Raw genomic sequence first — 57671 nt, 5'->3', positions numbered from 1 at the left:
TACACCGCCCCTTATCCGTTGCTCTCGTGCTCTATCCGTTATTCAAATAAATAGTACCACCTTGTTTTGCAGCACAATCTAAAGTCCTTCTACCCGTACCGCAATAGTGAAAATCCTATCGTTTCTTTATTGTTATAACAGAAAAATCGCCTTTTGGGTTATCATTATTAAGCGTGATTTCCAGGGTTCGATTTTTTTTAGATGTATTTAGAACGGTAACAATAATAACAATTTCGTATATTTTTGCTGGTTTTAATTCTTCGGAGGGTTCTGGAACAGTTCCCTTTTTTATCGAGACTATCTTCGGACCTTCAAATTGTGGAAAAGTAACTTCATAATTTTGTTTTACTGAGTTTACTATTTGTTTATGGAAGTGTAATAACAATATTTCTTCCAAGTCCGTTTGACTAATTTGATTTTTTTCTGCTTTAGTGTGAATAATAAAACTCAAGCTAAATAACATTAAAATTATTATTACTCTGATATTCTTCACTACCCATTACTCCTTTTTCTTATTAAGGAGTAGTTTTACTTTGTATCAAACTATTTATACCCAAAACAGCTTAGTTCATTTTTACTTTTATATCGGTATTGTTCATTATTTCTTCAACAAACTTGCCGAGTTTGCTTAATAAGGATTTCAACAAAAAGGGCGGTTAATCCTTCCTGGATCAACGCACCCTTTAGTTTAAGTACATTTGTTCACAATCTTCTCGCTAAACAGCCTAAAAAAGGGCTATGTCTTGTTTAAGCATCGCATCCGTTAATTGACTAAGCACATCTCTTTATATTCACATTAAATTCCGTATTGTGTACCAACTTAATGCCCTAGGATTATTGTAGTAGTAGTCACTTTTATGGCTTAAGTGGTTCTGCCTCATTAAATGTAATTGATTCAGCTTTATACATCTTTCCATCCCAATTGTATTTAACTGTTAGACTGCCTAAATAAGCCTCAGGGATAGTTACGAATACATTTGTTGAGCCATAGAGGATACCATCTTTAGGCTCATAATCTTCAATTGTACCTACTCCAGGAGTGTCAACAGGAGTTTGGAATCCAAACTTTAAATAGTTCACTACATATTTCTTTTTGCCAATTTTAACTCTGATTTCATTACCTTTTCGTTCCATTTTCACAAGTCGCTTAACGGCATCATTAATGGATTCAACTGGTACTTCTTCGTATCTTTGGTAAGGGTCATGTACTTGATTTAAAACATGGATTTCTTTTGTCGATAATGACACACCTGCTCCAGAAATCAAACCGACTATAACATCCTTTAACCCATCGCTATTAATATCCTCATTAAATAATTGAGGACCGAACTTGGAATTATACCAGTTTGGGAAGTTGTATAATAATTCTCCACCAACATCGCTAACTCCACCGCCAATTTGAACGGTAAAGTTTCTAGTAGCAGTACCATCTACTTTATCTGCTATTAAAAAGATATTTTCATACCATTTATCAGATATGATGTGTGATATAACAAGCCTATCGACTGCGTAGGCTTTCCCTGTATCCCATAACAAAAGAGCCATTAACAATATTAAGATATATTTCTTCATCATCTTCACCCCTTTTTTTAATATCCCCAAAAAAGAGTGACCTATAAGTGTTAATGAGGATTTCGAAAACGTCATTTTTAAATGCTAATTTTTTAATTAACCTGTCCCGTATGTTCAATAAGGAATTCAACAAAAAAGGGCGATAATCTTTCCTGGACATCGTACCCGCAATAAATAAGGTTCATGACGAGAGGCATAAATATTTCCTAAATCAGCTTTAAAGTATCTTTCAGCACAGCTTGTTAAAGGGAACAAAAGTAAAAAAACATTAATAATCACACCATGTTAGCATTAGAAACCAGACTTAATTTTTCAAATGCTCAAAAAAACGGACCATTTTGCAGGTCGTATGGAATTTTATGTTAATATGAAATAGTAATCAAAAAAAAATAAATGAGATATGAGTCTCTTTTACGTCTATATTATAATAGGAGGGATAAAAGTGAAGAAAAAATCAGCTTTATTTTGTTTGTTTTTAGTGTCATTATTTTTTATAGCTGCGTGTTCAACGGAAACTGAGAAAAAATCGATAGAAACTGAAAAACAAACAATTGATAATTGGGAACAAAGAAATGAATATGTAAAAGACGGGAAAGTGTTATTACAAGTTTTCCCAGACCCCGCTCTCTATGCTGGTAAACCGTTTGGATATATATTTCATTTCACGGCACCTTTTGAGACTTTTAGAGGAAAAGAATTAGCTATTTATGCCTACCATAAACAAACGGGAGAGAAAATCACAGCTCTATCGCCAGAAAAAATAAAAGAGCCGACATCTGGCTACTCTACTTTAGAACGCTTTACTGCTACCTTTTCAGTTCCTAGAAGCGGATTATGGCGTTATGAAGTAGTATTAGACGGAAAATTTTATGCTGATGTAGTTTTTGCAGTTAAAAACAAAGAAATGTAATTGTATCCTTTAAAGCTTAAACAGCAACTGATTCTCTTCAGTTGCTGTTTTTATTTTACTCACCAATCATGTCTATTTTGTAATATGGGGTCAATTTTTAATTGATTTGATTTTTTCTTGTACAAAGTCACACCAAATACACATTTAATAATCACGACATCTCCTCCTGTTTTTCAACAAACCTGCCCCGTTTGCTCAATAAGGAATTCAACAAAAAAAGGGTGCTAATCCTGCCTGGATGAACGCACCGTTAGTTTAGGGATATGAAATATAAGTATTAATTTTCAATTCGAATTTCTGAAATGACTTTTCCTGCTTTATCATTAATCTCTACGTTATAAGAGATACCCACGACATCTTGTTGATTTAGTTGAGTTAGTTTCTCCGTTATCTGGTTGGCAAATGTTACGGCCTTATTCACATCTAAACTATCTAAAGTTGTGGCTATAACAACTCTGCCGTTTTGGAGTTTTATTTCACTAATTTCTTTGTTATCCTTAAAATTTTCCTTTATTTCATTAATAAGTCGAGTCAATTCCTTACTTTCCGATGTTCTATTAATTGTTCTTACGGGTTCGTCTTGGTTAATCTTGACTAATATTAGACAAACCAGAAGAATTAAACTAATGATAACAACAATTCTTGCCAATATTTTTTTACTCAATATAGACTCCCCCTCATTGAAGGATATGTCAAAGGATATGTAATAAGCTATAAAAGTTTAACTATCCTGCACCGTTTGCTTAATAAAGATTTCAACAAAAAGGGCGGTTAATCCTTCCTGGATTAACGCACCCGTTAGTGCAATAAGGAACGAGCTTCTATTAGCTGATTTAATTGATTCCCTCTGGGTGCCCCTTACTTTAACTCATAGTGTAATTCAGCAAGTTGCTTGCAATGCTTTACATCTAACAGTTTCAACTCATTCTCTATCTCACTCGGTAAGAATAGTGGAATCCCGCGCCCCAAGATGGTTGGGGCGAACTGAATATAAAATTCATCAACAAGCCTTTCTTGAAGAAGAGGGTAAAGAACCTCTCCACCACCGACAATCCATATCCGTTTCCCTTTTTCCTCTTTTAATGACTTTGTAAAATTGACAATATCGTCATTAACGAATTTGACATTATTATCAGAACCAGTTAATGAACGAGAAAACACATAACACTCCCTACCCTTATTATATGGAAAGCCATCATCAGGTAGATTAAGCACGATTTGCTCATAAGTTTTTCTGCCCATTAAAACAATATCAATAGTAGAAAAGAACTCCGTAGCACCAATTTCTTCTTCACCTTCTGTACCTAATAACCAATCTAATGAATGGTCATCTCTCGCTAGATAGCCGTCTAAACTTACAGCACCATAAAACACCAACTTAGTCTTACTATTATTCATTCAACTACACCCCTTCACCTAGGAATGAAACATTTGTTCGTTTTTAATGTAAGGCATAACACATCACTATTCAACTCTTCTGCCCGTTCGTTTAATAAGGATTTCAATAAAAAAGGCATTTAATCCTGCCTGGATTAACGCCCCCTTCAGTTTTACAAGCTTTTCTTTTTCATTTTAATGATCAGGATAGTAAATAGGAATTCAACAGTAACACCCCCCCATACCCATCGGAGCAAGGATTAGGTTCAATTATTTATCCCGAGGTAAAGTGTTAGCTCCCTAAGGGGAGTATATTTTTGGAGGATATACGGACTTTTTCCACAACTAACTTTATATGATATTTGTTATTTTATAGGAGGGCGGTATTATGATTTTTTTTAGAAATAATTCCAAAAGTAAAGGTAAAGTAAATGATTCTTCAACAAATTTAACTGATGTGGAAAGTATTGAATCCAATGGAAAATCGACTAATGATTATAAAATGAAAGATATGTTATGGAGAAACTATGATTTGAATATAATTCGGGCTAACGAAATAACAATTGAAGTTTATCGTGAGTCTAAAATAAAAGAAGGATGGGAAGTCCCTTCTACCTTTATTGGCATTCGAATTTTTGAAGATGGTACTTTAAAGGAAAATGTAATTGTACATAGTTTTGCAGATTACGGCTTATTTAGTTATACGGCTGCATTTAGACACTCTACAAGTGCAAAGTTAGCACTCGATATTGCGGACTCCATAGCTAATATCATTCTTTTTGGACAAGAATTTTATGATTATAAAATTAAAAAAAGATTTGTTTCAAAATCTCATATCTATTTATTAAAAATTCCAGCTGAATATGAAATTGATATGCCTAAGCCTGACCAGTATTGTGAAAAAATTTTAGAATTAGAGATAAAAATATATGATTTATACAAAAAAAAGGCGATGAACCCAAAAATTGATATTACCGAAGAAAAGGAAAAAATAGATGTCGAATTTAAAAAACATATCGAAAATCATTGTTAATTGTGTAGTTATAAACATTACAATAAGAGTCCTAATTGCACCCTTTTGTGTAAGTTAATTGAATTTTATTACTCCTTAACCGACCCGTTATACCTAGCAATAAAAAGCCATATATCAATCTGATAATCAGAGGGAAAGGTGACGCCTGCTTTTGCCCCCCTGTAAAAATTAATACCACAAAAATAACTACTCGTTCCTTGGATACATAATCAAAAAACAATCCGCCCTTGAGCCTGGTAAGCAAGGGAGCGGATTGTTTTTTTGTGGGGTTACCCAACAATAATCTTTCCGCTAGAAAATCTAATTTAGATGGGTAACTAGATATAACGGCTGTTTGTTTTTATTATAACAAAAATTAACCAAAATAGCCTCCAATATATTAGATAAGTAAACGAAGTAGTATTTTTTGGGATATTCGTTTGGTATATAATTTGGAACATTAAAATCAAATGGACGGTAAATAGCATTACAAAGCAACTTTGTTTTTCATTATTTTATGTTGATTTGCTTTAATATCAAACATTTTCAGGCTACTCTCAAAACAGATTTTTACAATATACGAGTGCTCTTCTTGTCCAATTTTTTCTCTTTGATTGCTTGAAACCTTTTCTATCCAATTCAAAATTTTCTTTTATTATAAAACCTCTACTGATCATGTTTAGGCATTGCTTTGTACCCCGTTTACGCAATAGGGGGTTCAAAAAAAGATGTCTTAATCCTATTGGATCAACGCACCTGATAGTTTAATAAGATATAAAAGAAAAACGACATTATTAAAGTCGCTATGAAAAGGTTATTGCTTTTTCAATTTAATACTTTCCCTTTTCTCATCCCATTTAACGGTTATCGTAAACACACTGTCCTCTTGAACAAACGCACAACCACTACACACATCTCCAAAATCATTACTTTTCAAAACGCCTCCTTTTGATAAAGGACCTGTACCTTCGCTAATGCCCGTACTTTCTTCAATACGATATTCAATTAGCTTGCCAGTGACGTTTTTAAGATTCTCTCCTTCATACTTCAATGTGAAATTTTGTTCTTGGGTATCACCTGTTTGAATCACTCTAACCTTACCAGTCCAGTTTTCGCTTTCTCCGTTAAAATATAATGTCTTAGATTGGCAAGCAGACAAAAGGATTACTAAAAAAGTCAGCAAAACAAGGAGTTTTTTCACGTTCCCTTCCCCCTAACCTTTTTCTTATATTTTAACATATAATCCCATAATCAGATTCTTAAACTAACCTGCCCCGTTGTTCAATATGGATTTCATCAAAAAGGTGCCTTAAATCCTGCTTCGATCAAAGCACCCAGGGTGTCACTTTTTAAGGGGGATAGTGGAATGAATCAAGATGATTAAAAAAATAAAAACCCAAGCATTGTATCGAAAATTTATACAACAAGACAAGTACAACGGAAGTAAAAATGCTACACTTGAGGCTATTCTCGTTATATTTATAATAATCATGGTTATTTCTCAATGCAATGCTTCAGGGTTATAAAGTGAATATCTTTTTCTTATTCAATTTAACTACCCCGTTTGTTCCATAAGTAACGAAAAACTCCGCTCTTTGATCGCAACTTATTGAAATTCCTTCGTCTGTATGTGGTAATATGATTTTTAAAGCTCCAAGTTGTGTGTAAGTCTTTATTGAGCTATCTGCCCCATTTATACAATAAGGAAAACAAAAAAGCGCGAAATTCCTTCCAGAATCATCGCACCTGTTAATCCTATAAAAATAAGCGTAATTTAGGATTTACTTTCACTTGAAAATATTAAAAATGCACCAATTATAAAGACAAAGATAAATACTATTACAGCAAGACCGAAAACATAAGGTTTTAAGAAAATGCTTGTAAGAACAAAAGGGATTCCAACCATGGCGGAAATTGACGCAAACTTAGTATAACGGATAAAATTTGAAGAAAGTTCAGGTTCCTCTCGGTACATCCACCTTCTTCCAAATAAAATACTATCTTCTGGACAATTATAAGACCAAATCAAGAATCCATACACTGGAATCATAAAAATTACTGTTATGATAATATCACTTGTCATGCTGTTTCCCCTCCCTCTACCCTAAAATTCAATCACATTACGGTCTAATACTAACCTGCCCCGTAACTTCAATAAGAAAGCGACCCTACGCTATTGAAAAATCGCTTTAGTTAGTTGCAAACGGTTATTGAATTCCTCCAGTGTCTTTATTATCGCCCATTATATAATTTGAACTATCCCCTGGCTTAGTGTTTGGATTGGTTGGAATATGAAAGTTATAATTGTTTTTCTTTCGTTTCAAGTCGATTATTAATGCAAATCCCGAAATGCCGAGAATAAGAATAATAAAAAACCAAATTACAGCCAAATATAAACACCCCTCTCTTACATTATATTCCATAAGGTGATTTGCAGCCATTTTTATTTTATCCTTATAAAAGAAAACTGCCCTGTCAGATCAAGAAGGCTTTTATTTAGATAAATTCGAAATCCACAAAGAATCAGATGTGTTGAGTGAATTCAAAACCCTTAATGCAACCTGGTTATAGTCACCCTCTGCTTTTGCTTTTTCAAAATTAAACCATATTCCATCTTTATCTTCAGATTTTGCTCCTAATCTATATCTTTTATTAATTATGGTGAGCTGTTATTTTGTTTGGTGGAATGTGTTCACCCCAGGGCTCTGTAATACCGTTTAACGGGGAAACAGTTAACTCCACTATAAAAGTTCCTCCCCATTTGTTAAATTGGAAAGTTATTAAATCTATATATTGTTATTTACTCGTCTTAAATGGAGGAACGAACATTTAAATCCTTGGCCCCTTAGTATAGGGATAACTACTTTTTTCAACGCATTGTCCATCATTTTCCTGTTATCTGATGGCATTTTTCCTCAACCTTTTTGGTGTTGGTTGTTAAACAGTAAATATTGGATATAGGAATGTATAATTCGTTCTCCGAATCAGTCGTATTGGGAGGTCGTAGCGTTATGGTCAATGACGCTGCATATTAGTCATTAAGAAATCAAAAAGAGGTGCCTTTATCCGTCTGGATCAATGCACCTCTTTATTGAAAAAATCTTTTATTCAATTCAGCAGAATAATCAATTGAGTTCGCTATCTGGACTAATGTTTCGGGAGTAACCTTATCAGAAACCCTTTTATCAACACTAAATATATATTGCCAATTGTCTCTTTCAAAAACCAGTAAATTAAAACCAGAAAAGTTCATATACTTTGCTTCATTGCCGTTCTTTAAATTATAGACTTGTAAAACGTATTTATCTTTAAGTGTTATTTTATGCTTAACTGGTCTGACATCAATTTTAAAATGATTTTCGGGTGATATATCACTTATAAATACCATGTTAAATGAGTCATTAATATCACCATCCAAATTATTAAATCTGCCGAAATGGTGAGTAAATGTTATAGGCGGAACTCTTAGTGGCAATTTCAGTTTTTGGTTAAAATGATGTTCAAAATCTCTTTTCGCCTCATGAACGGTTTTATATCCCATTTCAGGAAAAATCTTTTCATATGCATCGGGTTTGTCATTTTTACTTGCATAGATGGTTCCACTATTGATCCCATAAATTAATACAGCCAATAAGGACAATAAAAAGGGAAATCTTATTTTCAAAGCTCTCACCCTAAACTTATATTTAAGTATAGTTTGTCCAAGTAAATAACAAATATTCTTATTCAATAATAAGAACAACAATAGCAATGTTGTTTTCTTCGACTCCCAACCCAGGCAAGAAAATATTTCCTTTTAAATTGAATTCTTTTAGAGTTATAAATCGTCTAAAGGGGTAATCGGATGGGGGTGAAACAAATGGACTGGTTCAAAACACACATGAAACTTATATTTAAATTGTCCCTTAACACTAAAGAATCTTCATTATCTGAATCTGAAAAACAAGATATACGAAACAAAATCTATAACATTAAAATCTCTAATCATCAAAAGGAGTAATATGAATATAAAAAAGCAGTTTACCAGACGATAAAAGTCCGTCGCAACGATATTTTTAAAACTGCCTAACCTGCCCCTTTAGCTCATTAAGGATTTCAACAAAAAGGTGCCTAAATCCTTACTGGATCTACGCACCCGCCTAGAGTTTTTTATTGTCGTACCTTATGGTAAGAATTGATTAATTTAATTTCTTTTTCAGATTTACCTGATTCTGGGCAAAACGGAAGAAAATTTGCATTAATTGCATAAATAAATGTATCTGCTGCCTTTATTTCTTTTTTATCGTCAATAATTACTTTTTCATAGGGCAAGAAGACTCTTACAACATGAGTGTAGGTTCTATCGGTGCTGGGTTTAATATCTTTAATCCAGATTCGAATTTTTTCTAGTTTTGGACCTTCCCAACCTACTGATTTTGCTTTGTATTTTTTAATATAATAATCTGATGCATCATGTACCATCCATGTGTGAAGTACCTGATATATAAACGTCTTTGATGCGAACTCTTTTACTTCCACTTCTTTTCCTGTTTCGATTAATTCAGAAGCTGATGCATTTCCGACGATAAGGAAAAATACCATGACCAACATTAACGGTACTTTCATAATATTCACCCCATACTTTTTATATCGTTAGGATTGCCTAAATGATACTTTTTATTCCATCGTATATCTAATGCATCTACTGGCCCCTAAAACCCACCTCTTTTTGTAATGGGTTTCGTTTTGGGAGAAGAAAATGTTATTTGATTGAAAAAAAACAGATGTATTAGAAAGCATAAGGAGTAATATAACATTACAAATACATTAAAAAACGGCTCAGTATGAGCCATCTTTTATAACTGCATTCAACTAGCCCGACTGTACCTTTATAAAAAAATCAACACAATTAAAGAATACCGTTTAATATTCAAAGTTTATTATTGGACATTTTAATCCCTAATAAAATCACTGAAGATTTTATTTCGAATAGCTATCATAAGTGCGGGAAGCAGAAATCCCATGGGTAACAGAATACTAACTAGGTTAAGACCTACTTTCGATACACCATATATAAAGGCTAAAGCATAGATAATGAAACATATAATTGCAAATACAAGCAATTCAATTTTATAATAATTTTGCTCCCTTTTTCTCTCTAATGGTAATCTCCTCTGTTTTTCTGTCCGAATTTCATTTATACGAGTCTTCACTTTCTCAATATCTTCCTCGGCCAAGTGTAGTAAGGACGTAACGCCTAAGTCATTTTGAAGATAGTGTTTCGTTTTTGAATCATTTAAAGCTAAGTACCAATTAAGGATATAATCCTCTTTATTTAGTTCCTTATCTTTTTTTTGAGAAATATCTTTCATAATCTTTACCCCCATCGTATTAGTTTTATCACAGAGCCTCTTCCCATATCTTGAACTCGTCTTCAATTTTGTCGAAATATACATCACTTTCACCAAAGCGTCAAAAGACTTTTCAAGTAAGTCCAATTCGCAATGATGAATATAATTAACTTGGATACAATTCATATCTAAATACCAATTGATAAACACTTGATAATGCGGAAGACGGTAGTAATAGTGTAAAGGCTGTTATGAGTTAACAAACCTCTGCAACTTGAAAAATCAAAACTTTCGTACTGAATTCTTTTATTTATTAAAGGTTATTCTTCTTAAAAGCTTCAAGTTACCTTAGCCGATTGGCCACGGTCGACCATCGCTCCTATCTGTGCCGTTTGATCTATTCCAAAAAATTTAGCAACACTTTGAGTAAGGATGAAATTTATACCTTACATAGAACAGATACGTGTCAAATACTTGTATTTATAGTTTAGCGCACAATTTTATTGCAAAAGTAAAAATCATTATCCTTTTTGATATTTCAAAAGCCCAACCAATTTATTGGTTGGGCTTTTCATCTATTATACGTTTCGTGAGAAAACTTATGATTTCCCTTTTTACATACTAAGGATGGGAAATTACGTATTCCTTCGTTCGTTAAATATATTTCTTAAATTTCAACCTATCTCACATGATAGGTTTTTTTATGCTTATAATAAGAACATACGTTCCATTAAATAAAAGAAAGGAGTAATAAACTTGACCATTAGAGACCGCGGTAAATTAAAGTGGCAAACGGCTGCATTCTTACCTGAACACGGGAAAATGCTTAAAGAGATGTGGAAAGAAAATGAACAGATCCAAAAGCCCATTTTGGACGAGTATGCACTCAACAAGATCGAAGATCAAATATGCTTTGCTATGGAGTTCTCATACTTGATTCACATCAAGATTTGGAATGAAGGCGTTTATTGGTGTTTTAAAGGGAGAGTAAATCGTCTTGACGATATTAATAAGATGATTTATTTACAAACCGAGGAAGAGTACATACAAAAAATATCATTTAACGAAATTGTAGAAGTCCATGTCGTACAATAGAAATTTTTGGGTGCGTTCGTCCTAATTAAACAACGCACCCTTTCAAAGAAACTTTAATCAAATAGCTTTTTTAAAACAGGCCGCTTAGGAACTTCAATCTCTACTCTGATAAGTGGCTTTTGGATCAAATCCTCCAACCTCACAAGAATTGACTCAATGTCATTTCGATAAAAATCAGCATTTGGATTTTTAGAACAAATACATAATTGCTCATTCATCATTTTTAGAATATAAACCTCACCAATATTCTCAAGTGTTACTTTATATTTTGTATGACTTTTGAGCACAAGGTTTTGTATGACTTTTTCTATCGCACCCAGTGTTATGAGGCAACAAATAAAAACCACAAAGCCCAATGCAATCGCAAAGTTCCAATCTGCCGTCGCCGCTGTCTTTCCTTTAAACGTCAAGCTCCATAAAATATATAGGTCACCAAAAAGAAAAGCGATTAACCCAGATAGACTAATTAATTTTAAGTAATACAATTTTATCTTCTGCTCATGAGTAAGAAAAACCTGTTCCAAATCCGACTTGGATAATAATGCTTTCCAACTGATTATCGCTGTTACTATGCCAGCAGCTCCTGTGAAAAACTCAAAGACACCCATTTACATAAGTTCTCCTTTAACATTTTCAATATTATGCGAAACAGTTAAAATGGAGCGATTTTTGGAATCGCTCCATCATTCTATTGATAAATTGCATTCGTTTCAAAAAACATGTCCCTAACTCGGTCTCCAACGAAAGTCCTTTCAAACATATGATTCGCTTCTCTAATCATTAAAGAAATATCTTCTTCGTTTGTCGAATCTAGGGGCAGAGCTTGCGATAGAATAGGATTTAAACGAATTAAATTATCGCCAATTAAATATTTTGCGGTATGCCATGCTCCTTTTGATTGTGCTTGCATGGTTAGTTCCACTAAATTTTTCTGCCATGATAGTAGCCCACCAGCTTCAGCAATTTTATTTGGAGCATTATAAATGCTATCCCCAGTGCCGATTGAAAGCACTTTGATTTGTTCCAGTTGGAACCCCATCTTCCTCGCCTCGGCAATTCCAATCAATACTGGATTGTTTGCCCAGAGACCACCGTCAATCTTACACTCATTGTCACCGATACAGGCGGCTGGAAAATAAGTTGGTGCCGCTGACGTTGCCAAGCCTACTTCCCACATATACCGTTCAGCATCCCTTATATAGTCATGTTGATGAGGAGTCTTAAACACTTTTGGCTCCGCTTTATGATGTTCAATTGATGGGATACAAAGCATTGTATTGGCATCACGGATTTTCTTGTCAGCAAACTTTTCAATTAATAATTTTTTTAAAGGTTCGTTATCATATGTTGCACTTATTCCTAACCCTTCGAATTTTTTTATCGGAACTTTTGATTTCTTTGTACCGAATATTTTTGCACCTTCATTGATGTATAAGTTTGCAATCTCCTCTGCTCTCATTCCAGATGCTAGCCCTAGGCAAATGATTCCTCCAGTTGATGTTCCCGCTAATAAATCAAAGTGCTCATGGATAGGTTCCCCAATGACTTCTTCCACTTGCTTTAAAAAACGAGCAGGAATTATTCCTTTCATCCCTCCGCCATCAATGGACAATATCTTAAAAGTACCTGGCTCTTTCATTTGCCAGTCCCCATTTTTATAAGACTCCCAATTTACCATTTTCTAATTCCCTTCTTTTTCATATAGGACCATGCGGCGCTTCCTTTCCCCACCATACACCCTCTTCAAGCCAAACCGTATAGAAGTACAACCATTCACATGTCCAGGGAATGATTGTGTCCGCAATAAGCATGTCAGGTTTATAGCTTTTATCGTTAGGATGGTAAAGGCACAACGATTTGTCACTATAACGGTGTGGAGCATTTTTTAAAACCTCTGGTTCTAAAACAAAAACTTTTGGGCTGTATGGGTCATATTGTACTTTTACTGTATATATCGGAAAATTTGGGTCGGGTTGCAATTCCCCGACCCAAAAGATGTCCTGATGACTGTTTTTATACAGTGTAAAAGATGAAAATTTTTTTCCAATGGCAAAATCCTGCATTCCAAGATTAGTAGTTTTAGTGCGGGTAAATCTCATTTTTCACCATAAAAACGATGATCTCTGAGCTTTGTCCCTTGTTCTGTGTTCAACAAACCTATTGAAGAAACCTTGACTGCACCTTGTTTGATTTTATCCGCCATGTCTTTCGCTTCGCCTAACTCCGATGGGAAGTAAGACTTGCCAAAGATGTCCTGCCACTTTTCTATGCTGCTATCTTTATCGGTATCATTCATTGCATCTTCTGCATCCTCTTTGAGTTTTTTCACCTTTTTAAGGAAACGCTTAGCCTTTTCAGTATCCCAATTTCGCGCAAGGTTCTCATCTTCAAGGGAAGGATTTTCAACAAATATTTCCTCATCATCAACCAGTATTTCCAATTCATCGATTAGTGAATTCAATGTCTCAACCAACGATTCCGCAATGGAACTCTTCTTTACAAAAGAATTCCCGATTAATGTCGTTAATAATATGGATTTTGGAGCTGTATCTTCCCCAACCTTTTCGCCTTGCCAGTGCTTCATGATTTTAACGATTTTCCCGAAATATTTATCGGATGAATTGTTAATATCATTGCACCAGCTTGTGAATCCTGCTGGATTGGTCTTACACCATTCATTCTCTTTCTTGGATGGAATTTTGATGATTTCTTCAAATGGAATAGATGGAACAATGTCAACGTGGAATCCTTCAGCATATTGAATTCTAACGCAACGGTCTTTCACATTTACTCGATCTTCAAATTCCTTATGGCTTATAACCCTTTCGCCAATCCATTTGAGTGTCTCTTTAGGGTCTTCGCTTTCATCCAAGTCTAATTTCAGAATGGCATCAACATCAAAATCCCCACCGCTTTTTGGTTTTATTCCTGTATGTGTACTGTAAGAACCTTGTGTATAAAAGTCTAAAAACAAATCCTTTAATTCTACATCATCTTTGAAATTATCCTCCCAATGGGACAATGCGCTCTCAATACGGCTTTTCCTTGTTGGATTCAAGGAAATGTTTGCTACGAATTTTTTAAAATGGTCGTTAAGTTTCATTCAATTCTCCTTTGTAATGGTATGTGTATTTAAAAGCTTCATTGTTGTATTAAAATTATGTATATTTTAAATTTTTCACAATATTTATTATAAGCTTATTATCATATTTTGTCCATATATACAGGAATATACGTTCTAATAACACTATATATTGTATGTTAGTGTATTCTTCGCCAATATTTTCAACCAGGATTCTCAATAAAAAAAGCCGCAATTGCGGCTACATAGCATCTGTAAATAACAAGTTTTTATAACACTTTAATTCTCTAAAATCGTTTACAACCATTTCATAAATCTTTCCTTCGCCAATGTTATTTAAGGTCTTTAAGAGTTCTACATTCTCTTCTGCAACTTTGTTGGGTAATAAATCTGCTCTTGAAAATTTATTTAAAATTCGCATTACTTCCGACCGATTTTCGGAATTATTTAAATGGAAAAGATATTTCTCCATTTTCTCACCCCATTCCCATAATTATTATTAAAACTTTGGTTAGATTTGGCCGTTCTAATAATTTCCTTAATTCACTTTCTCTTTCTTTAAATTCAATATTGGATATTAATTTTAAAAAGTCATTTTTTGCATCTTCATCAGCCATTTTTAAAACATTATCATAAATAAATGTCATCCACGTTTTCCCATCTTTTTTCCTTTAACTTATATTGGATTTTTACCTTATGTCAACAAATGTTTGTTTTTTATCAGTTATTCAATAAAACAAAAAACGCCTCATCTCAAAGTAACAGGTTCCGTTTTGAAGTAAAAATTCGAATTAGTAGTGCATTTCGCTCGGTAATTCGCAGTTGAATTAGCCGACAAATTAGCAGTAAAATTACCACGTAAAGAAGCTCGGAGCCATTATGCTTCGAGCTTTTTTATAGTAGCACTTTGTTGAAGATTAGCACCCGTTTGTTGAATAAAGGGACAGTATTATTTTTTCGTTATCCACTCTAGGTCTTCATTCTTAATAACTTTTTCAAGCAGATTTTCATCTGCGACTTTAAAAAAACTATTACCTATTTCCATATCACCTTCGCCAAAATAAATGTAATGAGTTTTTGAATCTGAATAAAATGTAAGCATGTATTCAACGCCAGGAGTTCTATCGTGTTTTTTTAATTTCATATTAGAAGGCTCTTCTAATATTCTTCTAATAGTATTTTCATTAGTTATTGTAGCTGTTTTCTGTATATACCCTTGATTATCGTCTCTTATTGTCCAAAGGATTTCAATTTTATTAACTTGTTCACCATCACTTAGCATATCAGACACGGCTTCTTTATAATTAGTGTATTTCGCTCTATCCAAGATGAATAAAAGTCCAGCCGCTATAATGACAAATCCACATACAACAGCAATAGTTAGTTTTCTTTTCAACCCGTTCCCTCCCCCTTTAATAAGGATATTCTTTAAACTATTCGGAAATGTACTTTATTAAACTATCCTGCCCCGTTAGCTTGGTAACTTTTCTTTTAAGCAACTTTTGAAACGCTGTCGTTCTTCTGTGTCCCTTAACAATTTCCAAACCTTTTTTCTCGATGAGAAATAAGCCTTGAAATCATTGTCTCTTTCAATTATGTCAAGAATGGATGGCTGATGTTCCACTAATTGTTGAAACCAATATTTTTCTTTTACCAATCTTAAATTGCTTTCCAACTTATCTTCCTTCGAAAGGAAGAGGTACTTAATATAAGAGAGAATGTCCTTAAAGATTCCCATATTGCTTCATCGTTTGTCTCCATTTATTTCCTCCATTGATATTTGTTCTTGAACTAAACTTCCCAATTAGTTGAAAATCGATTAACGACTTAATCCATTTACTACATTTTGTATTTTACTGTCTATTTCACTATTTAGGAACTCTTCTTCATAAACATAAAACAGTAACACATTATTAACCTCATATATTTTAAATGAGGAGACAATATCCATACTTGCTGTTTTTTCACGCCAATCTTCCAAACCCTTTTCTCGTTCGTCACTTGAATCATAGATATAAACTAAGACCTTTTTTCCATCTAATTCATAACCAGAAGGTCTAATCCCATTAAGTTTCATTCCAAAAATATGGTCCTCATTGACTTTGATTTTTTTTAGTGACAATTGCTGTTCTTCAAATGAAGTTAGCACTTCTTCCACTGTAATTACATTGGGAGCATTTGTTTGGCAAGCAGTTAATAATAAGACCAGAAACATAAAAGTGAAAGCTAATTTTTTCAATAAATCGCCTCCTTGAATTGTTTGAAGTGAAGATAATTTATATGTCAAATCATTGCTTGTTCAACTAAACTGCCACGTTTGTTCAATAAGGAATTCAAAAAAGGGCGGTAATCCTTCTTGGATCATCACACCCGTTAGTTAAGAAGAAATGTTTGTATTATATTTTTCTGCCTGCTCAAATATCGAATTATCTCTGTTCTCTGTATTCACCCCATCCTTTATATTTACAATCTGTTATATAATATTGTTGATAAATGAACATAAAAATAAGGACCCCTTTATTGGTCACCTTGTTTTAATCCTTTATGGCAGATAAACAGCACGATAGCATAACAAGAAGCACATTAACAAAAAGGAGTTTGAAATGCTACTCCCTTTAACCGTCTTTAAATTGGTACACCATCAACTATTACCTTATTTTCCCAGTCCCGAGTTATTAACAAATCACCAGCATTCAAAACTGTTAATTGACCCTTCTTCTCAATTACCTCGCTTGATTGTTCATCAGATACCTTTAATTTTAAGGTATATTTATAATCTATTGATCCATCGTCCATTTCCTTTTCTTTTTCAAGGAAAACATCTTCTAATTCAATAGTTTTTTTGGTTATCTTTACGAATTCAGGTGCAATTTGGAAAACCTGATTTGCATTTAACTTTTCGAAGGTACCTTTTGATAAGTATTTTTTTACCTTATCCCCAATTTCTATCCCTGAAGGAATGTTATTAGGGTCTTTGAAATTATATTGTTCAGCTTTGTATTCCTTTACAAGTTTTTCAACATCTTCTGTTTTTATTGTTTCATTACTGCAAGCAGCGGAAATTACTCCGATAAGCAAAAAGAAAAGTAAGCCGAGTGTTTTCTTCATAAAGTTCCCCCTTAAATTTATCTTTCATAATCTATACAAAGATAGCACCAAAACCTTATCCCCAATAGAAATCCATTTTCCATTATTATACATAAAAATCAATCTATTCAGTATAATTTTTATAAAAATCTTAAATAATCAATACCCGCCTCTTAGTTCAATAAGGAATTCAACATCAATTAATCAAAGTTCAAATGTATTAACTTAAAGTAAATTATAACACCAAGAAAAAAAGATGTGAGTAGTCTCACACCTTAATCAATAATGGATATAGGTTTACCATTGCTGTCTATTTATACTTTGGGAAACTTGACCTTTTCACCCAAATTGAGACCAGTTGTATACTTAAGTTCTTCTAATAATAGATTCTCACTAATTATTTCATTTTCTTCAAAAACAAGGGCATTTGATAATTCTGTTGTTTCAAATTCCAGATTTTCATTTGTGGCATCTCTATAATAGACACCAGGTCTTATTTCAGCAACAAAAAACCCATAAAGTCCCTCCATTACCGACTTCCTAAATTTGTATATATTTACTCTAAACATCAAAAATTTAACTTGCCCCTTTTAAGGTTAAGAAATTTAATTATTTCCGTACTAATTCTTCGACATTTGTAGCTTTTAAAACTGCGTCAGTCAACTCCTGCATGTCCAAAGGCTGCTGTTCCATTAAGCCTGGTTTCAGTAGCCTTGCTATTTCTTTCTCAACTTCGTTCATTTTCAATTCATCTGTATCTTTATTTATTAATTCGACCAAGAACTTCTTAAAATAGTTTGGCTTGGATGAAATATCCCTGAAATTCTCCAAATAAAGTTCATAAATACGTACTAAGGTTTCTATTTTGATCAATTTTACCCTTGTCTCAAGTCTTTCTGTTCTCAAATGGTTATTCATAGCTTCTATTTTTTTTATGTCGACCTTATTGGAGATTATGAGATGTGCATTGATAAATTCGCCATTTATATAATCCTTAAGGAAATCAGAGGTGGACATATTTCTTATATAATGCGCAGCTTTTCTTTGTTCCCCGATGTCTAACGGATAGCCTTTATCCCTTCCAGTCAATTTACAATCATAAGTATAGACATACTTGCCTATTTCCCTGTTTGTCTTATAGCTTAAAGTAAAAGCACCTTCTGGAACTATCTTGCCACTATATTTCGATCCCCATTTCACATTGTTAGGGGTGATGTCATTTATTAATGCATAAGTGTCATCTTCAAGATCCTTATCTGTATAATCGGTTCCTCCATCCAACCATTCCTTTATTGTTCGGTAAGCCTCAAGCCCAGACTTGGAACTTGAAAGTTTCCATCTTCGGGAAAATTCTTCAGATAACCCAAGCATGAATTCAGAAAATTGCTTGGAGTTGTTCATCACATAAAAAAAGCCGAAGTTTTTTGGGACGATTCTATGCTCGTTATGTTTTTCGAGATTGACCTCGCTGGAACCAGCAAAAACAATTACAGTATTTACTGCCATTCGGTTTATTTTTTTTATTACTTTCCTGGAAAGTTGCCTGGCAGTAATCAGAAACTGTATTTCCTCGCCTGTTTCGTCATGATATAAAACTAATAATTTATACCCTTGCTTTTCTATTGTAACGGTTCTATCTTTTATCACTGACCAAGGATACTCCAGAAAAGGCTTTAGTTTCCTTTCAAGGTACCTTAGTGCCTCGCGCTCATTTATTTCAATTGATTCCTTCATATTTGAAATTAATGATTTTTCGCATTCGAAACACATATCGGTTTCTTTATCATATACCTCTTTGCAAACTGGACAATGACGTTCTTCAATCTTTATTTTGCATATAAGCTTTTCTTTTAAGAGTTCCTCAAACTTTTCATTTGTAGTATTATCAAACTTCTCGGCCCTGCCTATTCCCATTAGATAATCAATCTTTTCCTCTATGCCTCTTTCAAAATAAAGGTTGGAGATCGGCTGGTTAAGTGGAACGTCAAATTTATTTTTGAATCTCTCTCCTATCATTTCCCTTGTTTCATCGTTTAAATTTCCATCATCCAATGAAAAAATAACGTCGCCCGAATCGAGGGTAATGGTTCGAATGGTCCTCGATGAATTTGACATTTTAATCCGTAACGATTTAACATCCTTCAAATCCCTTAAATCCACTATCCCTTCCTGGTGAGCTGCATGAACAGCTTCCATCACATCATCATTTTCCAACTCGAAATGAATCAAAGGGGATTTCGGCAAAATGCTTCGTTTAAAAGTGATTGCAGTTATTGAAAATTCATCTGGGGACATCTTATTTTCATTATTTTTGTCCGCTCCTAAAAGCGTATCCTTCAGTGTTTCGTGATTGTAATCTAGGTAAGGCTCACTTACCACTTCCTCCAACTTATCGCCAAATGTTTTTGACAAGTATTTCAATACCGCTTCTTTTTCTCTGGTTGTATAATCCCTGATTTCAACCCTCTTATGCTCTAAGTCAACTGAAAACAGGACTGATTTTACCTCCCGATTTCTTACGGGCTGTTCGAAGTCAGGTACTGTTTTATCATTGATTTTTTTATACAAGTGAAAAATAAGGATATTGCCTATTACAGAATAGGAATATAATTTGTAACTATTCGCTTTCCCAGATGCGGCGTAAAGGCTGTTACACAGCTCGTCCCTAAACCCTTTTTCATTTACAATCTTTAAGACGTACTCCTTTGTTTGGGACTTCCCATAAGTGTAAATATTATCTGTTGAGCGATTTCTCCAATGGTGGTAGGTAGACAAATCAAAGAGGAGGTTTGGTGCCTCTTTATATAGCGACCAAACTAATGCCAATTCCGAGTTATATTCTATATTGTTTTTGGTACGTTGTATGTATTCGAGGATTGATTTCTTTTTCCTGAGTGTAAATTCCCTTAAAAGCAGAAAAAGCGACTTTTGTTCTTTGGATAAATCATGTTTTGCAATCTGATCATAATTATCAGTCTTTCCCTTATCGCCTAGCAGGAATGACGATACTTCAATTAGAGTAGTTTTTTTCAAGCCTTTCAATTCTGTTAAAAAACTGGAGTCCACATCTTTAAATTTTGTTTCAGCTAAATATTCAATATTCAGACCAAGTTCTTTCCAATAAAATTGCCAATTCTTCTGATTTACATTCAAGTATTCAAGATTTTTAATTTTATAGGATGAATTCATAGAGCCTCCCCAGTTAAAATATTTTTTACCATTATTGTTAATAAATAGTATGACATAATTCGGAATCATTTTCCAGGTAAACTGACACTTGTCGATATTATTTTTATCTCCATGCACTAATTTGTTATTCATGTTTGGAAGTGGAAGTTTAATTATCTTGTAAAATTCAAGTATTTACTCTTTATCCGTTAGAATCCCATCACCTGATTAATATAGTTTATCCCTAACATCGTAACTTCTATTTTCATTTATCAAAGCAAATTCATTTTTACCTATTTCCAATGCCTCACCAGGAGGCACCTCTCTCAGCACACCGTAAACTGCATTATCCGTATATATTGTAAATTTGTTAGTTGAAAGGCATCCGTTCGAATATCGTTCAATTCTTTCCTCCATAAATGAATACGACTTTCCCTTCAAATAAAATTTATCGATTCTGGTATCCCCCCATGTAACGTACAGAACAAAATACTTCATAATCTCCCTCCTTTAACCCAAATTATTCCATACAATCTCCTATGAACTTTCGACAAGATGGTACATTTTTGTGAATAGTAAAATCATACATTCAGAGAGCCTTTTAACTATTACAAGTAGTGACTTTGATTTTTCTCTCTTTCATCATGAATGCATACAATTATTATGTGGCGGTTAAGCAGCGGAAAATGATTATAGCTATATTATTTCTCCTCGATAGAATTCGTGCATCCTTGTGAAGGCAAACGTCACAATCTATCGATATTGACTAATGTTGTGCATCTTTGATTGAATGACTTTTTCTAAGAATAATAGAGGGGGTTTATGTGAACATCACGAAAGGCTGTAAAATGCATACATGAAAGCCAAAGAACAAGTTAGATTAGGAAGTCCGTTCGCCAATCCAGAGTTGTCCAGAGGGCCCCTAAGGGCTTTTATGAGGGAGATAACCTTGTCCCCCAGCAACCATCAACACCAAGGGATAGGAACCCCCCAAGAAGGATATACAAGGGGCGATTGCTAATTCTAGAGGGAAGGCTAAAGAGTAGTGACTAAAATCCTTTCAAAGGCATTGCAGCTTTATCAAAAAGGCACATGAAGGTATATCTTTTAAGTCACTACCCGACTTTATTTTCGCTTCACAAAAGGTAAATCCATTATTTCGTAAAAATATTTAAACGAGGTGATAAAATGCTGGATTTTTTATGTATATCAAGTAATATCGATTCAAATATAACTTTTGAAGATATAAATAAGAAAGATGTTGTCTTTGTATTGGGACAGGTCAGTTCTCAATTATCCAGTAGAATATTGAGTGAAATATCAGGAGAGAAATATTCCCTCATGCCAATGGAGGGCTTTGAATGTTTTAACCTGAAAACCTTTAATAAGGGAAATATTAAAATTGGTGGTCTTTCAACAACGTTAAGCAACAATAAAAAAATTACAAGTTTTCTAACCCAGCAAAACGAATTATCCATTCTATTACTTGATGAAAATCCAGAAAACAACCCCTTGATTATGAACTATATCTATCTGGAACAACCTAAATATATTTTCTTTAATTCGCCATTACAGACAAATAAAAAAGTAGGAAATACTCGTTTAATTGGTCTATCCACATTTTCTGTTGAAAAATACTTTACTTCCTAATACCAATGAACGGGTATTTCAATACCCATATTTTGTGCTATCTTAACTCTATGTCGCCCCTCCGCAATTACTTTGCCATTTCCTTCAACTCTAATTGCATAGTTATCATTCTCAAAAGAGCAGTTTTGCTTTACAAAGCTAAAAAGTATACCAGCTTGTAGATAACCTAACTCCTTAAAACATGAATCAATAATATGTTTCACATTATCTTTTTCATCTAAATCGTAATAATCCAGATGTTTTAAATCATCTTCACTTATCAAACCCAATATTCTTTCTTTAATATCCCATGTTCCCTTGACTTTCCTACAAAAATCACAGCCGTTTTCTTCATCGGGAATCAAATCACTCGACATAGGACATAATCCTATCCTGTCTTCTTTACAACCACATTCTTTAGCACTTTGAAAAGTTGGCTTTATTATTTTTTTGGCATCAATATGTTTTCGATTTACCATAAAATATCCCCTTTAATTAGTGATATAAATTTGCTTAATTATATCAAAAATCTGAATATAATTATTAGAATGATTGCTAATATGCCGAATAGTCCCGTTCGATTTGAAATTTGTTTAGATACAGAAATATCAATTTTAATTTTGCCCTTTCGCTTTCTAACACTTTTGTTTTTCAACCATTTATTGATGAACAAATAGATAAGCGGCCGATGAAAAAAAAGACCAAGAAGCATACAAAGGTATACCACTCAATCTTTATTTTAAGCAATACTTTGAATCTTTTAATCTACTCTAGTTTTTGGTCAAAACAGCAGTGTATGTATGGTCAATTATTTCAATCCGAGATATGGTCCCCAACCGTTATCCTTTATTCGTTTTAGACGCTTAGGAATTTGTTCCTGAAAGGTTGCCGAAAACTTGTACTTTCCTGTTTTCATTTCATTAATGGAGTCGTAAATTTGAGCCGCTTCTTCCAAGCTCATCAGTTCTTTTTTCACTAGGAGAACCAAAATATCGACATGGGTAAGCATGATGAATTCTTCTTCCATAATATCGAAATCCTTGGTGTTGTCCGAGACAATAATGGCAATCTCAAGTGCCCTTGCATATCCAGCACATTCTGACTCACCACGACCTACCCATTTGAAATACTCTGCAACGACTGGTTCCGCTGCAAGTTTTAAGGCATAGTCCTTCTCATAATCCTTATGTTGGAAAAGGCTGCTCTTGTCGTCTATTTTGCGAGAAATCAGAGGATATGCATCTTTATATATCCGAAGCACTTCTCTTCGTAAAATAAATTCAGGAACGATGATTTCATCAAACAAACTTTCAAGAATGTCCAAGCGGTTTACTTTTGATAAATTAATTAACAGGTCTGCATCAGAAACAGAAGCCTTTAATTTATTCGTCATATTTACGTTTCATCGGGAGGATAAATACCATATTCTTCAGGAGTACGACCAATATACTCCAAAGTGGATTTTACACGACCATACGCTATTTTCTTGTTTCTGTAATTATCAAAAAGATAATGAAGATACTTCTTTGAAATTGAAGATTCTTGAGTCTTGGTGATTAATGTTGGTTCTAACCCCTGACTTTTCACAAGAGTTGATAAAACCCCAGCATTTTCTTTGCTGGAAATACTTTTTAGTGCATCGGCCTGATTAGTATCGATATATCCCAATGAGAATAATCGATTCACCATTGCCCGATAACTCACCTTAAAATAGTACATCATCCGCACAACATGTTCAGGTTGAATTGTTGTATCTGCTAATTCCCTAAGAACATATTCATTAACTGCATCTTCAGGCATTAGGAATTCAGTTGCAAATCTGTCCGCATACTTGTCATTCGTCTTTAGTTCTTTTTCTGTTGTAGCCTTTTCTTTTGTTAATAAATCCCTGTCATATTCGAGGTGATACAATTCATGGGCTGCTGTAAATCTCTGCCTTCCTAATGTATGGGCGGTATTGATGTATACAATGAAATGGTCATCAATATAAGTTGTAAAACCCGAAAACAAGTCATCGACATTACTTGTTAGTTTAGGTTTCCTTATGATGATAGCTTGATGTTCCAAGATATCAAAAATATCGGTTAAACCTTTCTTACTCCAGTAATACCTTACCGTATCAACTTTATCTTTGATTTCCATCCGCAATAGCTCTTCTTCACGATCCCTGGCTTTACTCATGCATCACCATTTCCCTTCCACAAAGGTCTTCTAGGTGTACGCTTGATTTTATCGTGATAAATTTTTTCTTGGGCAATTAATGAGCGTGCCATTAATTGAAAATCGTCCAAAAATTCCTCATCCTCTTCGGAAAGTTCATGACCTTTACGGAACAAGGTTACAAGATCATTATTTTCTTCCAAATCTTTTACTAAATCATCAACAGTTACATTTAATACCTTGCAAATTGCATTCAATTCAATAACTGAAATGGAACGGTTTCCATTTTCAATTTTATTAAACGTTTCCCTGCTTATATTAATCCCCTGTTGAGACAGTTGGTCTGATATATCATTCTGGGTTAAACCCTTTTGGCTTCTTAACTCTTTAATCTTATTACCAATTTTTTCAAAAGTAATCATTCAAACCACCTCCGTGTAATGTAATATTACCATTTATCTTTATAATGTCAATAAATTTTATAATTTATGTAATAATTCATTACACTCATTCTTGGATAAATCCTTTTTTATGTTCCATCTTTATTAAGATGTTAACCCTTTTAACTAAAAAGCACTCATTTCTGAGTAGTTCACCTTTAAATTAGTGCTTAACAACGAATTATATCTTCAAATGCATAACTCCAACTAAGGAGAAACCTTCGTAATTTTCGGACTGAACCGCTGAAAGGAATAGCTTTTTTAATGAGTTTAGTTCATTATTCACCTACTCATCCTCCTTTTAATAATTTTAAGATACCATTTCAAACAAGTGCTGTTAATAAGGAAATAGTTGAAAACGGTAGAATTCCAAAATATAGGAGGGATTAAATTGAAGCGGATTTTATTTGTTGATGATTTTATAAATTGGCATCCTATATTGATAGAAATTTTAAGCCGAATTGGTGATTTTGACATTAAAGGGTTTGTTAATGGGAATGAATTATTCGAACACTATAAAAAATTAAATAAATATGGCGAAACAGTTGATTTAATACTAATCGACTGCTTCATGATCAACATGAGCGGGTTTGAAACTCTAAAAGAAATTATGAAAATAAACTCAAACGCTCACGTTATCATGATGACTGGAGTACATAGACAGAATGTGATTGATGGAATAAAACTGGGAGCAAAGGGATTTATATGGAAACCCTATGACGAAGCAAATATAAAAGAGGTCTTTAATAAACATTTATAATCCACAATGAGTTAAACATCAGAAACAAATTATAGCTCTATTATTGTCGATACTCTAGGATATTGTGCATCGTTGTGAAGGGAAACGTCACAAAGAATAGAAATTGTGCATTACGGTTTCAGTAATCCCCTTTTTTGTGCATGACCGTGAATGCAAACGTCACGATTATTCTCTTTGTGCATCCTATTTCCTCTAGAATACCCACTTCAAATTTTAGATTGTGAAAGGAAACGTCAAAAGCTTTCGATATTTGCTAAAGTTGTGCATCATGATTGAATGACTTTTACTCTTTTATGAGAATAAAAGAGGGGTTACATCATGCCAATCACTGAAAGGCTGTAAAAGGCTTACATGAAGGCCAAAGAACAAGGTGGAGCAGGGAAAGACCGTTCGTCAATCCAGAGTTGTCCAGAAGGCCCCTAAGGGCTTTTATTAGGGTGATAACTGTCCCCAGCAACTATCAACGCCTAGGGATAGGAACCCCCCAAGAAGGATAAACAAGGGGTGATTGCCAATGCTAGAGGGCTTCTGGTTCAACGCCCGCATTATTTATTATGACTACTATATAGACCGTGCAATCAATTTACTAATGGATCCATATTAAATTGCAAAAATAGTCGGATAATTATATTCGACTATTTTTTAAAATTATATTTGCTTCGGTTTTAATCCGAACTGCGACATTATCTATCTGACCGATGACTAAACCATGTTTTGGGTTTCGGTTTTGATTTAACGTCAGCAGTAGCGATTTTTGCGTACATCAATTTATCTTTTTTCAACTGTTCGATTTCTTTTTGTTGTTCTAAAACTTTGTCAATTAACTGACATAGAAACAATGAATCTGAATCTGATAACCATTGTCTCTTTTCTTTGATTTCCTGCATGATTTCGTTTGTTAGTTCCATTTTCTCAACTCCTTTTATGTCGCATTTTTGGTCACTTTTTGCTTACCTTATTGCTCAGATACAGGCACGGGACGATGGGGCCCAACAGGATAAACGTGGCTGCCATGAATAATTTCGGTTGTTTCGGGATAAACCATCGGTCCAGCATACTGTCTTTCCACATACTAAGGATTTCACTGTTGCTTATCTTTCTTAAAAGCACCGTTGACCCAAGACCAATGACCAACCAAACGATTAACATCATACTGAAGTTCATTAAAATCTTCCTTCCTAACAAATTGCTAAATCCGTTTAGAATTGACGTTCAAATGAAATCGCGTTGTCTTTTGTTCCAATGCATTGTCATTTTTAAAAGCCATTTCCTAAACATCCTTACTTCGTATTTTTAATCAATTGTTTACTCTGCCATTTTAGCGCGCATTCTTTAGGTATGGAAAAATAATTTATCTTATAGCGTCCTATTGTCCTTAAACAAAGCCTTCTTTGAAAATATAAACCCGCGACAAAGCTATTAAGTTGTGATTAATTGCTATCCTGTAAGTAAATACCATGATGATTCTTTTAAGCATGACACTTTGGATGGAAGCTAAATACCATGCGAAAAGCCCAACCGTTTTATTGGCTGGGCTTTTCATCCCTTACACGTTTTAGGAAAAATACGAAAAAAAGACATATCTACACCCTTGATAATTCGCAAATAATGTTTAGATTCTGTTAATAACTATTCTTCATCAGCATAAATCACCACTCCTGGTTTACTTATTCTAATGAACCCCGCTTTGACCAATTCCTTGTCTAGCTCCTCGTCGGATATTGAGTCTAAGTGATTTTTCATATCTTCTAGCATTTTTTTCACATCCATATTATTCACCCCATTTCTTTGTTATTTTTATTGAATCTGAATTCCAGTTCACATAATATTCCTTATTCTTTTATTGTCAATATTTCTTACAGTTAAATATACATACATGAAAGCTAAAGAAAAAGGCAGAGAAAAAAGACCATTCAAAAAGAAATCAGGTACTGCAACATTCATTAAATTTCGCTTAACAAAATTGCATCCTTAAGAGGTATTTCGGGGATAAACAGGTCTTGCCAAATCCTTAACTAAAGGGGGACAACTGCCAATGTTAGGGTTGCAGGCCCCTTTTATTCAAACTTGTACAAACCCAGGAGGTATTAAAAGGTTGTTAACTGGTTGATCCATAGATATTATCTTAGTGATTTCGCACTTCATATTACTTAAGTAATCCTCTATTACTTTTGATAAGTAATCCGTTAAATAAATAGTCATTTGCATGTGTTTTCTGTGCTTATCAATTGAGCCTATTCCATCTCCGATTTCGAATAATAAAAATTCCCTGATTTCAACCTCATTTATCTTCAAACAAACAGAATATGACCAAATTTGCATGTAATCAATTGGATCGCAATCCACCTTTAGGTTTTGCAATTATGTTTCCTTTTCATTTTCAGAATATAACCCTTTTATCTCTTCTGCAATGTCATGAATATTAAACATATCATCTCACCCCATCACTTTAATTCCTCTGTTTAATGGGTTATCCTCGCCTTGTACTAAATTATCATTGGATAAGGGGCGAAGTATTGATGAATGTTGGTAATGAAACAAAAAAGACCAATTTCATCTAGATATTTGATTGCACTTATTTGTTTAATTAAACCTCAAAATAGTTACCTGAAATTCAAGTGTAACAATAAAACCAATTATTTTTCTAAGAACAGTTTTCTCGTTAGTATAATTCTCAAACATAATACCGTACTTTGGGATGATGAAGAATCTGTCCATCAAAATAAGATTTGAATTATTCATATGGATCCAAACACAAAAATGGAATTTACTGCACAAAAAGACTTTATAATAAAATCCATCATAGACAACTTATTATTTCTTAGTATACGGGAATGCAGGAGTATTAAAGACATTACAGTTACCTTGTTTGTCGAGTAATCTCATAATTAGCCCTTTGCTAATAATTATCGGCTCGAATCACCGCTTCCCTGTAATTATTCATCTTTTATCTGTAAGCAATAGGGGTTCTCCAAACAATAATTACTTTTATATGTTCTTGAAAAAAAAGACCGAGCAGCATATTAACGTACGCCACTCGATCCTTTATTGAGTTTATTAAAAATGTCCAATTTAAAATGTAAATCCCCTTAGAATCCTTCTAAGGGGAAGATCCCTCCGTTGAGGGGCATAATGTACATAAATCTTATTAATATTATATGCTGATGTGTTTAAATTTGTCAATATTTTTTATTTCTTTTTTAGCCTCCACTTTCCTTTTAATTGTATTTTATTTATCGATTCCAGCATTTGATTTCTTTTTTTATATTTAATTATTTCTTCCTCAAGAGCTGCAATTTTAGAGTCATTAGTCTTTTTAATAAAACCACTGTATTGTTCATATAATTTTTGTTCAATTTTATTCATAGTGGCAGTTGTTGAATTAAAACAAAGTTGGTAACTTCAAAACAATGTTGGTAACTTCAAAACAAAGGTAACTCGAAAACAAAGTTGGTAACTTACTTATGTGTTAAGGACCGTTGAACGTATTAATAGTACGTTCCTCGGTCTTTTTTTGTTTAATCGATCTTTTGATTAAAATGTATCTATTGATGAGTAAAAAAATCGGGAACTTGAAAACAAGATGGGAACTGACTTTAGTAATGGCATTAAAGCATTTATGATAAGAAAGGACCAAGCTGTCTATTATTAGGGTACTTTTACTTATTAAAAAAGTCAGTACCCGACTTTATTTTTCTACAATGACATTTTGAGACGCAATAATGCGGGTTTGAATGTCTTTTAGTACCCGACATTATTTTTAATGAACAATTCATGTTAATAAATCAGTTGGGTTACTAACTTGGTTTTCCAATTTTTTGGTGTGGTTACTAAACTCAATGTTTCTATTGCCTTTTAGTTACCAACTTTGTTTTAGAATACCTATATTCTAAATTCCCTTTATTAAGAAAGATGATGAAAAAGACGTTATATTTACAATGAGAAATTCCCATGAATTTATTAATTAAACCACTTGCACCTTCTTTAAACCCGCCTTATTGAATCTCCGCCAGGTGTCGTATCTGTTTTAAAAAAATAGAGGACTAAAATTGTTGTCTTTGAATAAAATAAATATTAGGTTTCAATTTGGTTTCAGTTTGGTTTTAGTTGTGGTATAATAGGGGGTGAAAGAGGTGAAGAGATTTATGGTCACTGTTGAAGAAAGAAGAGAAGTGTTAAGGGAAGCCGATGACTTTGCACAAGTGCTGAGTCAATCAAAAATAAGTCCCACTTTTATGAAGTTAATCGTTAATAATTTAAATCCCAATGTCCCGAATCTGGATAAAATTGTGGATCTGCTAAAGAACGAAAGTTCCATTTCGACCTTCCTGCCCAAATTAATCGACTCTTTAATTCAGTCCGAAGAAGAGCATCTTTCAGATGGATTGGTATATTCCACTAGCGATTTGGCGAAGTATTTTCAAGTTAGCCAAACAACCATTAATAAATGGATTAATCAAGGTCGGTTTGTAGGAGTAAGCAGGGAAAGCAACAAGCATGCGAAGATAAACGAAAATACCGAATGGAAAGCGGCCAACGGAGCACGTATCAAAATAAAAGAAATCGTTGAAGAATATCAAAACAATCATGCCAATCCGCCAGAACTCTCAATGGAAGACGAACGGGATGAAATTCTAATCGAGCTTAACGCATTGAAGAAAAAGTACGGTGGCAATTTGGATGAAATACTTGGTGAAAAAGGCGAATTGACATTTGAAGAAGAAAAGGACCTTGGAACGTGGTCCCATTTTTCTAAAATGTTAAATGATTATGAGTGAAGAAAAAGAAGTAGTCATTTTCACTACAAATTTTGATGACTTGGAAAATGAATTCAACGATATTATTTATGAGATTGAAGATAAAAGCTCAACGCGTTTCCATAAAGTAAAAAACATTAAATTTCATGATTTGAATTATGTTATGACGGTCGATGAACTGCTGAATAAAGATTCTTCCATCCAAGAATACCACTATGATTTATACAGAAAGGATGATAAAGGGAATCGTCATTTGGTGTTCGGCTTTCACAAGCAATCCAAAACACGGGATAAAAGATACAGGACCAATTCAGACCCGTATCATATCCATTTATCCAAACTAATTGAGTTTACGACAATGGATCGGTTGGATAATTTTCATCATGAAGAGTTGCCAAGGATAATGGAATTAATCCGCATTCTGTTCCAATTTGAAAGATATTTGTTGAAACGGATAGAGGCGGAGATTCCTAAAAAGAGAAAAGGCAATGGAAAAAAACATAACAATTAGTGAACGAACAGCTATAAGACTGTTCGTTTTTATTTTGTCTAATCCAAACTAATATATTAGACCATTCAATATTGGTTGCCACGCTCTGGTTTACCTACTGTGTTAGTGGAGGGTGCTTGCTTCGTTTTTAGGAAAATGAAGCGGTACGTAAAATGTTGATAAAATGCGGGCTTCGGATTAAATTAGTTACCATCTTTGTTTTCAAGCATTGAAAAATTCAGTTACCAACTTTACTTTTCAGAACATAGGAGTTGGCAACGCAGGAATGCGGGTTCTAGAGTGTTTGAGTTACTAAATTAGTTTTTAATAACAGCAGTTTTGTTTAGGTTGCCAATTTCTTTAGTAATCCTGTTTTTTGATGCGGATTCAGCCCTCAGCATTTTCCACTAAAATGTAAATCCCCTTAGAAGCCTTCTAAGGGGAAAATCCCTCCGTTGAAGGGCATAATGTTCATAAATCTTATTAATATTTCCCATTTAATCATCGTGCTATACCGAAAGTTGGGTTAGCACCGAAGTGTGTATTAAACGACTTCTCTTCGGTAGTTTGTGTTTTTTTCGACTCTTCCTTTATCATTTCTTGAATCTCAGTCATGGCGTATAACATTGTTATAACTACTATAATTGCTAGTAAAGCTGTCCAAGGATTGTTCAAATTGTACACCCTACCTTTAACTAAAATTATTAATGGTTTCCCTGTTACGGGTTTCTGCAACCTCTATACATATCTTACTGTATTCTTTCTCCATTTCCCTTTTTTCCCAAAAAGCTTTCTAGCAATTTTGTGTTTTTTATTGCCCTTTATTGCTTTCTCGACTTCCTCCAACGCTACAAGGATCTTATCTGCATTAGAAATTGTCGTCCCATGATAACCTACAAAATGCCTCATTTTGGCCCATCCTTATAATCAAACCCAACATTTATCCATACTTAGCAAAAAACACGGAATTTAAAAAGAAAGATGGATTTTTTAAGGTCGATAGAACGTTAATAAAAGGAAGTTATGGAATGGAAAATAAAATTTTAGAAGATTACCTTTTAGAAACAAAAAAAACATTAATTCATTTTTCGGCTTTTAACAAACTTATACCAACAACCGATGATTATATTTCTGTGTTACATAATCAACTAAGAACGGCTCTCTCATTAAAAGTATTCTCAAAAACAGTTTATACCGTACTTTGGGATTGCCAGGAATCCGTTCATAAAAATAAACTTAGAAATATCCTTATGGTTTCAAAGTTAGCATGGTTAGCAGAACGATTAATTTATGACACAAGGGAAAAACAGTATGATAATATCCCTTTCATATTAGAATTTCTTTTAGAAATCGAAGTAGCAATTGCAGGACTTTTGAAGTTTATTGAAAACAAAAATGGTATTCACCATTCAAAAGGTCTTTATAATAAAAAAAAATCCGTCATAGAAGACTAATTATTTCTTAGCCAAGTAAGTTATTAGCCATAATGAACTAAATGGCTTTGGTGCCAAAACTTTTTTATAGCAGCAATTATACATCCCTCATGTACTATGGCATTGGCCAGTTCGAATTTTGAAGAAACTGGAATGATAATTTAACTCAAATGTAGATATATTGTTCCTGTTATCTCAAACATCATGAATAATTTTCTTTTTATCTCAATCTTTATGAACAAATTTTTTTCATAATCATTGAGAAAACAAGAATTAATAATAATGCTTTTACCTTAAAAACCTTGTCTCAACCATTCTGAAACCCGATGTTGATTTATCAAGGGATTTAACAACTTTCCGTCTCAAAGATGTTGAATCTGTCTCAAGCTTGGTGAAGGTATCTCAACGATGGTGAATAATTACACGTGAAGCCTATGGATTGCTCCCGGCGAGTCTCTTGTGTGCATTGTTGTAAGTACGAGATGCCCGGTCATTGCTGCCCTCACCGCCACCCTGGCCGTTTCAGCATCACGGATTTCCCCGACCATGATAATATCAGGATCATGCCTTAGGATCGCTTTCAGCCCAGCGGCATACGTTACTCCTGCTTTTTCATTCACTTGAACCTGCAGGACGGTGCCGCATTCCTTTTCAATTGGATCCTCAAGGGTAATTACGCTTCGATGGTATTTACTCGCTGTTTCATTAAGAAGGGAATAAAGGGTGGTGGTCTTGCCGCTCCCCGTTGGCCCGGTGAAAATAATCATGCCATGGGAATGATTGAGCAGGTTCAGCAATTTTCTTGCCATACCCGGAAAGAGGGACAATCGGTCGAAGGAATATTTGTCATGTTGGGGCAGGAGCCTGATGACCATGCTTTCTCGGTTATTCGATGGAAGGGTTGACAGCCGCAGCCCAAATGAACGGCCATTGACTTCGGCAAAAACAGCGCCGCTCTGGGGCCTTCGCCGTTCACCTATATCCATATGGGCGGTAAATTTAAAATGGGATATGAGCCTGTCGCATTCTTCCTTTGGAAGGGACATCCGTGGGCTTAGTTTGTTTGTAATGCGGAATTGGATTAGCGTATCTTCTTTTCGGGGGAGGATGTGGATATCTGTTGCATGATACTCGACAGCATTGGCGATAATCCTGTCGGCGAGGGCTTCTATGGCACTAGCAATGGAAAACACCACCTTTCATTTTTATTATACAGCTAACCAAAAAAAACACTAATTTTATCCAAGTGAAATTTGTGAATTTTTTGTTAACAAACCACCTTCTTTCATACACCTGCCAGCCGGTTTTTACTATTTCCCACAGAAAAAAAGTAGAATTTGAAGCAAATGTTCAGAAAACGAGTATTGACAGAAATGTTGTATATCAATCGTCTACTGTTTGTGTAGTTTTTGTATAATGACAATAGGTTAATTGTGAACACTTTCCAAACATAAAGTGTTAACATTGTTAACCTCATTCCAAAGGGATTAGTGCTGTATTATAATGGAATAAATTGAGGGGTCCGAGGTGAACCATAATGGAGCAGACTTTAAAAATAACCAACGTTTTATCCGATCCAACCAGGTATTACATCTATCAATACATCACTAAACGCCACCAGGAAGTAACTGTACAAGAGGTAGCCGACAATTTCAATATCCATCCGAACGTCGCCCGCCTGCATCTTTCAAAGCTCGAGGATGTAAACATGCTTTCATCCGAAACAAAAAAAACTGGAAAAGGCGGCAGGCCAAGCAGGCTTTATAGGCTTTCCGATGATGTCATCCAACTTCACTTTCCCTACCGCGACTATATGCTTTTGTCTAAAGTTGCAATTCAAACCATGCTGGCACTAGGGGAAGAGGGAAAAAAAGCTTTATATTTAACTGGCAAGCGTTTCGGCGCGGAACTAATCGAGCAGGAAATCACCAAAAGGATGCAGGCCGGAACAGAATTGGATTTCGAACAAAAGCTCTCCATCTTGAAAAGCGCTGCCACGCTTGCGGGCTTTTATCCCGAATTTGAAGTGAATGACGATAAGACAAAGATATTTTTCCAAATCTACAACTGCCCGTTCAAAGAAGTTGCCGTTGATCATTCAGAAGCAGTATGCAGCATGCACCATGAATTTTTGAAAGGCATGTTTGAAGCGTTATTCGAATCTGCCGAACTGATTGAGTATCAGAGTATCGCGAACGGATGCGACACTTGCACCTATCAGGCACTGGTATCCAACTAAGTTTTGGAGACGATAGTTTACTTTTCCATCTCTTTTATCTTATAATATGGTACGATGGTATCACGGGTAAAAGGGAGGGTTACATATGGAGCGAATGTACAGGGTGCTCGGGTTCTGGACCGGGATTTTCACAGTGATGTTTTACTTGGGGCATATGCCAAAAACGGCGCTGCTCTTCCTGGCACAGACCGGATTCTTTGTTCTTCTAAGCTATCTTAAATTATCAGAACGCATGTATATGTATATTTTCGGGGCATATTTGACAATCTTCTTTGCTGGATTCACCTACTGGACTACCTTCATGATGCCGTTAGGCGGGGGCCATTAATTCCAGATATGCTCGAAAAGACCGCCGGGGAGCCACTTCCCCGGCGGTTTTTCTTGTTTTCTAGGAAATTTTAAATGTAAGCTTGTGGATAACTCGAAATAAGTTATTGTAATCCAGCTCCACAAGGAAAGCTACGGCAGCATAGCATCGCACGAAGGAAAAGTGTTTTTCTTTTCCGAGGAGCACCTAGCCCCTCGAGGTCATAAGCCGGTTCCCTCCGGAGGGCAGGCCCGTCCTGCGGGCCCCGTCTTATGCTTGTCGGGGCTGACCACTAAGGAAAGCTCCTGAGAATAATCATCGCAGGGACAAGCGGTTTTTGCTTGTCGCGAAGGCGCTTGCGCATTTTGTTCTAAACTAGATAAATGATAATCATACATTATGGAAAAATCTTATCAGCACCAAGCCTTAATCCCTTTTGCTGGAGGAGCACATGGAAAGAGGCGCTCATCCCCGAAGGAAGCACGAGGCTTCGGATCGCCCGGTTCCGCCTGCTTCTTTCGGAAAAAGGGTTCGGGTCATAATGTTCTTCAAATTCAGTAAGAATCCCAGCGGAAATCAGGAATTCATCCTGCCTCAACTTCGTAAGCGCTTCAAGCCCCTGTTTTTCCCCCTCTTTCGCAAGGGCATCGAAATGGATATGCGTCGTAATATCCATCCTTCCCGGATAGGCCAGTACATCATTTACCATCTGGTGGTTCATATATCCCCTCAGGCTTCCTTGTTTCCTCTCAGGCAACATCCACTCTTCAGCTGTATATCCATAATCGACTGTGGCGACAATCCCTTCTTCAAGGGAACGGGAAATTTCCCGCACCATTTTTCCCATTGCCAATGGAACTTCGATCCGCTGCCCTTCGTTCAAGAAAAGCCCGTTTTCCTCCAGAAATGAGGCGACTTCCTCATTTTTTAATGGCACAAGCTTTTCAAAGAGCCGGCCATTGTCAATGCCAACCATGGCCTCCATGAGTATTCCGGATTTTTTTTCGACTACATGGACTGGCAAGGCATCGAATAATTCGTTTGAAAAAATGATCCCTTTGAAATGGCGGATGCTTTGAATCCCACTCTCTTGCGAAAAGCCTGAAAAACCATCAAGCGCTTCACTTTGTAGCTTTCGGTGATACGGGCTCGTCTCTATGATCGTATAGGTAAGGCTATCCCCAGAATGGTTAGCCCATTCTTCCATAAAGGCTTTCGCAAAGCGGCCGTTCCCGCCTCCAATTTCACAAACAGCCGGGGCAACGCCATTTATTTTGACATGCCGGGCAAACCACTTTGAAAAAATCCGGCCGAATATATCCGAAACATTGCTAGATGTAATAAAATCGCCTGACCGCCCAATTTTTTCGGATTCCCGCATATAATAGCCATGGACGGGATGATAAAGAGCCAGTTCTATATAGTCCGCATAGGAAATCAGCCCGTTTCGTGATTTCCCGATAATATCCTCGAGATGAGAAAGCATGTAGTTGTTTCTCCCCTATCGTTTTTCTCTTTCGTAAAGCTATAGACCGAATCCATGAAGGAATGGATTCGTATCCATTTCATCACCAATGGTTGTCGCAGGCCCATGGCCGGGCAAAACAATCGTCTCTTCAGGCAGGGCCAAAAGCTTAGAATGGATGCTCTTCATCAGTTCCTTCTCGTTTCCTCCTGGGAGATCCGTTCTCCCTATGCTTCCCATGAACAGAGCATCGCCTGAAACGATAATTCCTTTTTCGGAAAAATAAAAGGAGACACTTCCCGGCGAATGCCCTGGCGTTTCAAAAACATTGAATGTGAAACCGTCTACTGTCATTTCTCCTTCATTCTTTATTAAATAATCCGCATCTCTGACCCTTATCGGTGGCCCGACTGGAAATAAGCCTGAACCATTCAAGGCCGGATCGCTTAGCCATTTTGCCTCCCTGTTATGAATATAAACAGGGATGCCGTAACGATCCCTGATTGTGTCAACCGCTCCGATATGGTCAAAATGCGCATGAGTCAGCAGGATTGCCCTTGGCTCAAGCTTTTTTTCCGCCAGGATATTGATAAGTTTAGTCCCCTCTTCCCCCGGATCAAAAATAAGGCATGTTCGGTCTTCCCGGTAAAGGATATAGCAATTCGTCTGCAAGCCGCCAAGCGGGACCGGAAACCAATTCATGTGAATACCTCCTGTTGCACTATGTGATAGCCTTATTGTACACTAATGCTCGACAAATCCGATAAAAAAATATAGAATTGAATTCGAATGGAAATGATTTGCTACATAATGGGGCCGGGCATTACCGCCCGTAGACTATATGGTAAAGGGGGCTTTTAAATATGCTTAAAGTAGGGCTTGTTATTATTTTCGCACTTGTTACTTTGCTGGCGGGATATAGTTCATTTACCTCACTAAAAAATAAAAATTTCCTTGGACTATTTTTTGCCGTTGCGACATTCCTTGTTTTTGGCTGGTTCACATTCATGACAATCCTGAAAAGCGGTTACCCTACCGGAACATAAAAATCTAAAACAAAAAGGACTCCCGGATTGATTGGGCAGTCCTTTTTTTACTCCTGGATAAGGCTTATAACCCTTTTTCCTACAGAATCGATGATCTTCTCAAACCTGTAGCCATAAAGGAATGCTTCTCCGTTTGGAGACGATTCAATCGGCTGATTTTCCGCCCCCTCCAAAAGAACTTTTCTCCCTCCCCCGAGTGCATGGGATGAAAGAATAAATCCCTCTGTGTAGGAATCCGCATCCCCGCTTTTAATAGGCTCGAAAATGGTAAACTCCTGTTTGTTGTCGTTAAAATCCATAAAAGGAACGAGCCAGCCGGAGAACCTGCCTAGCTGGGGAAGTTCGAAAGATAATAATTGGCTGAGCCGTGTATCATAAAACGTAAAAATTGCTTTATCAAATTCTTCTCCAGCCGCGCTTATACCCAGAATTAGGTTATTATACGTTTCAAGGTGGTAGAGATTTCCGAATGGCGCTGTTGCTTTTTCGCCTTGGATGTCCTGCATTACGAGAGGAGCGAAAAAGGTTGGATTATCTTCATCCCATTCAAGATATGCATACTTGTCTTTTCCAATCCATTTCACAAATGGATTGGGTATGCCAATCTCCTCGACTTTCCTGTCGGCGGCATTCATACGGAAAGCCTTATAGGTCCAATCCTCATTAAATGCGACAATCAACAAATCATCTACTTCATAAGGGTTCCATTCGGTATGGAGCTCAGACGATGGAAAGGACTGGTTTGCCAACTCGTTTCCGTTTGTATCATATATTGTTACAACCGCTTCATAAGAAGATGGGGAAGTATGGACCATCAGCCTAGTTTTTTGGGGATTGATGGAGACAGTAACAATTGGATTTTCGGTCATTAGAATCAAATCGCTCTCTCCTGTTTCAAGGGAATAGCGATAAAGGTTGGAGCCTAAAGATAAATTTGATGCAAAGACGATTTCGCTGTCACTAAGCCAGCCGAAAACCTTGAAAAACTCTCCTTCAGGGACCTTAAGCGGAAGTTTCCAGCCTTCCGATTGTTTCGCCGTCTGCCCACCATTGGCGATTGGATCTCCAGATTGTCCAGTGGGCTGCGCCTTCTCCTTTGGTTGCGAACATGACGCCAGGGAAAAGAAAAGGAGGAAAATGAAAAGCAGCCTGGCAGGTGCTGAAAATTGATAGGATATGTTTCGCAGACTTTTGCCCATTTCCTTCCCCCTTATTAGCAGATATTAATTAGACGATTTACTACGGCTAATAGTTTCATATTATTTTGTTTTTTTACCAGTTTAAAAAGATTTTCCTAATGCAAATAGAAAAATCCCCAATACATCCCGATAAACCTTATTAAATTGAGAAAGCGGCAGAGGGTTTATTCCCTTTCCAAGCTCTATTGTAAACCCGGGCCGTCCGTTTTCCTGAATGAACCAGTCCTTGAATCCAGCGTGGCTGTCGATTGTGTGGACTGCCCTGTACCCGCTTAACCTGGAAAATTCCTCTGCAATGTACGAGGAAACAGCGGGCTCTTTACCCCCATACCCCCAATAAAACTCTTGGCCCTGGGTATGGAATGCCACAACCATATCAAAACGGCTGTTTACCGAGAGATTGGCCATCGCAATAGCTTCCGGTTCGGATAGGGGAGATGTTCCCGTAAAATCACGTGGTGCGGGAGACTTTGGTTCCTTTCTTTCTTTTTCGATTTCCCAATTGGCGGGAAACTGATTATTCAAATCCACCCCCCTGATGTTCGCTTTCCAGCCGGAAAAGTCGGTTTTTCCACCATTTATTGCTGTTGCCAGTTCCCACATCCCCGGAGGCGGCCCGTGCAGGACAAGGTCAACTCCATCTGGATTCACCATCGGAACGATTGAGAGTTCGGTTGATTCAAAAATCGATATTGCTTCTTCTCCCAATATTGTTCGATTATCACAAAGGGCAAGCAAATACATATTAACAAGTTCCATAAGAATTCCACTAGTTATCCATTCGTTTGCGTGAAATGATGCATTAAAATGGACTTTCCGATGCCCGTTCCCAATTTTCAGTTCCCAAATCGGTTTTCCTAGAACGCTTCGGCCTATCACCGAAGTTTTTACAAATGGATAGACTTCCGTCAGTGCCTCCAAATCTCGTTCAAGAATATTGGAACAGTATTTTGTCCTTCCAATAAGAACCGGGGCTGTTGCCCTACAAGGAAGCAGGATGCACCTCTCGTTACTTATCCGGCTTCTTGCATTCAAAAGCTTTATGGTTTCGGTTTCAAAAGGCAAAAGGGAAGCAACCGAATCCAGCGTCTCCCCTTTTTTCAGACTATAACGCTTCACGGTAAACCCTGGGATGCGTATCCTTCCCCCCTTTTTCTCTTTAAATATGTCAAAGTCATTTGATGCCCGGATCAGTTCAGGCTGTAAACAAAACAAACGCCCGTAGTCTGCTAGAGCCTTGTCAGGCAGTCGGTCGATGAGCATGAATTCCCCCCTAACCAATAAAGACCTTCTTGCGTTAGTTCTTTAAAATGTATGAATAGATATGGGGGTTTCATGCTAGTAACAAAGAAGGCCCCCGGAAACGGGAGCCCTGCATGCGACATATTCTATAATGTAAGCCTATTCTTGGCGAGCCACGCTGCGCCGATGACTCCGGCATCATTTCCGAGTGTCGCCAAAGCAATCGTTGTTGTTTCACGAACCCGCGTGAAAGCATAGCGGGTAAACTGATCCCTTACCTTTTTTAAAAGAATATCACCTGCGCGCGATACCCCTCCGCCAAGGACAATTTTCTCCGGGTTAAGTATATTGGCAACATTCGCAAGGGCGAGGCCAAGATGGAAGGCAACCTCGTCCACAATCTGTCCCGCTGCTGAATCTCCATCCCTCGCGCTATCAAAAACATCTTTCGCGGTGATAATCCCGTTGGCTGCCACAATTTCAGCCAACCTTCCCTTCTTCCCAGCTTGGACTGATTCCATGGCAAGCCTTACGATGCCGGTAGCAGAGGCAATCGTTTCAAGGCAGCCCGTTTTTCCGCAATTGCACCGGGCACCCCCAGTGGGAATAGAGGTAATGTGGCCAATTTCACCCGCAGCACCGCTCACGCCTTGTACAATTTGCCCGTTGGCAATCACTCCGGCGCCCACCCCCGTTCCCAATGTCACGCAAACGAGGTCTTTCGCTCCATCACCCGCACCCTTCCACATTTCCCCAATTGCGGCGCAATTTGCATCATTATCAATTGCCGCCGGGAGGGACATTTCCGTTTCAATGGTAGCCTTTAATGGATAACTCCCCTTAAAGCCGAGATTGACAGCATTATAGAGGATGCCTGTGCCATAATCGACCGGTCCCGGAGCCCCCATCCCGACTCCCGCAAGTATCTCCCTGGCCTGTCCAATTACATTGAGCCGCTCATCGATGGATTTTATTATATTCAAGACGATATTTTTGCCTTCATTCGAATTGTCTGTCGCAATTTCCCATTTGTCTTTGATGTCGCCGTCAAAAGATATAAAAGCAATCTTCGTTGTTGTTCCGCCCAAATCGATTCCTGCCAACCATTTTTCCATGTTTACTCACCTGTTTTTTTGTTGTTTTTTTCTTTTTCCAGCTGGATTTCCTGCCTTAAGAGCATAAGCGCATTTTGGAATTCCCTATGTTCAATTAACTGTGAATTGTACAATTCGATCAGTTCTTCTTCAATTAGTTCCAAGTCGGCAACCCTTTCGCCAACATAAATAATGGTACCGTACTTTTTCAGGAATTGCTGGATGTCATAAATGGTTTTCACGTAATTCCCCTCGTTTCCAATATGCAAAGTGATATCCGGTATGATTCCAGTTAAGCTCCCCGTTGGGCAGAGAGCAATTTATCTATTTCATCCACCAATTTTTTATAATCCTTTTGTCCTGGTTTCAAGGACGCGGCCTTTTCGGCATGCTTTTTGGCGGAAACAAAATCCCCTTCCTCAAGGTAAATAAGCGAAAGATTGAAATGAGCTTCCGAAAAGCTGTTATCCTGGGCTATGGCTTTAAGCAAATGAGCCTTGGCATCCTGAAGTTTTTGCAGCTTGATTTCCGTATAGGATAAAAGAAAATACGTCTTTTCAGATACTTTGTTCTCTTCTTCATAACGGCGAAGGATAGAGTAAGCTTCATTATACTCTTCTTTGTTCACTTTTTCTTCCGCGAGGAGGATAACCGAGTGTTCATCTTTTGGCCCGAGCCCTTCCTCGAAACCATGCTGTACCATTGCCGTAGCCAGCAGAATGGATACCGCGGCAAAGGCAATCTGGCTTATCAATTTTTTCTTTTTTGGAAAATGCACTATGCCTGCTCCCAGGAATCCCGCTGCGAGACCTCCAAGATGGCCGGCGTTGTCAACCATTGAGACCGAAAATCCGAAAGCGAGATTGACAATGATGATCAAAAACACTGTATGGCCCATTGTCCTGAAAAAAAGACGCGGATACACCATACCGAAATAAAGAAGCGCCCCGAGGCAGCCAAAAATCGCTCCACTCGCGCCAGCCGATACTTCATGGCTGAAAAGGAAGCTTGCCAGCGACCCGCCAAAGCCGGCAAACAAGTAAACAAACAAAAATCGAACGCTTCCAAACATCTTTTCCACTGCAGTCCCTACAAAATAAAGCCCAAGTGTATTCATCACCAGGTGTAGAAAGCCGATATGAAGAAAAACCGGGGTAATGAATCTCCACCATTCCCCTTCCAAAATTAAAGGGTTGAATTTCGCCCCAAATTTTATCAGAGTGTTAGGATTTGTGCTGCCCCCATAGAGTTCAAGCAATAAAAACACCAGTATCTGAAAGGCCATGAAAAAATATGTGAAAATAGGCCGTCCCGCTGTAAAAATGGCCTGTTCTCGCCTGGTATCCTTTTCAGCATATTCCAATGTCCTCTGTCTAGTCTCCTCGGCATTCCCAGGAGTGAGGCCATCCATATTGCTTAAATCTAAGGAACCGGCATCCACTATACCAGTTAAACTTTCCTCTGCTTGCCCATAGGTTCCGTTTGCAAACAATATGGTATGTACCGAAATTTCGGATAGTCTGTCCCGATAAACAAATCGCTCACTCAAAACCTGCTGGTAATCATCAACAGGGGGCTGCCCACTTACATAAATATTTAAAATTCGCAGATTCCTTTGGCCCAATTGGCTCCTGATTTTCGCCCCTGTCGCAGCGGTCAGCTCAATATCCCTTAACATTCTGTTGGTCCAGTCAAAATCCTCACGGTATAGACGGACAATAGGGACCTCAGCAGACTCACTTTTTTCTAGCCAGAGTTCTTTTTCATCCGGAAATAATTTCACAATCCTGTATCCCGAATGTATGATAAATAATTCCGCAAGCTTCCAAAATAGAGTTTGTTCCAGATTGTTCAAAGAGCTTCCCTGCTTTCCCGAGGCTCCTTTTTGTAAAAGTAAGCCTTGTATCAATACCATTATAAACGAAGTTTCCTTGAACTAGTAATATAATACAAAATGCGAAAGCGCCTTCGTGCCAGGCAAAGACCGCCTGTCCCTGGGATGATTACTCTCAGGAGCTTTCCTTAGTGGTCAGCCCCGACAAGCATAAGACGGGGCCCGCAGGACACTGAATTACATCCTGAATTGGCCCACGCACGAAGGAAATGCGAGCATTTCCGAGGACGGGCCTGCCCTCCGTAGGGAACCGGCTTATGACCTCGAGGGGCTAGGCGCTCCTCGGAAAAGAAAAACACTTTTCCTTCGTGCGATGCTATGCTGCCGTAGCTTTCCTTGTGGAGCTGGATTAGAATAACTTATTTCGAGTTATCAACAAGGTTCAAGTTTTTATTTCCTAGAAGACGAGAAAGAGCCGGCCCGGTTTATAGCCGGTTCGGCTCTCCAAATACAGAATCCATCATTCTTCTTTTTACACCCGGCATGCCCATGATTGTTCTGACAGCCGCTTTCCTGACCCATCCTGTGCCAAGCAGGATGTTCATTAGCCTGTACCTGTTCCTGTAAATCAGGTACCCCGCGGCGCCGAACATAACGGCGGATGAAATTGCCTTATTCATTTTACCTACCTCCCTTTTTATCGTATCCCTATGGAGGAGGTTTATACGAAAGGGGGTAATTGATGTTAGTAGGGTTCCATGGCTTTTTCAAGAATATCCTTCAAAATGCCAGCTGAATTGGCGAACCTCTCCCTTTCTTCCGGTGACAAATCAAGCTCCACAATTTCCTTTATCCCGTTCCGGTTTACGATTGCAGGGACCCCTATATAAAGGTCCTCCTGCCCATACTCCCCTTGCAGGAATGCTGAAACAGTCAAGACGGAATTTTCATTTCCCAGGACCGCCTTTGTCAGCCTGACAAGTCCCATGGCGATACCGTAGTAGGTGGCACCCTTCCTCTCAATAATATGATAGGCGGCGTCCCTGACATTCAGGAAGATTGTGTCGAGTTCTTCCGGTTTAAAGTCGTTCTTCTTTTTTGCCCATTCGCCTATTTTCATACCGGCAATATCCGCATGGCTCCAAACCGGAAGTTCAGTGTCGCCATGTTCACCGATAATATAGGCATGGACATTCCTTGGATCCACATCGAAATATTCTCCAAGCAAGAACCTGAATCTAGCAGTATCCAGAATTGTGCCGGACCCGATGACCCGTTCCTTTGGCAGGCCTGAAAATTTCCACACAGCATAGGAAAGGATATCGACTGGGTTGGTGGCGATAAGAAAAATCCCATCAAACCCGCTTCCCATAACACTGTCTACAATCTCTTTAAAAATCCGGGTATTTTTATCAACAAGATCAAGCCGCGTTTCGCCAGGTTTTTGGTTGGCACCCGCACAAATGACGACAAGATCGGCATCTTTGCAATCGGAGTACTCCCCAAACCAGATTTTCGTACTTGAAGGAGCGAATGGCAGTCCGTGATTCAAATCCATCGCGTCTCCTTCTGCCTTTGCCGTATTCAGGTCTATCAAAACAATTTCTTCCGTAATCCCCTGGTTCAATAGCGCGAAGGCGTAGCTTGAACCGACCGAACCCATTCCGATGATTGCTACCCTGGCGACTCGCTTCATAAAATCGCCTCCTGTATAATTTCCTGGCTATTCTAACCTCAATAGTATCCCAAATCCAATGAATTATAAAAGGATAAGGTAAGTTCCCATAACTGCCGCTGCCCCGGATAAAAAGTTGACGACATCATTATCAAGCAAGGAATTGCCTTTTACCTTTCCTGTAGGTACCCCGCAATGGCGAGCTTTCTCGGTCTCAAGCCCGCAAACCTTGCACTTGTATGATACCTGAAAATAGGCGCCGAGAAGAGTATCGATAACGTTTCCCAGAAATCCAAAAATGAAAATAATCCAACCGGTCCATAACGGCAGCCCGAAGAAGTAAACGGCCATAATTGCGATAAACCCTGCCCCGGCCAAGGCAGCGCACGTACCAAGAAGGCTGACAGCACCAGAAGTACCCCGCTCGGCCCGTTTGAACCCTTTGATGCTGATTGGATCCCTCTTACCAATGGGTCCGATTTCCGAAGCCCATGTATCCGAATTAGCGCTTGAAATAGCCGCGGCATAACAGGTAAGCCAAATGGGATTCCCTGTTGCGAAAAACATTCCGCTGCAAATCGCTGCAGGGCCTCCATTTGCGGCCACCTGCCTCCAGTCACGCGTTGCCCCTTTTGCAAGCTTTTCATCCATGGCCGATTTGCTTTTCGCTTTAAATTTTGACCATAGGCTGGACGACGCGAAGAAAGCCCCAAGAAGCAAAAGGCCGTTAACACCCGTACCCACCAAGGTCATAATGCCGATTCCAATTGAAGCTAACGCGCCTGTCACGGTCAACGCCTTAAGTTTCCAACCTGTCCACGCTGCTACAAAAATCAGAATCCCCCCGAGTAAAATTCCTGGAGTCATTTTTGAATGGCCGCCTCTTCAGTCACTATGAGCCCAACAGGAACGTCATGCTCCTCGATTGGGAGATCTTCAACGATTTGGCTGTTGAAAGCAAGGGATACCGTTTCCCCCTTGTAATCAGCCAAAAAACGGTCATAATAGCCCCCTCCAAAACCAAGTCTGTAGCCACTCCGGGAAAAAGCCAATCCTGGAACGACGAGCAGGCATATATCACTCGGCTCCACGGGTGCTGTCCTTTCTACCATTGGTTCAAGAAGGCCATAATAAACCTTCTCCAAGTGAGATAAATCCGTAAGATAGCGGAATTGCATTTCCCTTGTAGCAGGTAGGCACTTTGGTACAGCGATGCGTTTTCCTTCCCTCCAGGCATTCTCGATAATCTGGTATGTATCAACTTCAGGTGGCCGGGATATCGTAATGCCGATTACTTCCGCTTTATCCCAAACGGGATTCCTGAATAAATTGGAAGCAATCCGTTCTGAACGCTCACGGTATTCCCCCTCGGCAATTGATTTTAGGCAATTCATCATCGCCTTTCGCAATTTCTTCTTGTCTTCCATATTCCATTCCCTCTTTTCACCTATTTTAGGCAACAAAAAAAGCAGTAGGAAGCCCTACTGCTTATTTTGTTTCGCGATGTAATGTTGTACGCTTTTCCCTGGAGCAATATTTTTTGAGCTCAAGGCGATCTGGATTATTGCGTTTATTTTTTTTAGAAATATAGTTGCGCTCTCCACACTCAGTGCAAGCTAACGTAATATTCACGCGCATTATTATCCCTCCAAACATTTAGAACATGTTCGTTATACGACTTTTCTATAATATCACTTTTCATTTTGAAATGCTAGTCTGTTTTTTAAAAGTACGTCTCTTAGGCGAACCACCTCAGTCTTGCCTTCCCCTGAAATGATCCATGACGACAATCGTACTGTTTTTCCCGGAGGAACGGCAATATCCGCTGAAAGGATGCTGGCGGGATTCCCTTTTGCCAAAGGAGAATACTTCAGGACCCCCCTCCCTACATCCCCCCATATACTGTCGGAGCTTATATGCCATGACGGGATGACTGTTGCCTTCCATTTAAGATTTTCCTCGGGGAGGCCACCGACAAGGAACATCTTCTCTCCTGCGAGATGAAATATGGTTTGGTCGGCAGGGGAGATGAAGGAAAAGTGATTCATTACAAATGTTTTTGGCAAGTGCATAGCCAATAGCATTATTCTTTTTTCTTCATTGCCGTGATTACAAATAAAGTAATTGAGGAGAGCAATTTTAGAATGAGGGTTTTCCTCTGATATCTTTAGTGTGAGTTTCTCCTCGTAAAGAAGCGATTCCCTAGCTTCAAATCGTCCATATACGTTTCCATTGATCCATAACCCGGTTGCTATGGCGAGCTTTTCCGCGGAACAGGCAACTCCCTCCGCTGCTTGATCCATTTGCTCCGTCCTAGTTTCCGATTTCGTTGTCAGCATAACCATTACCGCCCTTTTCAGATAACTAACCATCCTATTCCTCCAGCGGCTCCTTTAGAACCGCCAGCTCTCATAAATAATGGTAGCACCTGTCAATAATGCTTACAATAAACGCAAATTGTCGGAAATCGCCTGCCCACGCACACACTTCTTTCAATGCGCAAAAAAAAATTTAGATGGGCTGTTGGTTAATTCTCCCCGCCTTCATTCGACAATAAAGCCGGTTTGCTTTTTATAGTCTGGATGCAAATTTCGCCACATATCAATTCTTAATGGTTCAATTCATACCGTTTTCCTGTTACCAAAAAGATAACCTGCTCCGCTATATTGGTGGAATGGTCTCCGATACGCTCTAAATACCTGCAAGTAAACGACATTTGCGTAATCTGGTTCGTCGCTTCAGGATTTCCAGGAATGTGTCCCAATAGTTCATGGACAAGTTGTCCGTACATTTCATCCACTTGGTCATCGATTTCCGCGCATTTCCTTGCCAAAGCAACATCGTTTGTGTAAAAGGATTGCAGGGCGGTATCAAGCATTTCGATGACAAGGTCCTTCATTTTCGGAATATCCTCTATCTCTTTAATATGCTTTTCCTTCCCAATATGGAGGGCGGACTTAGCGATATTAACCGCGTTGTCGGCAATACGCTCAACCTCCGATGAGATTTTGAGGGCGGCAAGAATAGCCCTTAAATCGGTTGCGACAGGCGATTCAGTTGCAATCAGCAAAATGGCCTTTTCGGTAATTTGATATTCAAGCCGGTTGATTTCCTCATCTTTTTCAATTATTTTCTTCGCATTGTCAAGATCCTGCGAAATGAATGTGCTGATTGAGTCTTCCACAGCATCCTTTGCCATTTTCACCATTTCCGTCAGCATTTCCTTCAACTGGTTCAAGTTGTTGTCAAAATTGGTTCTCGTGCCCATGGTATCCCACCTTATCCGTGCTGGAATGGCAAAAATCAGCCAAACCGCCCTGAAATATAATCTTCCGTCCGTTTGTCGGATGGATTGGAAAAGATTTTGCTTGTCTCGGCAAATTCAATGACTTCCCCATTCAGGAAGAACGCAGTCTTATCCGAAATCCGGGAAGCCTGCTGCATGTTGTGGGTGACAATAATTATACTATAATTTTGCTTCAATTCCTGTACAAGCTCTTCTACCTTTAACGTTGAGATCGGATCGAGCGCGGAAGTTGGTTCGTCCATCAAAATGACGTCCGGCTCGATTGCAAGGCAACGGGCAATGCAAAGACGCTGTTGCTGCCCTCCAGAAAGTCCATATGCATTCTGATTGAGCCTGTCTTTTACTTCATCCCATATCGCCGCTCCGCGCAGGCTCTGTTCAACAATTTCATCAAGGATTTTCTTATTTTTTATTCCATGGATTTTTGGTCCGTACGCTATATTTTCATAGATTGATTTTGGGAATGGATTTGGTTTTTGAAAAACCATCCCTACCCTGGTACGCAAATCCTCGACCTTGTATTCCCTGTCAAGAATGTTTCTATCCCGGTAAAGAATTTCACCAGAAATCCGGACTGTCGGAACCAACTCAACCATCCTGTTCAAGGTTTTAATATAGGTTGATTTGCCGCATCCAGATGGTCCGATAATGGCGGTAACTTCATTTTCGACAATATCCAAATTAATACTTTTTAACGCGTGTCCTTCGCCATACCAGAGATTGAGATCCCGTGTACTATAAACTATATTCTCTTTGCCAATTGCCTGTGCTGATGTTTCATTTATATTTCCTGCTGTAATCCCCATAGCTAGTTCCCTCCAGCCCTAATATCTTTTTTGGAATTTGTTTCGGATAATAATTGCAATCGAGTTCATCACAAATAGGACGATTAAAAGGATGACAATCGTAGCCGCTGCCAGGTTTGCATACTCTGCAACGAGCGCCGAATCGACTGTCCAATAATAAATTTGGACGGGCAGAACCGTAAATTTGTCAAAAATGCCCTCCGGAAGCGGTATTAATAGCGCAGGTATGCCAATGACGACGAGCGGCGCTGTTTCGCCAATTGCCCTCGATAGCGCAAGAATAACGCCGGTCAGGATGCCCGGGAGAGATGCTGGCAGGACAACATTTTTAATTGTTTGCCATTTTGTCGCTCCCATTCCGTATGAAGCTTCCCTTAAAAATTGTGGAACAGCCCTAATGGCTTCCTGGCTCGCCACTACAACAACAGGCAGGACAAGAAGGGCCATTGTAAGCCCTCCGGCAAGAACGACAGAGCCTAAACCAAGTGCCCTGGCGAAAACAGTCAACCCCAATATTCCGAATACCACGGATGGGACTCCCGCAAGATTGGAAATATTCGTCTGGATAAATGCCTGGAACTTTCCTTTTTTGGCATATTCCTCAAGGTAAATCGCAGTGCCAACCCCAAGAACCATTGTTGCTGGAGCAACAACTGCCATTAGCCACAATGTCCCGTAAATTGCTCCAAGGATTCCAGCCTTTTCCGGATTTGTTGATAGCCTATTCAATAAAAAGTCCTTGTCGATCCAGCCCATGCTGTCCGCCACGACCCTGTAAATAAGGACGGCCAGGACGGCGATGCCAAAAAGTGTTGCCAAGAGGAAAAACAATTTCGCGATTTTGTTTACCAAAAGTCGCTTTCCCATTTTCCTCTCAACCTGTGTGTTATCAATATATTTCATCTTAATATTCCTCCCTGAAGCGGCGTGAAACGTATTGGGCGATAAGGTTCATAATTAGAGTAAACACAAACAGAGTCATCGCCACGGCATAGAGGCTGTAATATAGAGTGGTTCCGGCTGCTGCTTCACCACCGGTAACTTCGACAATATAAGCGGTCATTGTCTGCATCGATTGAGTCACATCAAACGTAAAGTTCTTGGAGCTTCCACTAGCGATAGCCACTATCATCGTTTCCCCAATTGCCCTCGAAATCCCGAGGACGAAGGAAGCAATGATGCCTGATATCGCGGCCGGAACAACAACCTTCCAGGTCACCTCAAGCTTTGTCGCTCCCAAGGCGAGCGCCCCTTCCCTCATTGCATTGGGAACGGAGGTCATCGCATCTTCCGAAAGGGATGCGACCATCGGAATAATCATAATACCCATCACAATCCCCGGGCTAAGGATATTTGTAGGCTCAAGCCCCGGGATAAATGAACGCAATAGAGGAGTGACGAATGTAAATGCGAAGAACCCATAGACGATTGTAGGGATTCCCGCGAGTATTTCCAAAATCGGCTTAAGGATTTTCCGTATGTTTTCGGAAGCATATTCACTCAGGAAGACAGCCGTCATAAGGCCGATCGGAATGGCGACTGCCATGGCTATCGCTGTTGACAAGAGTGTGCCCGTCAAAAGCGGTAGTATGCCAAATACAGCGTCCTTCCCCAGTGGCTTCAACTTCGTTCCGGTAAAAAAGTCAAGAAAAGGAACCTCTTTGAAAAAAAGTACTGTTTCAGTCAGTAACGTTAATACGATTCCAATTGTTGTTAATACAGATATGGCTGCAATTCCAAATAATATCCCTGGGATCGCTTTTTCAGTAATGGTCCCGACACTGGCCGTTTTTCTCTTTTTTTCTATCAGGCCTGCAATGTTGAGTCTTTTTTCCCCTGTGGTTCTGTCCATTGTAATAACCCCTTTCACCCTAATACTAAACAGCCAGTACTTCTATGCACGGCGAGAAGATGAGGAGAAATACTCCTCATCTTCCTAGTGCACCAATAAATTATCTTTTACTATTCTTTCAAGGCATTCAAGGCGTCAAGAGCTGCTTGCTTATCTTCATCAGACAGTGGCGCAAATCCTGTCTCCTTGGCAACCTCTTGTGCGTTTTCCATAGTGTAGATTGCATAATCAAGCACTTGAGGCTTTTCTTTCGCATGGTTTACGTTCAAGTATGTGAAAACTGGACGAGTGAATTCTGCATAATCGCCATCTTCCTTGATTGTATCTAGTGACGGTTCAACCGGCCCCTGGCCAAAATCGACATTTACAGCAGAGAGTTTGTCCTTATTGTTATCATAGTAACCAAAGCCAAAAAATCCGATTGCATTTTTGTCTTTTGAAACAAGGTCCACTAAAGTCGAGTAATCCTGCTGCAGGTTAATTTTTTCTGGAAGGTCCTGTTCTTCAAGGATTTTTTCGAAAAAGAATTCATATGTTCCGTGGTTTTCATTTGGGCCATATGTTTTAATTGGTTCGTTTGGAAAGTCTGGGCGGACATCTGACCAGTTATTCTTACCTTTGCTTGCTGTAAAGATATCAATGATTTCCTGCTTCGTAAGTTCTTTCGCCCAGTCATTGTCCTTGTTGATTACAATTGTAATTCCATCTAGCGCGACTTTCAGTTCCTCAACGTCGATACCCTGTTTTTCTGCTTCAGCTATTTCTTCATCTTTTATTGAACGTGAGGCATTATTGAAATCCGTTCCGTCTTTCACGAGGAATTTTTTAAAACCGGCAGACGTTCCTGCCCGGCTGACCTCGACAGATACATTTTCCTGTTCACCCATATAGTTTTCGCCCATTTTGGCCATGAACGGAAATACTGTTCCGGAACCATCAATGACGACACTGCCTTCAAGGCCTTCAGCATTGTCTTTGCTATCTCCTCCGCAAGCGGCTGCAACAACCATTACCGCGGCAAGCATTAAAACCATTCCGAGCTTTTTGACAAGTTTCATTTCAATTTTACCCCCTGATGAAATTGTTTTTTTTTCTTGCATTTTCAGAATAAAGGTTTAGTGTTAAAAGGGTTTTAATCAAATGTAAACAGTTTGTAAATTTGTTTAAAGAATTTATAATTCAAGCCGAATTCTTAGATAGGCTGATTACCTTATTTTCAGTTTTCCATAAACTTCGATTTTATTATTCCCTGAAAGATAAAAAAAAAACCGCCTCACTGAAGAGACGGTTCTAATAGCCTATTGGCCAGAGGCAGCTTGCTGCTCATTTTCATTTTCATTTGTGTTTTCATTTGCTTCATTGTTCTGCCCGGATTCGCCTGAGGCGCGTTCTTTCTTCATTTCAAAATACTTGTCTAGTACTCTTCGACCGATTTCATTGTTGTAAGAGGTTCCATTGTTACCCTGGTATGCCCACGGAATCAGAACCGACATCGCAATTTCGGGCTGATCGTAAGGCGCGTAGCTTACAAGGCTCAGGTTCATGACCTGAGGCGGAATCTTCCCGAACTTCTTCCGCTCAAATCCATCATAAAAAGCCTCGGCTGTCCCTGTTTTACCTGCCGGATTATACGGGGCATTTCCAAATTTCCGGGAACCAGTACCGTCCCCTTGCATGACCATCCTGAAACCAGTCTGGACCCGCTTGAGCCATTCTTCATTCCCATCGAGCTTATTCAGGATCTTCGGCTGGATTTCCTGGATGATCGGGCCAAGCTCATTTGATTCCATTAGCGGCTCACGAATTTCCTTTACAATACGGGGTTGAATCCTCGTTCCGCCATTTGCGATCGTAGAAACGTATTGAGCCAGCTGCATTGCGGTATAAGTGTCATACTGCCCGATAGCAAGGTCAAGCTGCTTGCCCGGATCAATTTTTCCTGGATAGCCGATAGCCTCATTTGGAAGGTCAATTCCCGTCCGGACGCCAAGCCCAAATTGGCCGTATATTCCCCGCATAATATCGAATCCTTCATTTCTAATGCGGAGGGGCTGATTGTAAACATAAGACCCGTGTCCAATTTTAATCGCGGTATGGAACATATAAACGTTCGATGATATCTGAAGAGCGCGGAGGTCATTTATAACGCCAAATCCCGTCCTTCTCCATGAACCCTTTGGTTTTGTCCCTCTAATGACCATCGGTACATCAAGGAACCTATCCCCAGGCTTAATCGCTCCGGTCTTGAAGCCTGCATAGATAGTTGCGCCCTTAACAGTTGAGCCCACGTTATAGGAAGTGGTAAATGTTCCGTAAGCGTAGTCGCTCATCTCGTATTTTCCGGTTTTCGGGTTTTTCTCGATCTTTTTGCCCGCCATCGTGAGGATTTCGCCTGTATGCGGGTTCATCAGGACGACGAATCCCCGATCAAGGAGTTTGGAATTGCTGTTCTGTTTGGCTTTCCATAATTCTTCCTCAAGTATTTTTTCAACTTCCCGCTGAAGCTCCATATCGATAGTCAGGACAAGGTCCTTTCCTCGTTTCCCTTCGGAAACAACTGTTGTCCCAAGGATATTCCCTGACTTATCGGTTTTGTTTTTCACCTTGGCTTTTTGGCCTTGAAGCACTTCCTCGTATTGCTTTTCGATATAGCTAATCCCGACACGGTCGTTCCGGCTATAATCCCTCGATAAATAATAATCCAGCTGTTCCTTAGGAATTCCTTTGTCTGAACTTGTGACGTTCCCAAGTATTGTTTTCAGCGTGTCACCAAATGCGTACCGGCGTGTCCAGTCGGTTGTCGTATCGACCCCCGGCAAATCCTCAAGATTTTCGCTTACTAAAGCGAATTCTTCCGGGGTGACGTTCTCATTTTTCACGATTTGTGGAGACTGGTAATAGCCGGAATTAAATTCCCGAAAAATCGCGGCGACTTCCAGCTCATCCTTTGAAAGGCTGTTGATATCTTCATCGGTTACCCTTTCGACCTGAAGTTTGTATATATCAGCATCCTTTAATTCTTTATTGTCATACATTTCCCATTCTTTTTCCGTTATTTTCTCTTCCGCCTCTTCCTTGTGCGTCAAAAGCCAAAAATCGACTTTATCCCGTTTCTGAAGCTTCTTCGGATCCTTGTCAATCAGCTTGGCAAGTTTACGTGCCACTTCAAGCATTTCTTCCTGAGACGTTCCCTGGTATTTTGTGTAGGTGATTGCATTTAACGGTGAGTTGTCAACGATAATGGTTCCATTTCTATCGAACATTTTCCCACGGGGAACAGGATTTTTAACCGTTATATCTTCGGTTCGTTCAATCTCTCGCTTAAAGTCATCACCATAGACAATCTGGACAATGCCCAGCCGTAAAATCAACATTGAAAAAAGGACAAACACAGCGAAAAACAGCATATTTAACCTGAACGGAACATGCGCCTTCTTCTTTTTTTTCTTCGTTACCATGGACTCACACTTTCCTTTACATTTTCACTAACCCTTATTCTATCTGAAAGTGAAAACTTTTTCTATCTGGAATCCCTTTCCAACAGCCACATCCTATCTGAAAAGTTGAAAATGGCTCCAAAGACCCAAGGAGCTTTACCCTTAAGGGGAAGAAAGGTGGACTTTGCAAACGAAAAAATAAATGAAGCTATGCCCCGCCCCCAGTACAAGAAGGATGACCGGGATGCTTTTGTGCCAGTCAAAAAGGGTCACGGCAGATAGAAACGCCATGATTGAAAGTATCCGTCCAATATTCAAAAATACTTCCCGAACAACAATGTACTCGATACGCATTTCGGCAGCCTTCCAGCTCCTGCCTATCACATCATATGTAATCGACATATATGGGACAAGCAGGAGTGGGTAGGCGATTGCAATCGCTGAGCCATAAACGAGCAATTTTGCGAACGTTACATCCTTAACAATAAGAAAAACTGCCGCGTACAAAATTAGGCCGCCAAGAAGGATGGCTTTTTTCCGCCTTCTCTTCTTAATCAACCTTGAAACGGCGAAGTACGCTATAAAAGAAACTCCAGAGTTAAGTAATCCGAATGTTCCGAGTGATAGTTCGCTTCCAGTTGATAAAAATACATAAACCGAAATGACGAACACAAATGTGCCTTCCCTTAATCCCTGGAAAAGATGGGCGTTCGTAATCAACCGCCAATTTTGGTTACTTTTTCGCTCGTTTAATACCTCCTTAAAGGCATACTTCCCTTCGGAGGGCCGCCTTTTTAGGAAAAAACTGAGAACGACCGCAAGGGAAAAAAGCGTAAGGGATAATCCGAATACAGCCATATAACCTTTCATTCCACCGATTAGTGTAATAATGAAGCCGGAAGCAATCGGCCCTATCATCCCACCCGCTGAAGAAAGAATTCCAAGGAAGCCGTTAAAAAAATCCCTTGTTTCCGGCTCAGTGATCTCAAATGTAAGAACATTGAAGGCAAGCCAGTAAAAACCATAACCAATCCCAAGTAGCCCTCCGAGAACCATTAGCATTCTGGATGCCCCTGAACCGACGGCGAGAACCGATAAATAAAACAGGGCAAGAAAAATGACACCTGTACGGAGGACGATGATTCGGTCAACCTTTTTCGCCCATCTCCCCGCAAGGATGAATGTAAGCGGCTGAAGGACGACAATGGAGAGATTATATAAGCCGATTTCGGTAAAATCACCTGATTGCTTCCATAAGTAAATATTCACGAACGAATTGGATAATGCGACACTTAAAGAGTAGAGACCCCCAAGGGCAAGCAAAAGAGCAAGGTCCCTTGTAATCGATAATTCCCCTAGAATCCGAAGTTTGTTTGCCATATGAAAACTCCCTTTTTTCTTAAAGGTAGTCTTCAACAGCGGCCTATTTTCTATTCCCCCTAAAAAAGCCAAAAGAAAAAAGGCAGATATGCTCTGCCTTTTTCCGCTCCTATTCCATTCTTATTTCGCTTCGCTATAGCGTTTCGTTACTTCGTCCCAGTTAACGACGTTCCAAAATGAATTGATGTATTCTGGACGGCGGTTTTGGTACTTAAGATAGTATGCATGCTCCCAAACATCCAAGCCAAGGATTGGAGTTTTTCCTTCCATTAGAGGCGAGTCTTGGTTAGGTGTACTTGTAATCTCAAGCGCGCCGTTATTGACAACGAGCCAAGCCCATCCAGACCCAAAGCGGGTAGTAGCGGCTTTTGCAAACTCTTCCTTGAAGGATTCAAGGCTGCCAAATTTGCTGTTAATGGCATCCGCCAAATCTCCTGACGGCTCGCCGCCGCCATTCGGGGAAAGGATTTGCCAGAAAAGGCTATGGTTCGCATGGCCTCCTCCGTTGTTCCGGACCGCGGTCCTTGCTGATTCCGGGACAGCATCGAGATTGGAAATGACTTCTTCAACTGTTTTGGAAAGAAGCTCTTCATTTCCTTCAAGTGCGTTATTCAGGTTCGTAACGTATGTGTTATGGTGCTTGGTGTGGTGGATATTCATTGTTTCCTTATCGATGTGCGGCTCAAGCGCATCATACGCATAAGGTAGTTGAGGCAATTCGAATGCCATGGACAACTCCTCCTATGTAATAGTTTCGTTTTTTGAAAATTCCCTAAGCTTAAGCAACTTTAGATTAGCAAAATTTTCTTTTCGATTCAAATGAAACGCTCGTGGACATTGATACCGTTCCCCTTCTGCTTCTATTTCATTCAATCATTTTTACATTGCTTAAAAAATTCGGTAATTTGTCATTTTCAGAAATATCCAGGGTTGTCAACGATTTAAGTCATATCTCCCGCAATCTTATTCCAATTATTGTAAAACCGATGTTGACATGCTGGAAATAATCTTTTTAAATCAAAGTGATGGCACAAAAGGAGTTGCGGACATGCAGGAAAACCATGTTTCTTTGTATAATTTGCTGAATCACTTTTTTAGGGGCAGAGAACCGATCCAGAAGGTTAAAGCTGGAACTGTCCTTTTCCATGAAAGGGACCGCGTCGAGCATATTTATCTCATTCAAAAGGGGAGCGCCGCAATTGGCCGTGTCCACTTAAAAGGAAAGGAATTCATCCTGAAAATCCTTAACGAGAGAGAAATGATTGTCGAATATCAATTGTTCAAGCCACTTTCGCGCTACCATTTCTCCGCCAAGGCGCTTACAGACTGTGAAGTCCTGGCTATAAAGCGAGAACAGTTCGAGGAATTCGTGACGAACGACCCCAACGCAATGTTATCACTGGCCTCGTGGCTGAGTACGTCCTACCTTAAGGCGCAGATGAAATGCCAGGATCTCATTATGAACGGAAAAAAAGGGGGGCTATACTCCATTTTGATCCGCCTGTGCAATTCCTATGGTGTCCCTAGTGAGGATGGCATCCTGATCGACCTCCCTCTTACCCACCAGGAACTCGCCAATTTAACCTACGGGACAAGGGAAGTTATACAAAGAAGCCTGAAGGAATTGAGAGATAACGGAATAATCAGCTATGATCAACAAAAGTTTACCGTAAAAAATCTTTCCTATTTAAGGCAGGAAGTTGACTGCCAAAATTGCGCCTATGAAATTTGTGGATTGAATTAGCAATCGAGAAAGCAGTAGTTTTTGGACACCGAATAGAATTTCTTATATTGTGTACTTCATGGACGTACACATAGTGCCTGGCCCCGAACGTTTTGCCGATTTAGCAGTCGGCACACTCGTGTGGGGACAGGCATTCTTTTTTTGCTTCAATGAGCCTTTCTTCCCTCTTTGAAGGGCCCAGATATTACTGCGTTTGGGTTTAGAAAAACTATAGGACCAGGAAGAGGAAGTATGCGACCATCCCCGCCTGAATTACGGTTTTTGCCGCAGCCCCTCCTATAAACCCAATTACTGAACCAAATCCAATTTTGACGCTGTCAGTGAACCCTTTCCTGTTAACAAGCATTTCGGCTGCGATTGCACCGATAAACGGACCAAGAAGGATTCCTGCGAAAGGCAAAATGAACGGGCCGGTAATGAGGCCAATCGTGCTCCCCCAAACTGCGGCCTTCGATCCTCCATACTTTTTAATGCCAAAAACATTTGCGGCATAGTCGGCAATAAACAGCAACACTGTAAACATCCCTTGAATGATCCAAAAAAACCAGTTGAACGGTTCAAATGAAACAAAGAAACCGTACACGAGGAATCCCGCGAATATGAACAGGACGCTCGGAATAATCGGGAAGAAAATGCCGACAAATGCAATAATGAATAATAAAATAACGATTCCCAAAATAATGCTTTCCATTACATATGCTCCTTTTCCAAGATAATATCCTATTACCCCTTTACCCCGGCC

Annotated in this window: 64 protein-coding genes and 1 pseudogene; 12 read left to right on the top strand and 53 right to left on the bottom strand. The window is 38.5% G+C overall.

Going from position 1 to position 57671, the window contains the following annotated elements; all coding sequences use genetic code 11:
* Nucleotides 1–115: 115 nt before the first annotated feature.
* Together RB160_RS19315 and RB160_RS19310 are read right to left on the bottom strand one after the other, a co-directional pair.
* Nucleotides 116–493: a hypothetical protein gene (locus RB160_RS19315; protein ID WP_316572072.1), complete on the bottom strand. Its 378-nt coding sequence runs from the start codon at nucleotides 491–493 to the stop codon at nucleotides 116–118.
* Between the two features lie 362 nt (nucleotides 494–855).
* The gene (locus RB160_RS19310) at nucleotides 856–1575 is read right to left on the bottom strand and encodes a hypothetical protein (protein WP_316572071.1); all 720 of its coding nucleotides are present in this window, start codon (nucleotides 1573–1575) and stop codon (nucleotides 856–858) included.
* Between the two features lie 439 nt (nucleotides 1576–2014).
* Between RB160_RS19310 and RB160_RS19305 the strand changes: the two genes are divergently transcribed.
* Nucleotides 2015–2482: a hypothetical protein gene (locus tag RB160_RS19305; RefSeq protein ID WP_316572070.1), complete on the top strand. Its 468-nt coding sequence runs from the start codon at nucleotides 2015–2017 to the stop codon at nucleotides 2480–2482.
* Between the two features lie 277 nt (nucleotides 2483–2759).
* Here the strand turns inward: RB160_RS19305 and RB160_RS19300 are convergent, their stop codons facing one another.
* Complete coding sequence (locus RB160_RS19300) at nucleotides 2760–3146, bottom strand: hypothetical protein (protein ID WP_316572069.1); 387 nt, start codon at nucleotides 3144–3146, stop codon at nucleotides 2760–2762.
* A 194-nt stretch (nucleotides 3147–3340) separates the two neighbouring features.
* Nucleotides 3341–3880: a dihydrofolate reductase family protein gene (locus RB160_RS19295; RefSeq protein WP_316572068.1), complete on the bottom strand. Its 540-nt coding sequence runs from the start codon at nucleotides 3878–3880 to the stop codon at nucleotides 3341–3343.
* A gap of 367 nt (nucleotides 3881–4247) precedes the next feature.
* On the opposite strand from RB160_RS19295, the gene RB160_RS19290 reads away from it, so the two are divergent.
* Entirely contained in the window at nucleotides 4248–4892 is a 645-nt protein-coding gene (locus tag RB160_RS19290; RefSeq protein WP_316572067.1) for a hypothetical protein, read from the top strand.
* 793 nt (nucleotides 4893–5685) lie between these two features.
* On the opposite strand, the gene RB160_RS19285 is transcribed toward RB160_RS19290, so the two are convergent.
* From RB160_RS19285 to RB160_RS19260, 6 genes are all read right to left on the bottom strand, one after another.
* Nucleotides 5686–6072: a hypothetical protein gene (locus RB160_RS19285; protein ID WP_316572066.1), complete on the bottom strand. Its 387-nt coding sequence runs from the start codon at nucleotides 6070–6072 to the stop codon at nucleotides 5686–5688.
* A gap of 573 nt (nucleotides 6073–6645) precedes the next feature.
* Entirely contained in the window at nucleotides 6646–6954 is a 309-nt protein-coding gene (locus RB160_RS19280; RefSeq protein WP_316572065.1) for a hypothetical protein, read from the bottom strand.
* Between the two features lie 124 nt (nucleotides 6955–7078).
* Entirely contained in the window at nucleotides 7079–7312 is a 234-nt protein-coding gene (locus RB160_RS19275) for a hypothetical protein (RefSeq protein WP_316572064.1), read from the bottom strand.
* A gap of 647 nt (nucleotides 7313–7959) precedes the next feature.
* Nucleotides 7960–8535: a hypothetical protein gene (locus tag RB160_RS19270; protein ID WP_316572063.1), complete on the bottom strand. Its 576-nt coding sequence runs from the start codon at nucleotides 8533–8535 to the stop codon at nucleotides 7960–7962.
* A 485-nt stretch (nucleotides 8536–9020) separates the two neighbouring features.
* On the bottom strand, nucleotides 9021–9476 hold the full coding sequence (locus tag RB160_RS19265; protein ID WP_316572062.1) for a hypothetical protein: 456 nt from the start codon (nucleotides 9474–9476) through the stop codon (nucleotides 9021–9023).
* Between the two features lie 326 nt (nucleotides 9477–9802).
* Nucleotides 9803–10222 carry a hypothetical protein gene (locus RB160_RS19260; RefSeq protein ID WP_316572061.1) on the bottom strand — a complete coding sequence of 140 codons (420 nt, stop codon included), beginning with the start codon at nucleotides 10220–10222 and terminating at the stop codon, nucleotides 9803–9805.
* A gap of 735 nt (nucleotides 10223–10957) precedes the next feature.
* On the opposite strand from RB160_RS19260, the gene RB160_RS19255 reads away from it, so the two are divergent.
* On the top strand, nucleotides 10958–11296 hold the full coding sequence (locus RB160_RS19255) for a YolD-like family protein (RefSeq protein WP_316572060.1): 339 nt from the start codon (nucleotides 10958–10960) through the stop codon (nucleotides 11294–11296).
* Between the two features lie 53 nt (nucleotides 11297–11349).
* Here the strand turns inward: RB160_RS19255 and RB160_RS19250 are convergent, their stop codons facing one another.
* The 12 genes from RB160_RS19250 to RB160_RS19200 all read right to left on the bottom strand — a co-directional run bounded on the left by RB160_RS19250 (nucleotide 11350) and on the right by RB160_RS19200 (nucleotide 21131).
* The gene (locus RB160_RS19250; protein WP_316572059.1) at nucleotides 11350–11904 is read right to left on the bottom strand and encodes a hypothetical protein; all 555 of its coding nucleotides are present in this window, start codon (nucleotides 11902–11904) and stop codon (nucleotides 11350–11352) included.
* A gap of 80 nt (nucleotides 11905–11984) precedes the next feature.
* Nucleotides 11985–12935, bottom strand: a complete 951-nt coding sequence (locus RB160_RS19245; protein ID WP_316572058.1) for a CBASS cGAMP-activated phospholipase — start codon at nucleotides 12933–12935, stop codon at nucleotides 11985–11987.
* 58 nt (nucleotides 12936–12993) lie between these two features.
* Complete coding sequence (locus RB160_RS24125) at nucleotides 12994–13359, bottom strand: type II CBASS E2 protein (RefSeq protein WP_483870183.1); 366 nt, start codon at nucleotides 13357–13359, stop codon at nucleotides 12994–12996.
* 32 nt (nucleotides 13360–13391) lie between these two features.
* On the bottom strand, nucleotides 13392–14399 hold the full coding sequence (locus tag RB160_RS19240; protein ID WP_316572057.1) for an SMODS domain-containing nucleotidyltransferase: 1008 nt from the start codon (nucleotides 14397–14399) through the stop codon (nucleotides 13392–13394).
* 220 nt (nucleotides 14400–14619) lie between these two features.
* Complete coding sequence (locus RB160_RS19235; RefSeq protein WP_316572056.1) at nucleotides 14620–14850, bottom strand: hypothetical protein; 231 nt, start codon at nucleotides 14848–14850, stop codon at nucleotides 14620–14622.
* Between the two features lie 4 nt (nucleotides 14851–14854).
* Nucleotides 14855–15025 carry a hypothetical protein gene (locus RB160_RS19230; protein WP_316572055.1) on the bottom strand — a complete coding sequence of 57 codons (171 nt, stop codon included), beginning with the start codon at nucleotides 15023–15025 and terminating at the stop codon, nucleotides 14855–14857.
* A 302-nt stretch (nucleotides 15026–15327) separates the two neighbouring features.
* Nucleotides 15328–15774 carry a hypothetical protein gene (locus RB160_RS19225; protein WP_316572054.1) on the bottom strand — a complete coding sequence of 149 codons (447 nt, stop codon included), beginning with the start codon at nucleotides 15772–15774 and terminating at the stop codon, nucleotides 15328–15330.
* 423 nt (nucleotides 15775–16197) lie between these two features.
* Nucleotides 16198–16617: a hypothetical protein gene (locus RB160_RS19220; protein WP_316572053.1), complete on the bottom strand. Its 420-nt coding sequence runs from the start codon at nucleotides 16615–16617 to the stop codon at nucleotides 16198–16200.
* A 386-nt stretch (nucleotides 16618–17003) separates the two neighbouring features.
* Complete coding sequence (locus RB160_RS19215) at nucleotides 17004–17486, bottom strand: hypothetical protein (RefSeq protein ID WP_316572052.1); 483 nt, start codon at nucleotides 17484–17486, stop codon at nucleotides 17004–17006.
* A gap of 293 nt (nucleotides 17487–17779) precedes the next feature.
* Nucleotides 17780–17995, bottom strand: a complete 216-nt coding sequence (locus RB160_RS19210) for a hypothetical protein (RefSeq protein WP_316572051.1) — start codon at nucleotides 17993–17995, stop codon at nucleotides 17780–17782.
* 79 nt (nucleotides 17996–18074) lie between these two features.
* A complete protein-coding gene (locus tag RB160_RS19205) occupies nucleotides 18075–20654 on the bottom strand; it encodes a hypothetical protein (RefSeq protein ID WP_316572050.1) in 2580 nt (859 codons plus the stop codon).
* 207 nt (nucleotides 20655–20861) lie between these two features.
* Entirely contained in the window at nucleotides 20862–21131 is a 270-nt protein-coding gene (locus tag RB160_RS19200) for a hypothetical protein (protein WP_316572049.1), read from the bottom strand.
* 690 nt (nucleotides 21132–21821) lie between these two features.
* On the opposite strand from RB160_RS19200, the gene RB160_RS19195 reads away from it, so the two are divergent.
* Nucleotides 21822–22283 carry a hypothetical protein gene (locus RB160_RS19195; RefSeq protein ID WP_316572048.1) on the top strand — a complete coding sequence of 154 codons (462 nt, stop codon included), beginning with the start codon at nucleotides 21822–21824 and terminating at the stop codon, nucleotides 22281–22283.
* Here RB160_RS19195 and RB160_RS19190 read toward each other — a convergent pair.
* From RB160_RS19190 to RB160_RS19175, 4 genes are all read right to left on the bottom strand, one after another.
* Nucleotides 22280–22741: a hypothetical protein gene (locus RB160_RS19190; protein WP_316572047.1), complete on the bottom strand. Its 462-nt coding sequence runs from the start codon at nucleotides 22739–22741 to the stop codon at nucleotides 22280–22282. The two genes, RB160_RS19195 and RB160_RS19190, sit on opposite strands and share 4 nt — an antisense overlap.
* Before the next feature lie 329 nt (nucleotides 22742–23070).
* The gene (locus tag RB160_RS19185) at nucleotides 23071–23655 is read right to left on the bottom strand and encodes a PIN domain-containing protein (protein WP_316572046.1); all 585 of its coding nucleotides are present in this window, start codon (nucleotides 23653–23655) and stop codon (nucleotides 23071–23073) included.
* A 2-nt stretch (nucleotides 23656–23657) separates the two neighbouring features.
* Nucleotides 23658–24443 (bottom strand): ImmA/IrrE family metallo-endopeptidase, encoded by a 786-nt coding sequence (locus RB160_RS19180; protein WP_316572045.1) that lies wholly within the window; start codon nucleotides 24441–24443, stop codon nucleotides 23658–23660.
* Complete coding sequence (locus tag RB160_RS19175; protein ID WP_316572044.1) at nucleotides 24440–24844, bottom strand: helix-turn-helix domain-containing protein; 405 nt, start codon at nucleotides 24842–24844, stop codon at nucleotides 24440–24442. Before RB160_RS19175 ends, RB160_RS19180 begins: the two co-directional genes overlap by 4 nt.
* Nucleotides 24845–25253: 409 nt before the next feature.
* Here RB160_RS19175 and RB160_RS19170 point away from each other — a divergent pair, with 409 nt between their 5' ends.
* Nucleotides 25254–25622: a response regulator gene (locus RB160_RS19170; RefSeq protein WP_316572043.1), complete on the top strand. Its 369-nt coding sequence runs from the start codon at nucleotides 25254–25256 to the stop codon at nucleotides 25620–25622.
* 683 nt (nucleotides 25623–26305) lie between these two features.
* Here RB160_RS19170 and RB160_RS19165 read toward each other — a convergent pair.
* The 3 genes from RB160_RS19165 to RB160_RS19155 all read right to left on the bottom strand — a co-directional run bounded on the left by RB160_RS19165 (nucleotide 26306) and on the right by RB160_RS19155 (nucleotide 27983).
* Entirely contained in the window at nucleotides 26306–26530 is a 225-nt protein-coding gene (locus RB160_RS19165; RefSeq protein WP_316572042.1) for a hypothetical protein, read from the bottom strand.
* Between the two features lie 721 nt (nucleotides 26531–27251).
* A complete protein-coding gene (locus RB160_RS19160) occupies nucleotides 27252–27392 on the bottom strand; it encodes a hypothetical protein (protein WP_316572041.1) in 141 nt (46 codons plus the stop codon).
* A 291-nt stretch (nucleotides 27393–27683) separates the two neighbouring features.
* On the bottom strand, nucleotides 27684–27983 hold the full coding sequence (locus RB160_RS19155) for a hypothetical protein (RefSeq protein ID WP_316572040.1): 300 nt from the start codon (nucleotides 27981–27983) through the stop codon (nucleotides 27684–27686).
* Nucleotides 27984–29755: 1772 nt separating this feature from the next.
* Between RB160_RS19155 and RB160_RS19150 the strand changes: the two genes are divergently transcribed.
* Together RB160_RS19150 and RB160_RS19145 are read left to right on the top strand one after the other, a co-directional pair.
* The gene (locus tag RB160_RS19150; RefSeq protein ID WP_316572039.1) at nucleotides 29756–30400 is read left to right on the top strand and encodes a helix-turn-helix domain-containing protein; all 645 of its coding nucleotides are present in this window, start codon (nucleotides 29756–29758) and stop codon (nucleotides 30398–30400) included.
* Nucleotides 30393–30890: a hypothetical protein gene (locus RB160_RS19145; protein ID WP_316572038.1), complete on the top strand. Its 498-nt coding sequence runs from the start codon at nucleotides 30393–30395 to the stop codon at nucleotides 30888–30890. The genes RB160_RS19150 and RB160_RS19145 overlap by 8 nt, the downstream gene beginning before the upstream one ends.
* Nucleotides 30891–31607: 717 nt before the next feature.
* On the opposite strand, the gene RB160_RS19140 is transcribed toward RB160_RS19145, so the two are convergent.
* Nucleotides 31608–31778 carry a hypothetical protein gene (locus RB160_RS19140; RefSeq protein WP_316572037.1) on the bottom strand — a complete coding sequence of 57 codons (171 nt, stop codon included), beginning with the start codon at nucleotides 31776–31778 and terminating at the stop codon, nucleotides 31608–31610.
* Between the two features lie 119 nt (nucleotides 31779–31897).
* On the opposite strand from RB160_RS19140, the gene RB160_RS19135 reads away from it, so the two are divergent.
* The gene (locus RB160_RS19135; RefSeq protein WP_316572036.1) at nucleotides 31898–32323 is read left to right on the top strand and encodes a hypothetical protein; all 426 of its coding nucleotides are present in this window, start codon (nucleotides 31898–31900) and stop codon (nucleotides 32321–32323) included.
* Between the two features lie 407 nt (nucleotides 32324–32730).
* On the opposite strand, the pseudogene comGA reads toward RB160_RS19135, so the two are convergent.
* A pseudogene (gene comGA / locus RB160_RS19130) lies at nucleotides 32731–33486 on the bottom strand (competence type IV pilus ATPase ComGA); the annotation flags it as partial.
* Nucleotides 33487–33839: 353 nt separating this feature from the next.
* On the opposite strand from comGA, the gene RB160_RS19125 reads away from it, so the two are divergent.
* Together RB160_RS19125 and RB160_RS19120 are read left to right on the top strand one after the other, a co-directional pair.
* Nucleotides 33840–34541 (top strand): helix-turn-helix transcriptional regulator, encoded by a 702-nt coding sequence (locus RB160_RS19125; protein ID WP_316572035.1) that lies wholly within the window; start codon nucleotides 33840–33842, stop codon nucleotides 34539–34541.
* Between the two features lie 85 nt (nucleotides 34542–34626).
* Nucleotides 34627–34869 (top strand): DUF2626 domain-containing protein, encoded by a 243-nt coding sequence (locus RB160_RS19120; RefSeq protein ID WP_316572034.1) that lies wholly within the window; start codon nucleotides 34627–34629, stop codon nucleotides 34867–34869.
* Between the two features lie 376 nt (nucleotides 34870–35245).
* Here the strand turns inward: RB160_RS19120 and RB160_RS19115 are convergent, their stop codons facing one another.
* Nucleotides 35246–36334, bottom strand: coding sequence for a class I SAM-dependent methyltransferase (locus tag RB160_RS19115; RefSeq protein ID WP_316572033.1), 1089 nt, complete (start codon nucleotides 36332–36334; stop codon nucleotides 35246–35248).
* A 39-nt stretch (nucleotides 36335–36373) separates the two neighbouring features.
* The gene (locus tag RB160_RS19110) at nucleotides 36374–37015 is read right to left on the bottom strand and encodes an MBL fold metallo-hydrolase (protein WP_316572032.1); all 642 of its coding nucleotides are present in this window, start codon (nucleotides 37013–37015) and stop codon (nucleotides 36374–36376) included.
* 161 nt (nucleotides 37016–37176) lie between these two features.
* Between RB160_RS19110 and RB160_RS19105 the strand changes: the two genes are divergently transcribed.
* Nucleotides 37177–37359, top strand: a complete 183-nt coding sequence (locus tag RB160_RS19105; RefSeq protein ID WP_316572031.1) for a DUF2759 domain-containing protein — start codon at nucleotides 37177–37179, stop codon at nucleotides 37357–37359.
* A 47-nt stretch (nucleotides 37360–37406) separates the two neighbouring features.
* On the opposite strand, the gene RB160_RS19100 is transcribed toward RB160_RS19105, so the two are convergent.
* From RB160_RS19100 to RB160_RS19010, 19 genes are all read right to left on the bottom strand, one after another.
* Nucleotides 37407–38558, bottom strand: a complete 1152-nt coding sequence (locus tag RB160_RS19100) for a YqgU-like beta propeller domain-containing protein (protein ID WP_316572030.1) — start codon at nucleotides 38556–38558, stop codon at nucleotides 37407–37409.
* Between the two features lie 81 nt (nucleotides 38559–38639).
* Nucleotides 38640–39821, bottom strand: coding sequence for a M14 family metallopeptidase (locus tag RB160_RS19095; protein ID WP_316572029.1), 1182 nt, complete (start codon nucleotides 39819–39821; stop codon nucleotides 38640–38642).
* 125 nt (nucleotides 39822–39946) lie between these two features.
* Nucleotides 39947–40915 (bottom strand): ROK family glucokinase, encoded by a 969-nt coding sequence (locus tag RB160_RS19090; protein ID WP_316572028.1) that lies wholly within the window; start codon nucleotides 40913–40915, stop codon nucleotides 39947–39949.
* 2 nt (nucleotides 40916–40917) lie between these two features.
* Nucleotides 40918–41136, bottom strand: a complete 219-nt coding sequence (locus tag RB160_RS19085; RefSeq protein ID WP_316572027.1) for a YqgQ family protein — start codon at nucleotides 41134–41136, stop codon at nucleotides 40918–40920.
* Nucleotides 41137–41186: 50 nt separating this feature from the next.
* Nucleotides 41187–42749: a rhomboid family intramembrane serine protease gene (locus RB160_RS19080; protein WP_316572026.1), complete on the bottom strand. Its 1563-nt coding sequence runs from the start codon at nucleotides 42747–42749 to the stop codon at nucleotides 41187–41189.
* Between the two features lie 464 nt (nucleotides 42750–43213).
* Complete coding sequence (locus tag RB160_RS19075) at nucleotides 43214–43408, bottom strand: hypothetical protein (RefSeq protein WP_316572025.1); 195 nt, start codon at nucleotides 43406–43408, stop codon at nucleotides 43214–43216.
* Between the two features lie 65 nt (nucleotides 43409–43473).
* Nucleotides 43474–44424, bottom strand: a complete 951-nt coding sequence (locus tag RB160_RS19070) for an L-lactate dehydrogenase (RefSeq protein WP_316572024.1) — start codon at nucleotides 44422–44424, stop codon at nucleotides 43474–43476.
* Nucleotides 44425–44487: 63 nt separating this feature from the next.
* Nucleotides 44488–45270: a DUF92 domain-containing protein gene (locus RB160_RS19065; protein WP_316572023.1), complete on the bottom strand. Its 783-nt coding sequence runs from the start codon at nucleotides 45268–45270 to the stop codon at nucleotides 44488–44490.
* The gene (locus RB160_RS19060; protein ID WP_316572022.1) at nucleotides 45267–45830 is read right to left on the bottom strand and encodes a 5-formyltetrahydrofolate cyclo-ligase; all 564 of its coding nucleotides are present in this window, start codon (nucleotides 45828–45830) and stop codon (nucleotides 45267–45269) included. The genes RB160_RS19065 and RB160_RS19060 overlap by 4 nt, the downstream gene beginning before the upstream one ends.
* Nucleotides 45831–45891: 61 nt before the next feature.
* Nucleotides 45892–46041 carry a 50S ribosomal protein L33 gene (gene rpmG, locus RB160_RS19055; protein WP_082306913.1) on the bottom strand — a complete coding sequence of 50 codons (150 nt, stop codon included), beginning with the start codon at nucleotides 46039–46041 and terminating at the stop codon, nucleotides 45892–45894.
* A gap of 53 nt (nucleotides 46042–46094) precedes the next feature.
* A complete protein-coding gene (locus RB160_RS19050; RefSeq protein WP_316572021.1) occupies nucleotides 46095–46775 on the bottom strand; it encodes a hypothetical protein in 681 nt (226 codons plus the stop codon).
* Nucleotides 46776–47011: 236 nt separating this feature from the next.
* Entirely contained in the window at nucleotides 47012–47671 is a 660-nt protein-coding gene (gene phoU / locus RB160_RS19045) for a phosphate signaling complex protein PhoU (RefSeq protein ID WP_316572020.1), read from the bottom strand.
* Between the two features lie 35 nt (nucleotides 47672–47706).
* The gene (gene pstB, locus RB160_RS19040; protein WP_316572019.1) at nucleotides 47707–48516 is read right to left on the bottom strand and encodes a phosphate ABC transporter ATP-binding protein PstB; all 810 of its coding nucleotides are present in this window, start codon (nucleotides 48514–48516) and stop codon (nucleotides 47707–47709) included.
* 18 nt (nucleotides 48517–48534) lie between these two features.
* Nucleotides 48535–49419: a phosphate ABC transporter permease PstA gene (gene pstA, locus RB160_RS19035; protein ID WP_316572018.1), complete on the bottom strand. Its 885-nt coding sequence runs from the start codon at nucleotides 49417–49419 to the stop codon at nucleotides 48535–48537.
* 1 nt (nucleotide 49420) lies between these two features.
* Complete coding sequence (pstC, locus tag RB160_RS19030; RefSeq protein WP_316572017.1) at nucleotides 49421–50368, bottom strand: phosphate ABC transporter permease subunit PstC; 948 nt, start codon at nucleotides 50366–50368, stop codon at nucleotides 49421–49423.
* Nucleotides 50369–50478: 110 nt separating this feature from the next.
* Nucleotides 50479–51426 carry a PstS family phosphate ABC transporter substrate-binding protein gene (locus RB160_RS19025; RefSeq protein WP_316572016.1) on the bottom strand — a complete coding sequence of 316 codons (948 nt, stop codon included), beginning with the start codon at nucleotides 51424–51426 and terminating at the stop codon, nucleotides 50479–50481.
* Nucleotides 51427–51666: 240 nt separating this feature from the next.
* Nucleotides 51667–53826, bottom strand: a complete 2160-nt coding sequence (locus RB160_RS19020; protein WP_316572015.1) for a peptidoglycan D,D-transpeptidase FtsI family protein — start codon at nucleotides 53824–53826, stop codon at nucleotides 51667–51669.
* A 141-nt stretch (nucleotides 53827–53967) separates the two neighbouring features.
* Nucleotides 53968–55185: an MFS transporter gene (locus RB160_RS19015; RefSeq protein ID WP_316572014.1), complete on the bottom strand. Its 1218-nt coding sequence runs from the start codon at nucleotides 55183–55185 to the stop codon at nucleotides 53968–53970.
* 120 nt (nucleotides 55186–55305) lie between these two features.
* Nucleotides 55306–55914, bottom strand: a complete 609-nt coding sequence (locus RB160_RS19010; protein WP_316572012.1) for a superoxide dismutase — start codon at nucleotides 55912–55914, stop codon at nucleotides 55306–55308.
* 319 nt (nucleotides 55915–56233) lie between these two features.
* Here RB160_RS19010 and RB160_RS19005 point away from each other — a divergent pair, with 319 nt between their 5' ends.
* Nucleotides 56234–56929, top strand: a complete 696-nt coding sequence (locus tag RB160_RS19005) for a Crp/Fnr family transcriptional regulator (protein WP_316572011.1) — start codon at nucleotides 56234–56236, stop codon at nucleotides 56927–56929.
* Nucleotides 56930–57137: 208 nt separating this feature from the next.
* Here the strand turns inward: RB160_RS19005 and RB160_RS19000 are convergent, their stop codons facing one another.
* The gene (locus RB160_RS19000) at nucleotides 57138–57620 is read right to left on the bottom strand and encodes a DUF456 domain-containing protein (protein ID WP_316572010.1); all 483 of its coding nucleotides are present in this window, start codon (nucleotides 57618–57620) and stop codon (nucleotides 57138–57140) included.
* Between the last annotated feature and the right edge of the window lie 51 nt (nucleotides 57621–57671).

It is taken from the genome of Neobacillus sp. YIM B06451, from assembly GCF_032667185.1.
Classification (GTDB): domain Bacteria; phylum Bacillota; class Bacilli; order Bacillales; family Cytobacillaceae; genus Bacillus_D.
Note: the sequence above shows the minus strand (reverse complement) of the source record. Positions and strands in the feature narration are given on the sequence as shown.

Coding starts and splice junctions, on each gene's coding strand:
- RB160_RS19110 (WP_316572032.1), bottom strand. CDS start 37,015: ATGAATTGGTTTCCGGTCCCGCTTGGCGGCTTGCAGACGAATTGCTAT.
- RB160_RS19235 (WP_316572056.1), bottom strand. CDS start 14,850: ATGGAGAAATATCTTTTCCATTTAAATAATTCCGAAAATCGGTCGGAA.
- RB160_RS19265 (WP_316572062.1), bottom strand. CDS start 9,476: ATGAAAGTACCGTTAATGTTGGTCATGGTATTTTTCCTTATCGTCGGA.
- pstB (WP_316572019.1), bottom strand. CDS start 48,516: ATGGGGATTACAGCAGGAAATATAAATGAAACATCAGCACAGGCAATT.
- RB160_RS19100 (WP_316572030.1), bottom strand. CDS start 38,558: ATGGGCAAAAGTCTGCGAAACATATCCTATCAATTTTCAGCACCTGCC.
- RB160_RS19135 (WP_316572036.1), top strand. CDS start 31,898: ATGGAAAATAAAATTTTAGAAGATTACCTTTTAGAAACAAAAAAAACA.
- RB160_RS19295 (WP_316572068.1), bottom strand. CDS start 3,880: ATGAATAATAGTAAGACTAAGTTGGTGTTTTATGGTGCTGTAAGTTTA.
- RB160_RS19250 (WP_316572059.1), bottom strand. CDS start 11,904: ATGGGTGTCTTTGAGTTTTTCACAGGAGCTGCTGGCATAGTAACAGCG.
- RB160_RS19200 (WP_316572049.1), bottom strand. CDS start 21,131: ATGAAGTATTTTGTTCTGTACGTTACATGGGGGGATACCAGAATCGAT.
- RB160_RS19050 (WP_316572021.1), bottom strand. CDS start 46,775: ATGGTTAGTTATCTGAAAAGGGCGGTAATGGTTATGCTGACAACGAAA.
- RB160_RS19120 (WP_316572034.1), top strand. CDS start 34,627: ATGGAGCGAATGTACAGGGTGCTCGGGTTCTGGACCGGGATTTTCACA.
- RB160_RS19185 (WP_316572046.1), bottom strand. CDS start 23,655: ATGACGAATAAATTAAAGGCTTCTGTTTCTGATGCAGACCTGTTAATT.
- RB160_RS19230 (WP_316572055.1), bottom strand. CDS start 15,025: ATGACATTTATTTATGATAATGTTTTAAAAATGGCTGATGAAGATGCA.
- RB160_RS19165 (WP_316572042.1), bottom strand. CDS start 26,530: ATGGAACTAACAAACGAAATCATGCAGGAAATCAAAGAAAAGAGACAA.
- RB160_RS19310 (WP_316572071.1), bottom strand. CDS start 1,575: ATGATGAAGAAATATATCTTAATATTGTTAATGGCTCTTTTGTTATGG.
- RB160_RS19175 (WP_316572044.1), bottom strand. CDS start 24,844: ATGATTACTTTTGAAAAAATTGGTAATAAGATTAAAGAGTTAAGAAGC.
- pstA (WP_316572018.1), bottom strand. CDS start 49,419: ATGAAATATATTGATAACACACAGGTTGAGAGGAAAATGGGAAAGCGA.
- RB160_RS19290 (WP_316572067.1), top strand. CDS start 4,248: ATGATTTTTTTTAGAAATAATTCCAAAAGTAAAGGTAAAGTAAATGAT.
- phoU (WP_316572020.1), bottom strand. CDS start 47,671: ATGGGCACGAGAACCAATTTTGACAACAACTTGAACCAGTTGAAGGAA.
- rpmG (WP_082306913.1), bottom strand. CDS start 46,041: ATGCGCGTGAATATTACGTTAGCTTGCACTGAGTGTGGAGAGCGCAAC.
- RB160_RS19210 (WP_316572051.1), bottom strand. CDS start 17,995: ATGGAGGGACTTTATGGGTTTTTTGTTGCTGAAATAAGACCTGGTGTC.
- RB160_RS19205 (WP_316572050.1), bottom strand. CDS start 20,654: ATGAATTCATCCTATAAAATTAAAAATCTTGAATACTTGAATGTAAAT.
- RB160_RS19005 (WP_316572011.1), top strand. CDS start 56,234: ATGCAGGAAAACCATGTTTCTTTGTATAATTTGCTGAATCACTTTTTT.
- RB160_RS19105 (WP_316572031.1), top strand. CDS start 37,177: ATGCTTAAAGTAGGGCTTGTTATTATTTTCGCACTTGTTACTTTGCTG.
- RB160_RS19090 (WP_316572028.1), bottom strand. CDS start 40,915: ATGGAAAAATGGTTGGCAGGAATCGATTTGGGCGGAACAACAACGAAG.
- RB160_RS19020 (WP_316572015.1), bottom strand. CDS start 53,826: ATGGTAACGAAGAAAAAAAAGAAGAAGGCGCATGTTCCGTTCAGGTTA.
- RB160_RS19060 (WP_316572022.1), bottom strand. CDS start 45,830: ATGGAAGACAAGAAGAAATTGCGAAAGGCGATGATGAATTGCCTAAAA.
- RB160_RS19025 (WP_316572016.1), bottom strand. CDS start 51,426: ATGAAACTTGTCAAAAAGCTCGGAATGGTTTTAATGCTTGCCGCGGTA.
- RB160_RS19215 (WP_316572052.1), bottom strand. CDS start 17,486: ATGAAGAAAACACTCGGCTTACTTTTCTTTTTGCTTATCGGAGTAATT.
- RB160_RS19125 (WP_316572035.1), top strand. CDS start 33,840: ATGGAGCAGACTTTAAAAATAACCAACGTTTTATCCGATCCAACCAGG.
- RB160_RS19180 (WP_316572045.1), bottom strand. CDS start 24,443: ATGAGTAAAGCCAGGGATCGTGAAGAAGAGCTATTGCGGATGGAAATC.
- RB160_RS19075 (WP_316572025.1), bottom strand. CDS start 43,408: ATGAATAAGGCAATTTCATCCGCCGTTATGTTCGGCGCCGCGGGGTAC.
- pstC (WP_316572017.1), bottom strand. CDS start 50,368: ATGGACAGAACCACAGGGGAAAAAAGACTCAACATTGCAGGCCTGATA.
- RB160_RS19160 (WP_316572041.1), bottom strand. CDS start 27,392: ATGGATGTGAAAAAAATGCTAGAAGATATGAAAAATCACTTAGACTCA.
- RB160_RS19010 (WP_316572012.1), bottom strand. CDS start 55,914: ATGGCATTCGAATTGCCTCAACTACCTTATGCGTATGATGCGCTTGAG.
- RB160_RS19195 (WP_316572048.1), top strand. CDS start 21,822: ATGCTGGATTTTTTATGTATATCAAGTAATATCGATTCAAATATAACT.
- RB160_RS19115 (WP_316572033.1), bottom strand. CDS start 36,334: ATGCTTTCTCATCTCGAGGATATTATCGGGAAATCACGAAACGGGCTG.
- RB160_RS19190 (WP_316572047.1), bottom strand. CDS start 22,741: ATGGTAAATCGAAAACATATTGATGCCAAAAAAATAATAAAGCCAACT.
- RB160_RS19065 (WP_316572023.1), bottom strand. CDS start 45,270: ATGACTCCAGGAATTTTACTCGGGGGGATTCTGATTTTTGTAGCAGCG.
- RB160_RS19140 (WP_316572037.1), bottom strand. CDS start 31,778: ATGAGGCATTTTGTAGGTTATCATGGGACGACAATTTCTAATGCAGAT.
- RB160_RS19015 (WP_316572014.1), bottom strand. CDS start 55,185: ATGGCAAACAAACTTCGGATTCTAGGGGAATTATCGATTACAAGGGAC.
- RB160_RS19000 (WP_316572010.1), bottom strand. CDS start 57,620: ATGGAAAGCATTATTTTGGGAATCGTTATTTTATTATTCATTATTGCA.
- RB160_RS19240 (WP_316572057.1), bottom strand. CDS start 14,399: ATGAAACTTAACGACCATTTTAAAAAATTCGTAGCAAACATTTCCTTG.
- RB160_RS19260 (WP_316572061.1), bottom strand. CDS start 10,222: ATGAAAGATATTTCTCAAAAAAAAGATAAGGAACTAAATAAAGAGGAT.
- RB160_RS19145 (WP_316572038.1), top strand. CDS start 30,393: ATGAGTGAAGAAAAAGAAGTAGTCATTTTCACTACAAATTTTGATGAC.
- RB160_RS19275 (WP_316572064.1), bottom strand. CDS start 7,312: ATGGCTGCAAATCACCTTATGGAATATAATGTAAGAGAGGGGTGTTTA.
- RB160_RS19070 (WP_316572024.1), bottom strand. CDS start 44,424: ATGAAGCGAGTCGCCAGGGTAGCAATCATCGGAATGGGTTCGGTCGGT.
- RB160_RS24125 (WP_483870183.1), bottom strand. CDS start 13,359: ATGCAGGATTTTGCCATTGGAAAAAAATTTTCATCTTTTACACTGTAT.
- RB160_RS19280 (WP_316572065.1), bottom strand. CDS start 6,954: ATGACAAGTGATATTATCATAACAGTAATTTTTATGATTCCAGTGTAT.
- RB160_RS19095 (WP_316572029.1), bottom strand. CDS start 39,821: ATGCTCATCGACCGACTGCCTGACAAGGCTCTAGCAGACTACGGGCGT.
- RB160_RS19245 (WP_316572058.1), bottom strand. CDS start 12,935: ATGAAAGAGCCAGGTACTTTTAAGATATTGTCCATTGATGGCGGAGGG.